48 protein-coding genes and 3 tRNA genes (2 of these 51 cut by a window edge) are annotated in these 57,671 nt (G+C 60.3%); 13 read left to right on the top strand and 38 right to left on the bottom strand.

Features of this window, described 5'->3' with window-relative positions; all coding sequences use genetic code 11:
• The 4 genes from ACWNZ1_RS23100 to ACWNZ1_RS23085 all read left to right on the top strand — a co-directional run.
• Positions 1-381, top strand: the 3' portion of a protein-coding gene (locus ACWNZ1_RS23100) for an ABC transporter permease (protein ID WP_003197757.1). 273 nt of this gene lie to the left of the window's left edge; the window shows 381 of its 654 coding nt (coding positions 274-654); the start codon falls outside the window, past its left edge; the stop codon is at positions 379-381.
• Entirely contained in the window at positions 378-1,535 is a 1,158-nt protein-coding gene (locus ACWNZ1_RS23095) for an osmoprotectant ABC transporter ATP-binding protein OsmV (RefSeq protein WP_135843661.1), read from the top strand. The genes ACWNZ1_RS23100 and ACWNZ1_RS23095 overlap by 4 nt, the downstream gene beginning before the upstream one ends.
• A gap of 477 nt (positions 1,536-2,012) precedes the next feature.
• Positions 2,013-3,176, top strand: coding sequence for a type III PLP-dependent enzyme (locus ACWNZ1_RS23090; protein ID WP_025211808.1), 1,164 nt, complete (start codon positions 2,013-2,015; stop codon positions 3,174-3,176).
• A gap of 122 nt (positions 3,177-3,298) precedes the next feature.
• Positions 3,299-5,824, top strand: a complete 2,526-nt coding sequence (locus ACWNZ1_RS23085) for a PepSY domain-containing protein (RefSeq protein ID WP_456027918.1) — start codon at positions 3,299-3,301, stop codon at positions 5,822-5,824.
• 148 nt (positions 5,825-5,972) lie between these two features.
• On the opposite strand, the gene ACWNZ1_RS23080 is transcribed toward ACWNZ1_RS23085, so the two are convergent.
• The 4 genes from ACWNZ1_RS23080 to ptsP all read right to left on the bottom strand — a co-directional run bounded on the left by ACWNZ1_RS23080 (position 5,973) and on the right by ptsP (position 13,279).
• Positions 5,973-7,514 (bottom strand): alkaline phosphatase D family protein, encoded by a 1,542-nt coding sequence (locus tag ACWNZ1_RS23080; protein WP_280944685.1) that lies wholly within the window; start codon positions 7,512-7,514, stop codon positions 5,973-5,975.
• Positions 7,515-7,716: 202 nt separating this feature from the next.
• On the bottom strand, positions 7,717-9,459 hold the full coding sequence (locus ACWNZ1_RS23075; RefSeq protein ID WP_256454259.1) for a PTS fructose-like transporter subunit IIB: 1,743 nt from the start codon (positions 9,457-9,459) through the stop codon (positions 7,717-7,719).
• A gap of 14 nt (positions 9,460-9,473) precedes the next feature.
• Positions 9,474-10,415, bottom strand: a complete 942-nt coding sequence (pfkB, locus tag ACWNZ1_RS23070) for a 1-phosphofructokinase (protein WP_135843658.1) — start codon at positions 10,413-10,415, stop codon at positions 9,474-9,476.
• Positions 10,415-13,279 (bottom strand): phosphoenolpyruvate--protein phosphotransferase, encoded by a 2,865-nt coding sequence (ptsP, locus tag ACWNZ1_RS23065; protein ID WP_280944684.1) that lies wholly within the window; start codon positions 13,277-13,279, stop codon positions 10,415-10,417. Before ptsP ends, pfkB begins: the two co-directional genes overlap by 1 nt.
• A 288-nt stretch (positions 13,280-13,567) precedes the next feature.
• Here ptsP and cra point away from each other — a divergent pair, with 288 nt between their 5' ends.
• Positions 13,568-14,563, top strand: a complete 996-nt coding sequence (gene cra, locus ACWNZ1_RS23060) for a catabolite repressor/activator (protein WP_135843656.1) — start codon at positions 13,568-13,570, stop codon at positions 14,561-14,563.
• Positions 14,564-14,583: 20 nt separating this feature from the next.
• Positions 14,584-15,360 carry a TatD family hydrolase gene (locus ACWNZ1_RS23055; protein ID WP_256454257.1) on the top strand — a complete coding sequence of 259 codons (777 nt, stop codon included), beginning with the start codon at positions 14,584-14,586 and terminating at the stop codon, positions 15,358-15,360.
• A gap of 120 nt (positions 15,361-15,480) precedes the next feature.
• Here the strand turns inward: ACWNZ1_RS23055 and ACWNZ1_RS23050 are convergent, their stop codons facing one another.
• The 4 genes from ACWNZ1_RS23050 to ACWNZ1_RS23035 all read right to left on the bottom strand — a co-directional run bounded on the left by ACWNZ1_RS23050 (position 15,481) and on the right by ACWNZ1_RS23035 (position 21,471).
• Complete coding sequence (locus tag ACWNZ1_RS23050) at positions 15,481-16,185, bottom strand: methyl-accepting chemotaxis protein (protein WP_406550204.1); 705 nt, start codon at positions 16,183-16,185, stop codon at positions 15,481-15,483.
• Positions 16,186-17,793: 1,608 nt separating this feature from the next.
• Positions 17,794-18,630, bottom strand: coding sequence for a regulatory signaling modulator protein AmpE (gene ampE, locus ACWNZ1_RS23045; protein ID WP_135843653.1), 837 nt, complete (start codon positions 18,628-18,630; stop codon positions 17,794-17,796).
• On the bottom strand, positions 18,627-19,187 hold the full coding sequence (gene ampD / locus ACWNZ1_RS23040) for a 1,6-anhydro-N-acetylmuramyl-L-alanine amidase AmpD (RefSeq protein ID WP_135843652.1): 561 nt from the start codon (positions 19,185-19,187) through the stop codon (positions 18,627-18,629). Before ampD ends, ampE begins: the two co-directional genes overlap by 4 nt.
• Before the next feature lie 64 nt (positions 19,188-19,251).
• Positions 19,252-21,471: a DUF1631 domain-containing protein gene (locus tag ACWNZ1_RS23035; RefSeq protein ID WP_256454254.1), complete on the bottom strand. Its 2,220-nt coding sequence runs from the start codon at positions 21,469-21,471 to the stop codon at positions 19,252-19,254.
• 243 nt (positions 21,472-21,714) lie between these two features.
• On the opposite strand from ACWNZ1_RS23035, the gene nadC reads away from it, so the two are divergent.
• On the top strand, positions 21,715-22,563 hold the full coding sequence (nadC, locus tag ACWNZ1_RS23030; protein ID WP_135843650.1) for a carboxylating nicotinate-nucleotide diphosphorylase: 849 nt from the start codon (positions 21,715-21,717) through the stop codon (positions 22,561-22,563).
• Between the two features lie 39 nt (positions 22,564-22,602).
• Here nadC and ACWNZ1_RS23025 read toward each other — a convergent pair whose 3' ends face one another.
• Positions 22,603-22,908, bottom strand: coding sequence for a DUF6388 family protein (locus ACWNZ1_RS23025; protein ID WP_060739213.1), 306 nt, complete (start codon positions 22,906-22,908; stop codon positions 22,603-22,605).
• Between the two features lie 299 nt (positions 22,909-23,207).
• Here ACWNZ1_RS23025 and ACWNZ1_RS23020 point away from each other — a divergent pair, with 299 nt between their 5' ends.
• Positions 23,208-23,756: a hypothetical protein gene (locus tag ACWNZ1_RS23020; RefSeq protein ID WP_135843649.1), complete on the top strand. Its 549-nt coding sequence runs from the start codon at positions 23,208-23,210 to the stop codon at positions 23,754-23,756.
• A 9-nt stretch (positions 23,757-23,765) separates the two neighbouring features.
• Here the strand turns inward: ACWNZ1_RS23020 and ACWNZ1_RS23015 are convergent.
• The 16 genes from ACWNZ1_RS23015 to rlmE form a co-directional block, all read right to left on the bottom strand.
• A tRNA-Thr gene (locus tag ACWNZ1_RS23015) sits at positions 23,766-23,841 on the bottom strand.
• Positions 23,842-23,966: 125 nt separating this feature from the next.
• Positions 23,967-26,072, bottom strand: a complete 2,106-nt coding sequence (gene pnp, locus ACWNZ1_RS23010; protein ID WP_060739215.1) for a polyribonucleotide nucleotidyltransferase — start codon at positions 26,070-26,072, stop codon at positions 23,967-23,969.
• Between the two features lie 194 nt (positions 26,073-26,266).
• A complete protein-coding gene (gene rpsO / locus ACWNZ1_RS23005) occupies positions 26,267-26,536 on the bottom strand; it encodes a 30S ribosomal protein S15 (protein ID WP_003197723.1) in 270 nt (89 codons plus the stop codon).
• Between the two features lie 143 nt (positions 26,537-26,679).
• Positions 26,680-27,597, bottom strand: coding sequence for a tRNA pseudouridine(55) synthase TruB (truB, locus tag ACWNZ1_RS23000; RefSeq protein WP_256454253.1), 918 nt, complete (start codon positions 27,595-27,597; stop codon positions 26,680-26,682).
• Positions 27,598-27,600: 3 nt separating this feature from the next.
• Positions 27,601-28,002, bottom strand: a complete 402-nt coding sequence (gene rbfA / locus ACWNZ1_RS22995) for a 30S ribosome-binding factor RbfA (RefSeq protein ID WP_003177871.1) — start codon at positions 28,000-28,002, stop codon at positions 27,601-27,603.
• A gap of 159 nt (positions 28,003-28,161) precedes the next feature.
• Positions 28,162-30,684, bottom strand: coding sequence for a translation initiation factor IF-2 (gene infB, locus ACWNZ1_RS22990; RefSeq protein WP_135843648.1), 2,523 nt, complete (start codon positions 30,682-30,684; stop codon positions 28,162-28,164).
• Positions 30,685-30,711: 27 nt separating this feature from the next.
• Positions 30,712-32,193 carry a transcription termination factor NusA gene (gene nusA, locus ACWNZ1_RS22985; RefSeq protein ID WP_003197716.1) on the bottom strand — a complete coding sequence of 494 codons (1,482 nt, stop codon included), beginning with the start codon at positions 32,191-32,193 and terminating at the stop codon, positions 30,712-30,714.
• 59 nt (positions 32,194-32,252) lie between these two features.
• Positions 32,253-32,711: a ribosome maturation factor RimP gene (gene rimP / locus ACWNZ1_RS22980; RefSeq protein ID WP_025211790.1), complete on the bottom strand. Its 459-nt coding sequence runs from the start codon at positions 32,709-32,711 to the stop codon at positions 32,253-32,255.
• 140 nt (positions 32,712-32,851) lie between these two features.
• Positions 32,852-32,928, bottom strand: a tRNA-Met gene (locus ACWNZ1_RS22975).
• Between the two features lie 97 nt (positions 32,929-33,025).
• Positions 33,026-33,111 (bottom strand) — tRNA-Leu (locus ACWNZ1_RS22970).
• 21 nt (positions 33,112-33,132) lie between these two features.
• Positions 33,133-33,516 carry a preprotein translocase subunit SecG gene (gene secG / locus ACWNZ1_RS22965; protein WP_135847947.1) on the bottom strand — a complete coding sequence of 128 codons (384 nt, stop codon included), beginning with the start codon at positions 33,514-33,516 and terminating at the stop codon, positions 33,133-33,135.
• Between the two features lie 4 nt (positions 33,517-33,520).
• A complete protein-coding gene (gene tpiA / locus ACWNZ1_RS22960) occupies positions 33,521-34,276 on the bottom strand; it encodes a triose-phosphate isomerase (protein WP_135843647.1) in 756 nt (251 codons plus the stop codon).
• A gap of 66 nt (positions 34,277-34,342) precedes the next feature.
• Positions 34,343-35,680: a phosphoglucosamine mutase gene (gene glmM, locus ACWNZ1_RS22955; protein WP_265072695.1), complete on the bottom strand. Its 1,338-nt coding sequence runs from the start codon at positions 35,678-35,680 to the stop codon at positions 34,343-34,345.
• Between the two features lie 16 nt (positions 35,681-35,696).
• A complete protein-coding gene (gene folP / locus ACWNZ1_RS22950; RefSeq protein WP_135843645.1) occupies positions 35,697-36,548 on the bottom strand; it encodes a dihydropteroate synthase in 852 nt (283 codons plus the stop codon).
• Between the two features lie 8 nt (positions 36,549-36,556).
• Positions 36,557-38,467, bottom strand: coding sequence for an ATP-dependent zinc metalloprotease FtsH (gene ftsH / locus ACWNZ1_RS22945; protein WP_135843644.1), 1,911 nt, complete (start codon positions 38,465-38,467; stop codon positions 36,557-36,559).
• Positions 38,468-38,660: 193 nt separating this feature from the next.
• A complete protein-coding gene (gene rlmE / locus ACWNZ1_RS22940) occupies positions 38,661-39,311 on the bottom strand; it encodes a 23S rRNA (uridine(2552)-2'-O)-methyltransferase RlmE (protein ID WP_135843643.1) in 651 nt (216 codons plus the stop codon).
• Between the two features lie 106 nt (positions 39,312-39,417).
• On the opposite strand from rlmE, the gene ACWNZ1_RS22935 reads away from it, so the two are divergent.
• A complete protein-coding gene (locus ACWNZ1_RS22935; protein WP_003177852.1) occupies positions 39,418-39,726 on the top strand; it encodes a YhbY family RNA-binding protein in 309 nt (102 codons plus the stop codon).
• Positions 39,727-39,735: 9 nt separating this feature from the next.
• Here ACWNZ1_RS22935 and ACWNZ1_RS22930 read toward each other — a convergent pair whose 3' ends face one another.
• The 8 genes from ACWNZ1_RS22930 to grpE form a co-directional block, all read right to left on the bottom strand.
• Positions 39,736-40,140, bottom strand: coding sequence for an MFS transporter (locus ACWNZ1_RS22930; RefSeq protein WP_256454251.1), 405 nt, complete (start codon positions 40,138-40,140; stop codon positions 39,736-39,738).
• Positions 40,141-40,168: 28 nt separating this feature from the next.
• Positions 40,169-40,645 (bottom strand): transcription elongation factor GreA, encoded by a 477-nt coding sequence (greA, locus tag ACWNZ1_RS22925; protein WP_135847946.1) that lies wholly within the window; start codon positions 40,643-40,645, stop codon positions 40,169-40,171.
• Between the two features lie 2 nt (positions 40,646-40,647).
• Positions 40,648-43,869 carry a carbamoyl-phosphate synthase large subunit gene (gene carB / locus ACWNZ1_RS22920; RefSeq protein ID WP_123342831.1) on the bottom strand — a complete coding sequence of 1,074 codons (3,222 nt, stop codon included), beginning with the start codon at positions 43,867-43,869 and terminating at the stop codon, positions 40,648-40,650.
• 105 nt (positions 43,870-43,974) lie between these two features.
• A complete protein-coding gene (gene carA / locus ACWNZ1_RS22915; protein ID WP_135843641.1) occupies positions 43,975-45,111 on the bottom strand; it encodes a glutamine-hydrolyzing carbamoyl-phosphate synthase small subunit in 1,137 nt (378 codons plus the stop codon).
• A 254-nt stretch (positions 45,112-45,365) separates the two neighbouring features.
• Positions 45,366-46,172, bottom strand: a complete 807-nt coding sequence (gene dapB / locus ACWNZ1_RS22910) for a 4-hydroxy-tetrahydrodipicolinate reductase (protein ID WP_135843640.1) — start codon at positions 46,170-46,172, stop codon at positions 45,366-45,368.
• A gap of 9 nt (positions 46,173-46,181) precedes the next feature.
• A complete protein-coding gene (gene dnaJ / locus ACWNZ1_RS22905; protein ID WP_135843639.1) occupies positions 46,182-47,306 on the bottom strand; it encodes a molecular chaperone DnaJ in 1,125 nt (374 codons plus the stop codon).
• Positions 47,307-47,627: 321 nt separating this feature from the next.
• Positions 47,628-49,544 carry a molecular chaperone DnaK gene (dnaK, locus tag ACWNZ1_RS22900; protein WP_025211778.1) on the bottom strand — a complete coding sequence of 639 codons (1,917 nt, stop codon included), beginning with the start codon at positions 49,542-49,544 and terminating at the stop codon, positions 47,628-47,630.
• A 102-nt stretch (positions 49,545-49,646) separates the two neighbouring features.
• A complete protein-coding gene (gene grpE / locus ACWNZ1_RS22895; RefSeq protein ID WP_135843637.1) occupies positions 49,647-50,213 on the bottom strand; it encodes a nucleotide exchange factor GrpE in 567 nt (188 codons plus the stop codon).
• 240 nt (positions 50,214-50,453) lie between these two features.
• Between grpE and recN the strand changes: the two genes are divergently transcribed.
• Positions 50,454-52,127, top strand: a complete 1,674-nt coding sequence (recN, locus tag ACWNZ1_RS22890; RefSeq protein WP_135843636.1) for a DNA repair protein RecN — start codon at positions 50,454-50,456, stop codon at positions 52,125-52,127.
• A gap of 76 nt (positions 52,128-52,203) precedes the next feature.
• On the opposite strand, the gene fur is transcribed toward recN, so the two are convergent.
• Entirely contained in the window at positions 52,204-52,608 is a 405-nt protein-coding gene (fur, locus tag ACWNZ1_RS22885; RefSeq protein WP_135843635.1) for a ferric iron uptake transcriptional regulator, read from the bottom strand.
• A 97-nt stretch (positions 52,609-52,705) separates the two neighbouring features.
• Between fur and ACWNZ1_RS22880 the strand changes: the two genes are divergently transcribed.
• Positions 52,706-53,233: an outer membrane protein assembly factor BamE gene (locus tag ACWNZ1_RS22880; RefSeq protein ID WP_135843634.1), complete on the top strand. Its 528-nt coding sequence runs from the start codon at positions 52,706-52,708 to the stop codon at positions 53,231-53,233.
• 60 nt (positions 53,234-53,293) lie between these two features.
• On the opposite strand, the gene ACWNZ1_RS22875 is transcribed toward ACWNZ1_RS22880, so the two are convergent.
• From ACWNZ1_RS22875 to ACWNZ1_RS22865, 3 genes are read right to left on the bottom strand one after another with little or no spacing between them, the layout of a single operon-like run.
• Positions 53,294-53,596: an RnfH family protein gene (locus ACWNZ1_RS22875; protein WP_135843633.1), complete on the bottom strand. Its 303-nt coding sequence runs from the start codon at positions 53,594-53,596 to the stop codon at positions 53,294-53,296.
• Positions 53,593-54,036: a type II toxin-antitoxin system RatA family toxin gene (locus ACWNZ1_RS22870; RefSeq protein WP_135843632.1), complete on the bottom strand. Its 444-nt coding sequence runs from the start codon at positions 54,034-54,036 to the stop codon at positions 53,593-53,595. The genes ACWNZ1_RS22875 and ACWNZ1_RS22870 overlap by 4 nt, the downstream gene beginning before the upstream one ends.
• A 7-nt stretch (positions 54,037-54,043) precedes the next feature.
• Positions 54,044-55,447 carry a sodium-dependent transporter gene (locus ACWNZ1_RS22865; RefSeq protein WP_135843631.1) on the bottom strand — a complete coding sequence of 468 codons (1,404 nt, stop codon included), beginning with the start codon at positions 55,445-55,447 and terminating at the stop codon, positions 54,044-54,046.
• 117 nt (positions 55,448-55,564) lie between these two features.
• On the opposite strand from ACWNZ1_RS22865, the gene smpB reads away from it, so the two are divergent.
• Entirely contained in the window at positions 55,565-56,047 is a 483-nt protein-coding gene (smpB, locus tag ACWNZ1_RS22860) for an SsrA-binding protein SmpB (RefSeq protein ID WP_135843630.1), read from the top strand.
• A gap of 146 nt (positions 56,048-56,193) precedes the next feature.
• Here the strand turns inward: smpB and ACWNZ1_RS22855 are convergent, their stop codons facing one another.
• A complete protein-coding gene (locus ACWNZ1_RS22855; RefSeq protein ID WP_135843629.1) occupies positions 56,194-56,961 on the bottom strand; it encodes an FCD domain-containing protein in 768 nt (255 codons plus the stop codon).
• Between the two features lie 262 nt (positions 56,962-57,223).
• Between ACWNZ1_RS22855 and ACWNZ1_RS22850 the strand changes: the two genes are divergently transcribed.
• Positions 57,224-57,671, top strand: partial view of a lactate permease LctP family transporter gene (locus ACWNZ1_RS22850; protein ID WP_456027915.1) — the 5' end (the start) only. The gene runs 1,247 nt beyond the window's last position; the window shows 448 of its 1,695 coding nt (coding positions 1-448); its start codon is at positions 57,224-57,226; its stop codon lies off the right edge, out of view.

The following is a 57,671-nucleotide window of genomic DNA, read 5'->3' as shown; positions in this document are numbered from 1 at the left end:
GCGGTGTTTCTCTATTCCCTGCTGCCGATCATGCGCAACACCTACCTGGCCCTGACCGGCGTCGAACCGGGTATCCGTGAAGCCGCCCGGGGCATCGGCATGACCTTCGGCCAGCGCCTGCGCATGGTCGAACTGCCCATCGCCGTGCCGGTGATCCTGGCCGGCGTGCGCACTGCCGTGGTCATGAACATCGGTGTCATGACCATCGCCGCCACCATCGGTGCCGGTGGCCTGGGCGTGCTCATCCTCGCTTCCATCAGCCGCAGCGACATGTCGATGCTGATCGTCGGCGCCGTGCTGGTCAGTCTCCTGGCCATCTTCGCCGACCTGCTTCTGCAATGGCTGCAACGCTCGCTGACCCCAAAAGGACTCCTCAAATGATCGAACTTCAAAACCTCAGCAAAACCTTCAAGAGCAACGGCAAGGACGTCAAGGCCGTGGACTCGGTGAACCTGATCGTCAACGAAGGCGAGATCTGCGTGTTCCTCGGGCCGTCGGGCTGTGGCAAAAGCACTACGCTGAAGATGATCAATCGCCTGATCCCGCCCACCTCGGGCAAGGTATTGATCAATGGCGAGGACACCACCGGCCTGGACGAAGTGACCTTGCGCCGCAACATCGGCTATGTGATCCAGCAGATCGGCCTGTTCCCGAACATGACCATCGAGGAAAACATCACCGTGGTCCCGCGCCTGCTCGGCTGGGACAAGCAGAAATGCCACGACCGGGCCCGCGAATTGATGAGCATGATCAAGCTCGAACCCAAGCAGTACCTGCATCGCTACCCCCGGGAACTGTCGGGCGGCCAGCAGCAACGGATCGGCGTGATCCGCGCCCTGGCGGCCGATGCGCCGCTGCTGCTGATGGACGAACCTTTCGGCGCGGTGGACCCGATCAACCGCGAGATGATCCAGAACGAGTTTTTCGAGATGCAACGGGCGCTGAACAAGACCGTGATCATGGTCAGCCACGACATCGACGAAGCCATCAAGCTGGGCGACAAGATTGCGATCTTCCGCGCCGGCAAGTTGGTCCAGTGCGATCACCCGGATACCTTGCTGGCGCATCCGGCCGATGAGTTCGTCAGCAATTTCGTCGGTCAGGACAGCACGCTCAAGCGACTGCTGCTGGTCAAGGCCGAGGACGCGGCGGACAACGCCCCTTCGGTCAGCCCGGAAACACCCGTGGCCGAGGCACTGGAACTGATGGACGAACATGACCGGCGCTACGTGGTGGTCACCTGCGCCGAGAACAAGGCCCTGGGGTATGTGCGCCGTCGCGACCTGTACCGCCAGGCCGGTACCTGCGCGCAGTTCCTGCGCGAGTTCAACTCCACCGCGGCCTACGATGAACACCTGCGGATCCTGCTGTCGCGCATGTACGAATTCAACCGTTCGTGGCTGCCGGTGATGGACGCCGAGCGAGTGTTCCTTGGCGAAGTGACCCAGGAATCGATCGCCGAGTACCTGAGCTCTGGCAAATCCCGTGGGGGCAAGACCAGCATTGTTTCGCCGGCCGAAACCGCGTTGGCCTGACTGACGCCTTCGCGAGCAAGCCCGCTCCACATTAGATCTGCATCGACCGGCAATTTGTGGTTGAACACAGCCCAGTGTGGGAGCGGGCTTGCTCGCGAATGGGGCCGCACAAATACCCCTGAAACACCTCAAAAACAACTTCAACGGGAACATCAATCTGTCACGCCGGTCGGTTACATCATGAGCTGTCGCGGGCCGCACGACGGATGTGTGCAAAAACGCGACATTTTTAGTTGATCTCAGGCCCCTCACGCCCTAAAGTTCGCGCCGAACGTCCATGCTGGAAACGATCCATCCGGCTCAAGTACTGACGACGAGACAGCAAGGCCAAGGGAACCACGCATCCCATGGCCTTTTTGCTTTCGGCGACATGCCTTGGGAAGTAGGCGAACCAAAGTGGGGATACGGAGGACGTTCACGAGGGCTGCTTGCCCTCACACCCATTGATCCTGATGTTTGCCAGTAGGAGTCCCAAGTATGTCGATCCAGGTCGAAGATTATTTCGCGCGCGAAACCTTCCAGAAAATGAAAGCGTTCGCCGACAAGCAGGAAACCCCGTTCGTGGTGATCGACACCGCGATGATCTCCAAGGCCTATGACGACCTGCGCGCCGGTTTCGACTTCGCCAAGGTCTACTACGCCGTCAAGGCCAACCCGGCGGTGGAAATCATCGACCTGCTCAAGGATAAAGGCTCGAACTTCGACATCGCCTCGATCTATGAGCTGGATAAGGTCATGAGCCGTGGCGTAGGCCCGGATCAGATCAGCTACGGCAACACCATCAAGAAATCCCGCGACATCCGCTACTTCTACGAGAAGGGCGTGCGCCTGTATGCCACCGACTCCGAAGCCGACCTGCGCAACATCGCCAAGGCCGCACCGGGCTCGAAGGTCTATGTACGGATCCTCACCGAAGGCTCGACCACCGCTGACTGGCCACTGTCGCGCAAGTTCGGCTGCCAGACCGACATGGCCATGGACCTGCTGATCCTGGCCCGCGACCTGGGCCTGGTGCCGTACGGCATTTCGTTCCACGTTGGCTCGCAACAGCGCGACATCAGCGTCTGGGACGCGGCCATCGCCAAGGTCAAGGTGATCTTCGAACGCCTGAAAGAAGAAGACGGCATCGTCCTGAAGCTGATCAACATGGGCGGCGGCTTCCCGGCCAACTACATCACCCGCACCAACAGCCTGGAAACCTACGCCGAGGAAATCATCCGCTTCCTCAAGGAAGACTTCGGCGACGACCTGCCGGAAATCATCCTGGAGCCGGGCCGTTCGTTGATCGCCAACGCCGGCATTCTGGTCAGCGAAGTGGTGCTGGTGGCGCGTAAATCGCGTACCGCCGTCGAGCGTTGGGTGTACACCGATGTGGGCAAGTTCTCCGGCCTGATCGAAACCATGGACGAAGCCATCAAGTTCCCGATCTGGACCGAGAAGAAAGGCGAGATGGAAGAAGTGGTCATCGCCGGCCCGACTTGCGACAGCGCCGACATCATGTACGAAAACTACAAGTACGGTTTGCCGCTGAACCTGGCCATCGGTGACCGCCTGTACTGGCTGTCGACCGGTGCCTACACCACCAGCTACAGCGCCGTGGAATTCAATGGCTTCCCGCCGCTGAAATCGTTCTACGTGTAATGCGCTGATGGCTGGACCCGAAAGCCCGTGACGGTGTCACGGGCTTTTTTTGTGGGTGTTTATGAATGGTTCTCGATAACATGCGCGCCGTGATGAACAGTAATGACTCAAAGGCGGGCGACGTGTTGAAGAAAACCCTGTTCCAGTTGCACTGGTTTTTCGGCATCAGCGCCGGACTGGTCCTGGCGTTGATGGGCATTACCGGGGCCGTGGTGTCGTTCCAGGACGAGATCCTGCGGGCGCTGAACCCGCAAGTGCTGATGGTCGAGAAGCAACCCGCCGGGGTCCTGCCGCCCGCCGAGCTGGTGGAACAGATCGAGGCCGCCTCCGGCAAAACCGTCGCCATGCTCTGGGTCGAGACCGACAGCGGCAACGCCGCACGGGCGATTTTCGCCGCGCCGCCCGGGGAAAAACGCGGGCCCATGCGCTATTTCAACCCGTACAACGCTCAGTTCATGGGTGATGTGGTGGGCCAGGATTTCTTTGGCCTGATGCTCAGGTTGCACCGCGTCCTGACCCTGGATGAGGTGGGCCGGCAGATTACCGGTGCCTGCACGTTGATCCTGGTGTTTTTCTGCCTGTCCGGGCTGTACCTGCGCTGGCCGCGCCAGTGGAAAAGCTGGCGCGCCTGGCTGACCCTCGACTGGGCGAAGAAAGGTCGCAGCTTCAATTGGGACTTGCACTCGGTGGCCGGCACCTGGTGCCTGGTGTTCTATCTGCTGGCGGCCCTGACCGGGCTGACCTGGTCCTACGAGTGGTACAACAACGGCGTGATCCGCCTGCTCTCGGATTCACCCAAGGAAGAACGGGTGAGCAAGCGTGGTCCGGCGCCAGAAGGCCCGCCGCCGGTCGCCGATTACCGAGCGATGTGGAGCAGCATCTACAGCACCGCAGGCCCTGATCTTTCCTCCTACAACGTGCGCATGCCACCTGTGGCCGGGCAACCTGCCACAGTGTTCTACCTGCTGAAAAACTCACCCCATGACCGGGCGCTGAACCAGCTCCTCCTCGACCCGGTGACCGGCGTTATCAGCCAACACAGCCGCTACAGCGACAAGAGCCTCAAGGCGCAGTTGCTGACCAGTGTTTATGCCCTGCATGTCGGCAGTTATTTCGGCCTGGTCGGGCGGATCCTGGTGACGCTCGCCGCGCTGAGCATGCCGCTGTTCTTCATCACCGGCTGGTTGCTGTACCTGGACCGTCGCCGCAAGAAGCGCCAGGTCAAGCAGGCACGCCAGAAGCTGGCCACCAACCCAAGCGATGCGCCGGCATGGCTGATCGGCTTCGCCAGCCAGAGCGGTTTCGCCGAGCAACTGGCCTGGCAGACCGCCGGCCAACTCCAGGCCGCCGGATTGCCGGTGAAGGTCCAACCGCTGGCGGGCGTCAGTGAGCAGGACCTGAGCAGTGCCACCCATGCCCTGTTCGTCGTCAGCACCTTTGGCGATGGCGAAGGGCCGGACAGCGCCCGGGGTTTCGAGCGCAAAGTACTCGGCCGCGAGCTGAGCCTGGAGCACCTGCACTATGCGGTGCTGGGCCTGGGTGACCGCCAGTATGAAAACTTCTGCGGCTTCGCCCGGCGCCTGCACGCCTGGCTGGCGGAGCACGGCGGCAAGACCCTGTTCGCCCCGGTGGAAGTCGACAGCGGCGATCCTTATGCCTTGCGTCACTGGCAACAACAACTGGCCGAGCTGACCGGCCAAGCCCCGCTGAACACCTGGCAAGCGCCGAGCTTCGACAACTGGACGCTCAGCCAGCGCACCTTGCTCAACCCCGACAGCAGCGGCTCGGGCGTGTACCTGCTGGGCCTCACCGCCCCCACCCCGAGCAGTTGGCTGGCCGGTGATCTGGTGGAGGTCCTGCCGCGCAATGACCTGGGGGCCATCGAACATTTTCTCGATGGCCTGGGCATCGCCGGTATCGCTCGCGTGCAAGTCGATGGCTTGTCGCAACGCCTCGACCAGGCCTTGGCCACCCGCCAGCTACCGCAAAACCGCGCACACCTGGTAGGCCTGCATGCCCAGGCGCTGGTGGACGCGCTGGCGCCGTTGGCAATGCGCGAATACTCCATCGCCTCGATTCCGGCCGATGGCGTGCTGCAGCTGATCGTACGCCAGGAGCGTCACACCGACGGCAGCCTGGGCGTCGGTTCCGGCTGGCTCACCGAGCACGTACCACTGGGCGGCGCCATCAGCCTGCGGGTGCGCCGCAACAGTGGTTTCCATCTGCCGCCCCAGGGCGTGCCGATGATCCTGCTGGGCAACGGCACCGGTCTGGCCGGCCTGCGCAGCCTGCTCAAGGCCCGCGTCGCCGAAGGCATGCAGCGCAACTGGCTGGTGTTTGGCGAACGCAACCGCGAACACGACTTTCACTGCCGGGACGACCTGCAGGAATGGGTGACCTCCGGCGACCTGGAGCGCCTGGACCTGGCGTTTTCCCGGGATCAGCAACAGAAAATCTACGTCCAGGATCGCCTGCTGGAATCGGCAGCGCTGCTTAAGCAATGGCTCGCCGACGGCGCAGTGATCTATGTCTGCGGCAGCTTGCAGGGCATGGCCTCAGGGGTGGATCACGTGCTCAACATGGTACTGGGGCGCGAGGAAGTGGAACGGCTGATCGAGCAAGGGCGATATCGGCGGGATGTCTACTGACGGGCCCCACTCTTAAGTACCCCACCGTTCCCCTTGTGGGAGCAAAGCTTGCTCTCGATGGCGGACTGTCAGTCAGTAATTTATTGACAGATATACCGTCATCGCGAGCAAGCTTTGCTCCCACAGAAGCTCCTGACGCGACTGACATTCACACTGGCTGCAACTTCTTCTCGAATACGGCCACGCCTTCAAGATCCCGCAACACCACACTCATCTCCCCGCTCGGCCCGTCGATGTTCACCTCGCCAAAGAACTGATACCCGGCAAACGGCGAGGTGTTCTGGGCCGGTGGCGCTTTCTGGAACACCACTTCGGGGCCGAAGGTCTTGTCCAGCGTATTGGGGCCGAAGCTGCCGGCATTCAGCGGCCCGGCGACGAACTCCCAGAACGGTTCAAAATCCTGGAACGCGGCCTGTTCCGGGTGGTAGTGATGGGCCGCGCAATAATGGACATCGGCGGTGAGCCAGACGTAATTGCGCACCTGATGTTTGCGCAGGTAGCCAAGCAGCTCGGCGATCTCCAGTTCGCGCCCCTGGGCCGCCCCCGGGTCACCGTTGGCGACCGCTTCCCAGCGCGGCACACCAGGGCTGACCTCACCGTCGGGCACGCCCAGGCCAATGGGCATGTCCGCGGCGATGACCTTCCATTGGGCCCGGGAGTGCTTCAATTCGCGCTTGAGCCAATTCAACTGCTCCCGCCCCAGGAAGGGTTTGGCCGCGCCGAGGTTGGCGTCGTTGGCTTCACGGTAGCTGCGCATGTCCAGCACGAATACATCCAGCATCGGCCCGTAACCGAGCTTGCGGTAGATCCGCCCGCCGCCGTCGGCCTTGTGCAAGCGCATTGGCGCGTATTCCAGCCAGGCCTGGCGCGCCCGGCCAACGAGGCTGTGGATATCCTTGCTCTGGTAGCGCTCGTCCAGTTGTTTGCCCGGCGACCAGTTGTTGACCACCTCGTGATCGTCCCATTGCCAGATCTGCGGCACTTCGGCATTGAAGCGGCGCACGTTTTCATCCATCAGGTTGTAGCGGTAGTTGCCACGATACTCATCCAGGGTCTCGGCGACTTTGCTCTTGGCTTCGGTAGTGAGGTTGCGCCAGACGCGACCGCCCTCGGTGGTGATCTGCGCCGGCACCGGGCCGTCGGCGTAGATGGTGTCACCGCTGTGGATAAAAAAGTCCGGCAGGCGCAGGCGCATGGCTTCATAGATGCGCATGCCGCCGATGTCCGGGTTGATCCCAAAGCCCTGGCCGACGGTGTCGCCGCTCCAGACAAAACGGATGTTGCGCTTGAACTGCGGCACGCTGCGCAGGTGACCGAGCCAGGGCTCACTGGCAACGCCGCTCTGGGCGTCTTCGAAATGCACGCGGTAGAAAATCGCCTGATCAGGCGGCAGGCCAGTGAGTTCGACCCGGGCGGTGAAATCGCTGCGTGAGTCGGCCAGTGACGAGACGAAGCGGCGCGGATTGCTGAATTTGCTGCGGGTGTCCCACTCCACCACCATCCGCGCCGGGCGGTCGCTGCGGCTCCAGATCATCGCCCGGTCGCCCTGCAAATCGCCCGATTGCACACCCTCGGTGAGCACCGGGCGATCCTTGACCGAAGCCATCACCGCCGGCGCCAGCCCCGGCAACAACAACCCCGCCCCCACAGCCTGCATCACACGGCGACGGCCCAGGTCGAATTCGCTCATGGTGCTCTCCCTTAAATGGGGAGACTTAAGCATGGCAGTGTTAATCGGGTGTGACAGGGATCTCGTGAACACCCAAAACCACTGTGGGAGCCGAGCTTGCTCGCGATAGCGGTGGGTCAGCCGACAAAAATGTGGACTGACACTCCGCTATCGCGAGCAAGCTCGCTCCCACAGGGGGATTTCATTGCGTCAAAGGATGTGATCAGGCCTTCGCCGGCTCCAACGCCATCTCCACCACCTCAGGCCGCTTGAGCAGCGCATACGTCACCGCCGTCAGCAGACTCCCCGCCACGATCGCCAGCAGATACAACAACGCATGGTTGATGGCGTTGGGGATCAGCATCACGAACAGCCCGCCGTGGGGAGCCATGAGTTTGCAGCCGAAGTACATCGACAGCGCACCGGCCAGCGCGCCGCCGGCGATGCTGGCCGGGATCACCCGCAGCGGGTCCTTGGCGGCGAACGGAATCGCCCCTTCGGAAATGAAGCACAGCCCCAGCACCAGCGCGGCTTTACCGGCCTCGCGCTCGGTCTGGGCGAACTTGCGCCGGGCGATGAAAGTGGCAATACCCAGGCCAATCGGCGGCACCATGCCGGCGGCCATGGTCGCGGCCATCGGGGCATAACTTTGCGAAGCCAGCAGCCCCACCGAAAACGCATAGGCAGCCTTGTTGATCGGCCCGCCGAGGTCGACGCACATCATCGCCCCCAGCAGCACGCCCAGCAGAATCGCGTTGGTGGTGCCCATGCTGTCGAGGAAGTGGGTCAGCGCCTCGAGCATGCCCGCCACCGGTTTACCGACGATGTAGATCATCACCAGCCCGGTGAACAGGCTCGCCAGCAGCGGAATGATCAGGATCGGCTTGAGCGCTTCCAGGCTCTGGGGCAGGCGCGCATAACGGCTGATCGCCTTGGCCGCATACCCGGCCAGGAAACCGGCAATGATCCCGCCGATGAACCCGGCGCCCAAGGTGCTCGCGAGCATCCCGCCAATCATCCCCGGCGCCAGGCCCGGACGGTCAGCGATGGAATAGGCGATGTAACCGGCCAGCAACGGCACCATCAATTTGAACGCGGTGTCGCCGCCGATCTGCATCAGCGCCGCCGCCAACGTGCCGGGCTCCTTGAACGCGGTGATGCCGAACACGAACGACAGGGCAATCAACAGACCACCGGCCACCACCATCGGCAGCATGAACGACACGCCGGTCAACAAGTGTTTATAGACACCGGTCTTTTCCGCCTTGGCCGGGCCTGTGGCACCGCTCGCGGCGCTTTCCTGGCGGCCTTCGACCAACGCCTTGTTCAGTGTCGCTTCGGCCTGTTTCAAGGCGATGCCGGTACTGCAGCGATAGATCTTCTTGCCGGCAAAACGCTCGGTGGCGACTTCGATGTCGGTGGCCAGCAGCACCACGTCCGCCTCAGCGATGGCCTCGGGGCTCAACGGGTTGCGTGCGCCCACCGAGCCCTGGGTTTCCACTTGCAAGTCGTAACCGAGCTTCTTCGCCGCCTGCTGCAACGCCTCGGCAGCCATGAAGGTATGGGCAACGCCGGTTGGGCAAGCGGTGATGGCAACCAGACGCGGAGCACGTTCAGCCGATACCGCCGGAGCCTCTTCCAGTACGTCCGACTCGACAAAAACCTTGGCCTCTTCGGCGCCGCGACGCAGCACCGAATCGACATCTTGCAGGGCCTGGGCTGGGGTGCTGCGGAACAGGCGCTTGCCGACGAAACGCGACATATCCACCGGGCCGCTGGCAACCAGTAACACCCACTCGGCCGCTTCAAGGGTCGCCGCCGACAACTGGCGTTCCGGGTGAGCCGCGTCGTGCACTTCAACGCTGGTGCTCCAACCCTGGCGCTGAGCCGCCGCGTCCAGCAGACGGGCGCACAACACACTGGTGACCATGCCGTTCGGGCAGGCCGTCACAATGGCTAATTTCATTCTCGCGAACCCTCTTATTGTTCTGTCAGGGGGCGCACGCGCACGCCCTGTTCAAGCGACGCCAGCAACGCGGTGTCGTGGATGCCAAAACCGATCTGCGTGACCGCCATGGCCGCGATGGCCGTGGCGGTGCGCAGGGTCTGCTCCGGGGTATGAGCGCCGAGCAGGCCATGCAGCATGCCCGCTAGCAGCGAATCCCCAGCGCCCACGGTGCTGGCGACAGTGACCTTGGGCGGCGAGGCATGCAGGGCCGAACCGACGCTGAACCAGTTCACGCCGTCGGCGCCGTGGGAAATCACCACATGCTCGATGCCTTGGGCATGCAGGCGCTGTGCTGCTTGAGCCTGGGCCAATTCGCTCACCACCTCGCAGCCCAGCGCATCGGCCAGCTCTTCGGTGTTCGGCTTGATCAGCCAGGGGCCCGCCGCCAAGGCGACGCGCAAGGCTTCACCGCTGGTGTCGAGGGCCACCCTCAGGCCGAGTTCTTTCAAGCGCGTGATCAACGCCTGCAACCATTGCGGGCTGACGCCGCGGGGCAAGCTGCCCGCCACCACGACGACGTCGTGCCCAGGGGCGATCTGTTCCAGGCGTTGCAGCAACGCTTGCTGCGCGGCTTCGTCGACCACCGGTCCCGGGCCGTTGAGGTCAGTGATGCGTCCGTCCTGCTCGGCCAGCTTGATGTTGCTGCGGGTTTCCCCGGGCACGCGGATAAAAGCGTCGACAAAGCCACGCTGGGTGAACAGCGCCTCGAACAGCTGGGCGTTGTCCTCACCCAGAAAGCCACTGACCGTCAGCGTATGGCCGAGGTCGGCCAGCACCTGCGCCACGTTCACGCCCTTGCCGGCGGCGTGGGCGTGCATGGCCTCGCTGCGGTTGACCTGGCCCGGTTCCAGGCGCGCCAACTCCACCGTGAGGTCGAGCGCCGGGTTGAGGGTCAGGGTAAGAATCTTCGCCATTACAGCGCCTCCACTAATGCGCGCACGTCATCGGCGCTGCCCACGGCCAAGGCCTCTTGGGCCAGGTTTTGTACCTGCGCAAGGCTCAACTCGCGGACCCGCGCCTTGACTTCGGCAATGCTGCGCGCCGAAACGCTCAACTCGTCTACCCCCAAGCCCACCAGCACCGGCACCGCCAGCGGATCAGCCGCCAGTTCGCCGCACACGCCGACCCACTTGCCATGGGCATGGGCGGCACGCACGGTGATGTCGATCAGTTGTAGTACGGCCGGGTGCAAGCCATCGGCCTGGGCCGAAAGAGTCGGGTGGCCACGGTCGATCGCCAGGGTGTATTGCGTCAAGTCGTTGGTGCCGACGCTGAAAAAGTCGACTTCCTTGGCCAGCACCGGCGCCAGCAAGGCGGCGGACGGTATTTCAATCATGATCCCCAGTTGCAGGTCCGCCACGGGGATTTCCAGGCGCAGGCGCTCGGTCATGGCCCGGGCCTGGCGCCACTCATCGACGCTGCCGACCATCGGGAACATGATTCGCAATGGACGGTTGTCCGCCGAGCGCAACAAGGCGCGCAATTGCGCTTCCATGACCTGCGGACGTTGCAGCGTCAGGCGAATGCCACGCACACCTAAGAACGGGTTTTCTTCTTTCGCGATCGGCCAGTACGGCAGCGGTTTGTCGCCGCCCACGTCCAGGGTACGTACCACCAGCGGCCGACCGGCCAAGCCATCGAGCACCTTGCGATATTCAGCTTCCTGGGTCGCTTCGTCCGGCGCCTGGTTGTGGGCCATGAAAATCAGTTCGGTACGCAACAAACCAATGCCTTCGGCGCCCTGCTCCACCGCGCTGGCGACGCCGGCGCTCTCGCCGATGTTGGCAAACACTTCCACGGCGTGGCCGTCACGGGTCAGCGCCGGTTCATGGCGCTGCTCGGCGGCGACCTTGAGGCGCTGCTCACGGGTGTCGCGCTCTTCAGCGGCCCGTTGCAGAGTGGCAGCGTCCGGGTCGACGTGCAGGCGACCGCGCTGGCCGTCCAGTAGCAAGGACGTGCCCGGCGCCAGCAGCAACACGGCCGCACCGGCGCCCACCAGCGCCGGAATGCCCAAGGCCCGGGCGACGATGGCGCTGTGGGCGGTGGCGCCGCCCCGTGCGGTCAGGATGCCTGCCACCCGGGTCGGGTCCAGGCGGGCCACGTCGGACGGACCGACCTCGTCCATCACCAGGATGTAGGGTTGATCGGGCTCACTCAGGGTTTCGACGCCACACAGCTGCGCCAGCACCCGACGGCCGACATCCCGCAGGTCGGCGGCACGTTCGGCGAGCAGGGCATCCTGCAAGGCTTCCTGTTCTTTCGCGGCGCCTTCGATCACGCCCATCCATGCCGCTTGCGCACTTTCGCCCAGCTTCAAACGGGTGTCGACTTCGTCAGTCAGCTCCGGGTCGTCGAGCATTTCCTGGTGGGTAATGAAGATTTCGCGAATGGCCTTGGCCTTGGCGCGTTCGACCAGGCCTTGGATATCGCGGCGCACCTGGTTCAAGGCGTTTTGCAGGCGCTCGCGTTCGATGGCCGCCGACTCGCCACGCAACGGATAGTCGATGGCTTGCAGCACCTGGATGTGGGCCGGGCCAATGGCAATGCCTGGTGCCGCGGCGACAGCCTGGATCAGGCTGCCGGATTCGGGGGCGAGCATGACGGTGGCGATTTCGGCCATCGCGGTTTCGCGCGGCGCGCTCGGTGGTGGCAGCGGTTCGACTTCTTCGCCAAGGCCTTCTTCGATGGCTGCCAGCAGTGCCGGCAAAGCATCGTTGGCAATGCTCGGTTCAGCGATGAACTCCAGCACCTGACCGCGACGGGCGCCCAGGCTCAGCAGCTTGCTCAGACTCTTGACCGACACGGCGTTGTCCTGGCCGTCGACGATGCGCACGCGGATCTCGCCTTCGAAGCTTTTCGCCAGTTGCGCGAGAATTTTCGCCGGCCGCGCATGCAAACCATGGGCGTTGGCCAGGCCGATGCGTGCGCTGGGCCAGTCGGCGGGTAGTTCACCGCCGAGCACTTCCAACACTTTGCGGCTGCTGGTGGCGCGGCCCAACTCGTGGCCACGGCCTTCGATCAGCAACGCGCAGAGCCGTTCCAGCAAGGCCTGGTGGGCCTCGCCGAGGCTGGCGAGGCAGAACAGCCCGCTCAACGGCTGGCCGAGGTAGCGGATCGGTTTGTCCGGAGTCACGAAGGCCAGGCCCGGGCGCTTGACGGTCTGTTCGCTGTGCAGCCACCACAGGCCATCGCCCAGGGGCAGCGCCTCGACTTGTTGCAGCACGCCGGCAAAGCCGTTACTTACGCAGTCAGCCTGACGCAGCAGCCGGGCGCCGCGCCACACCAACTCTTCGAAATCGTCAGCCGACACACCGAGGCCGATCATCTGCGCGTCCAGGGCCAGTTCCTGCGGCGCGCCTTGCAGCAGTTTCAACAAGGCTTCGGCGGAACTGGCACGACGCAGGGCCTCGCCCAGGTCAGTTTCACCGAGGGCGCGGGTCAGCAACTGCAGCAAGCGCAGGTGTTCGTCGGATTTGGCGGCGATGCCGATGGCCAGGTAAACCATCTGGCCATCACCCCAGTCCACGCCTTCGGGAAATTGCAGCAGACGCACGCCGGTCGAATGAACCAGGTCGCGGGTTTGCGGAGTACCGTGGGGAATGGCAATACCTTGGCCAAGAAAGGTCGAGCCCTGGGCTTCGCGGGCCTGCAAGCCGGCGAGGTAACCCTCAGCCACAAGGCCATCGGCCAGCAGTTTGTCAGCGAGCAGTTGCAGCGCAGCGTCTTTATCCACAGCCGTCTGAGCCATGGATATCTGCTCTAGAGTGAGCTCGAGCATGCTTTCTCCTTTTTGGCGTCCGGTTGGCGCCAGGTATTGTTTTGAATGAATCAGCTTAGCGTGACAGGACGGCTTTTGGCGGTATCGCGGCAGCACAGCCAAAAATCCTGCTAACCTTGAAAATACGCTTGCTGAAACGTTTAATCTAGAAAGATTGGCACGTTACTCGATAATCTCTCATCCTTGAAGTGCAACTTGTCGTAAGCGCTTGGACGGTGACCGTCATCTCGAATCGGGTAGGATGGCCCTTATTGTCGGGGCAAACTCGAAAAAATAAGGAAAACCGGGTTGAAACTCAGTGATATTGCCCAGCTGGCCGGTGTGTCCGTGACCACCGCCAGCTATGTCATCAATGGCAAGGCCGAACAGCAACGCATCAGCAGCGCCACCGTTGAACGGGTGCGGGCGGTGGTCGAAGAACATGGTTTCACGCCCAATCCCCAGGCCGCCGGGCTGCGCAGCCGGCACACCCGCACCTTGGGTTTCATCCTGCCAGACCTGGAAAACCCCAGTTATGCGCGCATCGCCAAGCTGCTGGAACAGGGCGCGCGGGCACGGGGTTATCAGTTGTTGATCGCCAGCTCCGACGACGCCCCGGACAGCGAGCGGCAACTGTTGCAGCTGTTCCGCGCCCGGCGCTGCGATGCGCTGATCGTTGCCAGTTGTTTGCCAACCGGGGACGACAGTTACCGCCAGTTGCAAGCCAAGGGCATTCCGATCATCGCCATCGACCGGGTGATGGAGCCCGCGCATTTCTGTTCGGTGATCAGCGACGACCGCCAGGCCAGCCTGCAACTGACCCGCAGCCTGCTGGAGACCCACCCTCGGCAAATCGCCTTGATCAGCGCCCGCCCCGAACTCAGTATCAGCCAGGAGCGGACCGCCGGCTTTAGCGAGGCCTTGGCCGGGTTCGAAGGCCAAGTGCTGATCGAACACGGAGAATCGTTCAGCCGTGAATGCGGCCGCCAGTTGATGGATGAAATGCTCGCGCGCCTGGGGCACCTGCCCGATGCGCTGATCACCACCTCCTATGTGCTGCTGCAAGGGGTGTTCGACGCCCTGCACGATTTCCCGCTGAAGTCGCGCCCGCTGCGCCTGGGCACATTTGGCGACACGCAGTTGCTGGATTTCCTGCCGTTGCCGGTCAACGCCATGTCCCAGCAGCATCAACTGATCGCCGACAAGGCTTTGGAGCTGGCGCTGGCAGCCATCGAAAACGATGACTACCAGCCTGGTGTGCAGGCCATCGCGCGGACGTTCAAGCAGCGCATTCATCAGGGCTGAGCATTCTTCAGGATTAACCCATGGAGCTGGTCGACACCCACACCCACCTGGACTTCCCGGACTTCGACGCGGATCGCCCGGCGCTGCTGGCCGCAAGCCGCGCCTTGGGCGTCCGGAAAATGGTGGTGCTGGGGGTGTATCGGGACAACTGGCAACGGGTCTGGGACCTGGTGCAAAGCGACCCCGACTTGCACGCCGCCCTGGGCCTGCATCCGGTCTACCTCGATCAGCATCGCGCCGAAGACCTGGTGCAATTGCGCGAGTGGCTGACCCGCCTGGCCGGGCATCGGCAGTTGTGTGCGGTGGGGGAAATCGGCCTGGATTACTACATCGAAACCCTCGATCGCGAGCGTCAGCAAGCGTTGTTCGAAGCGCAACTGCAACTGGCGGCGCAATTCGAACTGCCGGCGCTGATCCACGTGCGCCGCAGCCATGCCGCGGTGATCGCCACCCTCAAGCGCCTTGGCCTCAAGCGCGGAGGGATCATCCACGCCTTCGCCGGCAGTTTTGAGGAGGCCCGCGAGTACCTCAAGCTCGGCTTCAAGCTCGGCCTCGGAGGCGCCGCCACCTGGCCCCAGGCCCTGCGCATGCACCGGGTGCTGGCGAAACTGCCGCTGGAAGCGGTGGTGCTGGAAACCGACTCACCGGACATGGCCCCGGCGATGTTTCCCGGCGTGCGCAATAGCCCGGCACATTTGCCGGCGATTTGCGCGGCGCTGGCTGAAATCATGTCGATCAGCCCTGAGCAATTGGCCGAGGCCAGCACGGCCAACGCCCGCGAATTGTTCAACTGGTGACCCCTGTGGGAGCGGGCTTGCTCGCGAAGACGGTGTGTCAGCCAACGATGATATCAACTGATACGCCGCCTTCGCGAGCAAGCCCGCTCCCACACAGGACTTGCGACGAATCAGCCGGATTCACACCCGAAACGCATTGATCAACAGCTTGAGCTGCACCACCTGCGCGGACAACTCACGGCTGGCGTCTTCGGTCTGGTGCGCGCCTTCGGCGGTGCGTTCGCCGGCGCGGTTGATCTCGACGATGTTCTGGTCGATGTCATGGGCCACGGCCGTCTGCTGTTCCACGGCGGCGGCGATCTGCTGGTTCTGATCGACGATCATGCCGACGGCACCGAGAATATTTTCCAGGGCCTGCTGGACCTTCTCCGACTGACTGACCGTGCCGCTGGCCATCTCATGACTAGAGCCCATGGCCTTGACGGCTGCGCCCACACCGCCGTGCAGACGGCTGATCATCGCTTCGATTTCTTCGGTCGATTGCTGGGTCCGCTTGGCCAGGGTCCGTACTTCGTCGGCCACCACCGCAAAACCGCGCCCCTGCTCACCGGCCCGGGCCGCTTCGATGGCGGCGTTAAGGGCCAGCAAGTTGGTCTGCTCGGCGATGCTCTTGATCACGTCCAGCACGCGGCTGATGGCCTGGCTGTCGGTCGCCAGTTGATTGATCACCTGCACCGACTGATCGATCTCGCTGGCCAACCGGGCGATGCTGCCCTGCTGGGACTCCACCAGCCCACGCCCGCTGAGGGTTTCGTCGTTCACGCTGTGGGCGCTGCTCACTGCCGCAGCGGCACTGCGGGCCACTTCCTGGGCGGTGGCCGACATCTGGTTCATCGCCGTGGCCACCAGCTCGATCTGGCTGCGCTGCCCGGCGACGGCCAGGTTGCTGCGAGCCGATACTGTTTCCACTTGCCCGGCCTGGCGTTCGACTTCGGCGACGGTCCGACCGACCTGTTCGATCAGGTCATGGATCTTCGCCACCGTGCCGTTGAACACCTCGCCCAACTCACCCAGTTCATCCTTGCTGCGGGCCACAAAATTAACCGTCATGTCCCCCGCCGCCACCTTGTCCATCATCTGGCCCAAGTGCTGGAGGGTGGTACGGGTCGACGCATAGAAGCCGGCGTACAGATAAAAAATCAGCAGGAACACCGCCGCCAGTGCCACCGCTTGCAGCACCATGTGACTGCGATTCTGCTCAAGGCGCTGCTGCAACTGGACACCGAGAAACCCCTGGGTCGCTTCGTTCAGCCGGTAAGTCTGCTCCATCAGGCCGCTGACCTGCTCATAAAACGCCGGCCATGGCGCATCGAGAGTGTCGGCCATCACCACCTGCTCTTCGATCAGCTCACTGGCCTTCTTGAGGCTGTTCTTACTGCCATTGGCCTGGTCGGCCAGGGCTTGCGCGGCCGCCTGGCTGGAACCCAGGGCATCTTGCAGTTTCAGTTCATATTCACCCTGGAGCTTGTCGATCTGCGCCAGCAACTCGTCGAACCGGGTACTCGACGCCGAATTGAGAAATCCCAACCCCAATGAAGAAGCCCCCAACGCACGGCCTTCACCGAGGATCTGGGTGACCTTGGGGGTGATGCCGATGATCAGTTCACTGAGCTGACGGATGTCGCTCTGGTTGTCACGGCTCAGGCCCGCCTGGCTGGCGATGATCTGGCTGAACATCTGCGCACTGTTGAGCAACTTGCCGATCGACGCGCTTTTGCTTTGCAGGGAGCTTTCGGCCTGCTGGGCCTTGAACGCGACAATCATTTCGTCGCGCTTGGCATCGAAAGCGCTGACCTGCTCAGGCTCGACCGCCATGGCCGCCATCCCTTGCAGGCGCGCAAGCACTTGCTGCTCGAGGGCACCGATCTTCGCTTCGACGTCACCGGCCTTGCCGGACTGCCCCAGACTGGCGTTGATTTGCACCAGGTTATTCAGGGTTTCCAAGTCCCGGCGCAGAGTCAGGCTGCTGCCCAGCAGGTCGAGGCTTTGCAGCTCCACTTGGGTACCTTGGAACTCCCGATAGGAATCACGCACCAGAAAGAAATTGGTCACCAGCATCGGCAGCAGAAACAGCACGCTGATCAGGCTGAACTTCATGCCGAAGCTCAGGCGGTTCATCAGCGCGACGGCGGGCCAGAGCAAACTCTTCACTAGGAAGTCTCCCGATAGGTTTTTTATTTTTATAGGCAGGCGCACAGAGACAGCAGAAAGCCACTATTCGGGCGCTGTTCCTGTATAGCTTAAATCGGCGGGGAGATTTGTAACTTAAGGTTAACGGCAGATGTTTGGTGGGCAGGCACTGTGGCGAGGGAGCTTGCTCCCGCTGAGGTGCGAAGCACCTCCCTAAAGGCGGCGGTTGCTGCGCAACCGAGCGGGAGCAAGCTCCCTCGCCACAACAAGCTCACTCAATAAATAAGTGTGATTTCGCCGAGATCAGGCCAGCACCGTCCACAACGCAAACCCAGCATACCAGAGCACCGCCGAACGCAGCAGCAACTCCCAGAGCCGATCCAGGCTGTTGATGCCATCCGGCCCGGCCACGGGCGCGGGAATCTCGCCGGCCACCAGGCCGACCTTGTCGATGAGAGCGGCGGCGCTGATGTTCCAGTTCAACAACTCATGCAGCATGACTCGGCTGACCGCCACGAAGTTGCCCACCAGGGCGAAGCTCGCCGCCAGCAGCCGCACCGGCACCCAGTCGAAGGCATGGCGCATCTGCGCGGCCCGCTCGGCCACGCCGGCGTTCTGGCTGTGCTCGGCGGCCAGGGCCAGCAGGCGATAGCTCAGGGCCGCGACCGGGCCCAGCAGGAAGTACCAGAAAATCACCGCGAAAAAGCTCTGGTAGGCCTGCCACAACAAATGGCCCTGGACCCGCTCCAACAACCGCTCGCCATCATCGGCCTCAATGTCCAGATCACGCTTGGCCACGTGGGCCGCCGCTTGCAGGTCTTCGCGCCGCCAGGCATCGCGAAACGGCCCCAGGTCCGCCAGCAGATCACCGCGCCCCAGGCTGTAAATCACCACCAACAGGTGCACCGGCAGCGCCAGCAGGCCATAGGCCACCGGATCCAACACCCACAACAGCAACGCCAGCAGTGCCACCGGCAGCAAAACCATCACCACCAGCACCAGCCAGGGCCGGTTAACCCAACGAGGGCTGGCTTCAAGCTTGTTCAGTTCGAGCAACCAACCACCGTCCCGCTGGATCCGCTGGCGTAAGGCCGAGAATTTCTCGATCCAGACCGCCAGCAGCAACACCAGAAAACTCATTGTCCTTCCCCTTCTGTCAGGGCTGCGCGATAGCGCGCCCAGTCGAATGCTGGTCCCGGATCGGTCTTGCGCCCAGGGGCAATATCACTGTGCCCACAGATACGCTGCACCGTGATCGCCCTGAACGCCACCTGCAACTGCCCGGTCAAGTCCACCAATACGGCATATTGTGCGTCGGTGAAAGGCAGATCATCGGTGCCTTCAAGCTCGATGCCTATGGAAAAATCGTTACACGTCTCCCGCCCCTCGAAGCACGAGACGCCCGCATGCCACGCACGATCCAGACAGGAGACAAACTGGGTGACGGCGCCGTCACGCTCGATCAGAAAGTGCGCAGACACGCGCAGGTCGGCAATACCGGCAAAGTAGGGATGTTCCGTGACATCCAGACGATTCTGGAAAAATTCCTGCACCTTGCCCGTCGCGAATTGTGCCGGCGGCAGGCTGATGTTGTGGATCACCAGCAGGGAAATCTCGCCCTCGGGGCGAGCATTGAAGTTGGGCGATGGGCAATGACGCACGCCATCGCACCAGCCGCTCGCGGGGTCCAGCTGCATACAGGTTCCTTTGATAACGACAGTGAATGCCGTCAGTATGCCGCGATCGGGCCAGATCGCGCGATCACTTGGCGCGATTGAGCTGACGCAGATTGCCCAGCACCGACTCCAGCGCCCGGTCGAACAGCAGGGTATCGTCCAACAGGCGCACCGCGCCCCGGCGAAACTCCAGGGCCAGGCTGGTGCGGCTGTGCTCCTGCACTTTCAGGCCGGTGCGGTTGACGAAGATGTACTTGCCGGTAGCCCCGATGATCGCCGCCAATTTGCAACGCAGGCTATTGTCATCGTCCTCCTGGAACTCCACCCAGCTTCCCAAGCGCAATTGGTCGACCTGCATCAGGCCCACATCATCGGCTGGCAAGCGTACCTCTGCGTTGTCCGCCGGCGTTTGGTGAGCGGGACGCAGGACAATTTTCTCCTGCACCTGGACCATGACCGGAGAGTTGAACGACTGGGCCTGCTCCGTCGCCTGCCCCGTACGCTCAAGAGCCTGCACGTGCAGAACCTCCAGCTCACTGAAGAATTCGCTGGTGGCAAACGGGTCGAACGCCGAACGGTTCAGGCCTTCGCGCAGAGCCTTGAGCAGCTCCGGCACAATCGCCAGCAACTGCAGGCCAGCGTCGGGCTCATCGTGAGGCTGGACGCTCCAGATCAGTTGTTCCAGGGTCGATACGTCGGCCAGCCATTCGGCTGAATACTTGCCATGCTTGAAACAGGTCAGCAACAACACCTGGCTCCAGGCCTGTTGCACGAACTCCACCACCGCTTGCGGCAACACTTTACCCAGCATGACCTGGTTCAGCGCCCCTTCGACTCGGTGGCGCGCCAGTTCAGCCTTGGCCCGCCCCTCTTCAGCGTCACGAATGCGCTGCTCAAGCAGTTCACTGCGGCGCCGCTCGTCGCTGGTGAAGGCCAGGAAGTCGGCCAGCAGTTCGGAGAAAATCGCCGGGTCATCGACGAAGTCATTCAATAAGCGCTGCACCACCTGCTCGATGCGCAGGTACAGGCTGTCGCGTTGATGATCATCACAAGCGCCCCAGCCCATGGCGGCGGCGGCAATTTCATTGAGCAGGCGCCGGGCCGGATGGTTGCCGCGACTGAAGAAGCTCTTGTCCTGCACCGCGACTTTGAGCATCGGGATTTGCAGGCGGCCGATCAGGGCCTTGAGGGAGTCCGGCAGGTTATGGTCGTCGAGGATGAATTCGAACATCATCGAGATCAGGTTGATCACGTCTTCATCGGCGCCTTCGACCACCCGGGACTTGCCGCTCCTGACGCTGACCCGCGTCAACAGTTGTTCGAGCTGGCTACGCAGATCGAATTCGTCCTGAAGGGTCGGCGCCGGAACGTACTGCTGCAAATGAGAGAGCAATCGCAGCAGGTCTTGGGTCGAGATCGGCTGGGGCGCAGCGCTGGCCTCCAGTGTCGGCGCCACACTGCCACGGACCTGGCGCAGCAGCTTCTGCAACGCAGAGAACACCTCCTCCACGCTGTCATCGACCTGCGCCGCCTTGGGTTTAGCCACGTTGTCGACGGTGGGCCGAGGGCTATCGTCAAGACGATCCGAAGCACGACGGGACGGCGAGGCCTTGAGGTCCGGCAACACACCGGTGGCGGCCAGCAACTGATTGGCCTCGGCGTAGAGCTGGTCGCACTCGCTGAGCACATAGCGCTCGAACAGTTTGAGCAGGATCAGCTTGACCTTGATTCCCACCCCCAGGTTGCGCCCGGCCTGTAGAAAATTTTCACACAGCAGCGCGGGGCTCAGGGGATTCTGCTGATTGGCCAACGGCCGGTCCAAAAGCACGCTGAGGCGGGCTGTCAGTTGATCGAGCGACACACCCTCACGACCGAGTACCCGCGTGACCATGGTCTCGACCGCCACATGGCGCTCCAGGTCATCGTGAGTCGGCTGCGCCAGGGGGCCAGGGGCCAGGACGGGGGCCAAGGAGGCTTGAGCCAGGTCGTATTGTGCAAGGCCGACAAACGCCTCGAAAAACTGCTCGATAAACCCGCGTTCCATACTTTTGCGTTTCAGGCGCAGGTCACGCATGGCTTCGAAGAACAGGTTCTGCTCGACATCATTGCGCGCCCGGTCAGCCATCTCGAACAGCGTGTCGTCGGCGTTATCGAACAGCCCCTGCAAGCCAAAGCGCAACTGCTGCGCAGCCTTGTCGCGAACCTGTAGCAGAATCACAGGCAGGCGGGCGAGCGGCGAATGATTCGCCTGATCAGTAGAAACCTTGTGCAAAGGCACTACATTCCCAGTCCCGTCGTTGTGCATCCAAGCCTCCTGAAACGGCATTCTTCGGCACGAGACGTCAAAGCTATGACGTCAATCGAAAGGCGGATTATCTGGTAAAAGAACCCCGTCGTACCAGCAGACTCTGTGACCCAGCTCGAAATACAACGCAATAAGTGACCGGAGAAATGGGAAAACGTTGCGCGGATGCGACCAAATGCAGGTTCGATATGCTCGGCAGGCCACTGGCCCTATAATCGGGCCACTTTGTTTGTGGAGCCCGTTATGCCGAATCTACGTCTCGCCGATCTGACCGCCGAAATCGAAGCCAACGTGCGCCGTGCGTTGCTCGAAGACATCGGCAGCGGCGACATCACCGCGCAACTGATCCCCGCCGAACGCCTGGCCAAGGCCACCATCATTACCCGCGAAGCCGCGATCATCAGCGGCACCGCCTGGGTCGATGCCGTGTTCCGGCAACTGGACCCGCGCGTCGCAGTGCATTGGCAAGTGCGCGACGGCGACCGGGTGAGTCCCGATCAGGCGCTGTTCCACCTCGAAGGTCCGGCCCGCTCGCTACTGACCGGTGAACGCAGCGCGCTGAACTTCCTGCAAATGCTCTCGGGCGTCGCCACCCGCGCCCGTTACCTGGCCGATTTCGTCGCCGACACCCAGGTCAAGCTGCTGGACACCCGCAAGACCCTGCCCGGGCTGCGCCTGGCCCAGAAGTATGCCGTCACCTGCGGCGGCTGCCATAACCATCGCATCGGCCTGTACGATGCCTTCCTGATCAAGGAAAACCACATCGCCGCCTGCGGTGGCATCGCCCAGGCCATTACCGCCGCCCACAAGATCGCGCCGGGCAAGCCGGTGGAAGTCGAGGTGGAAAGCCTGGCGGAATTGAAAGAAGCACTGGCGGCCAATGCCGACATCATCATGCTCGACGAACTGAGCCTGGACGACATGCGTGAAGCCGTGCGCCTCAATGGCGGCAAGGCGAAGCTGGAGGCCAGCGGCGGGATCAACGAAAGCACGTTGCGCCCGATTGCCGAGACCGGGGTGGACTACATCTCGATCGGGGCGATGACCAAGGATGTGAAAGCGGTGGATCTGTCGATGCGGTTGAGCCTCTGACAACAAAAAACGCCAGCCTCAAAAAGGCTGGCGTTTTTCTCAGACCACCAGATTATTCATCTCGCAGTACTCATCCCATTCCACACCCAACACCTCGGCCGCTTCCTTGTGCAACGCAAGGCGCTGCACCTCGAATTCTTCAGGCGTGCTGGTGTACTTGAGCGTCAACTCCCAAGGCTGCAGCCCCTGGGCTTCGGCCTCATCCTCGAACGCCCACTGGATCTGATCTTTTTGATCGTCGGCGGACAAGTCCTTGATCTCTTCCAGCAACTGGGGCGCATCCAGAACGTACTTCTTCAGTGCTTCTTCGTGCCTGGCTTCCTGGGTCAATTCTTTAACAGTCATGGCGTTCTCGTTGATCTGGGGAATGGAAGATGGATCTGGATCATCAAGGATCTCTCTGACGCAAAAAACCGTGTGAAGCCCGGTTTATCTGGCCTTCAGAACCATTCGGGGATCATCTGAAAACTGCTGGGCGATGCTCATGCAGCGACGAATATAGGATGTTTTGCCAATGATTTACACGGCTCTTTACATCTATTCCACAAAACAAGTTGCACAAGACGCAGGAGGTGCAGGGAACATATGTCAAAACGTCCAGTCATAGCCATGTGCCACATCGGCACTTCACAAGGAACCCAGTGATGCGCAGTTTTTCCAAGCTTTCGTCTACCCGCTTTGCTACCGCAACCTTGCTGCTCGGCAGCCTGACCTTGGCCGGCCTTGCTCAAGCGGCTGTTGAAGTCTCCTCCGCTGGGCCGTCTTACGACGACGCCATTCCTGCCCTTCAACATGACCAATTTGATAAGTACAAACTCGTCAAGACCAACGTCAGCGCCAGCGCCTTGGAAAACCTGCCAAAAACCGTGAAGAACAATACTGACGAACTGGAAAACCAGAAGCGCGCCCTTAGCGAACAGGCCCGTCAGATCGAAGAACTCAAACGCAACAGTGGGTCCAGCTCCACCTCCAGCAGCAAGGAAATTGACGAGCTCAAGCGCACGATCAAGGAACAGGAACGCGACCTGAACGACCTTGGCAAGCAAGTGGAAGATCTAAAGCGCAATAGCGGCTCCAGCTCGAGCTCGAACAACAGCGAAATCTCATCCCTGAAACGGGAGCTCAGTGATCAGGATCGCGAGATGGACCAGCTCAAACGCACCGTCGAGGAGCTGAGCAGGAAGGTGAAATAACAAGGAGAATGGTGCCCGAGACAGGAATCGAACCTGCGACCTTCGCGTTACGAGTGCGCTGCTCTACCGGCTGAGCTACACGGGCGGTGGCTAAAACTAGCACCGTCCCCCGTGGCCAGGCAACCTGCGACACAGGGATTTTCACCACACAGCAAAACGCCCCGAACCAGTCGGGGCGTTTGCTTGTTCAGCGGCTAAGCGAGGGGTTGATTAAACGCCCGATGCCTTGGCTGCTGCCACGTCTTTGATGGACAGCTTGATACGACCGCGGTTGTCCACGTCCAGTACCAGCACTTCCACTTCCTGGCCTTCTTTGAGGATGTCGGTCACTTTCTCGACGCGAGCATCGCTCAGCATGGAGATGTGGACCAGACCGTCCTTGCCCGGCAGGATGTTGACGAAGGCACCGAAGTCGACGATGCGCTCAACCTTGCCGACGTAGATCTTGCCGATCTCGGCTTCGGCAGTGATACCCAGAACGCGCTGGCGTGCTGCTTCTGCCGCTTCCTTGGTTTCGCCGAAGATCTTGATCGAACCGTCGTCTTCGATGTCGATCGAAGCCTTGGTTTCTTCACAGATCGCACGGATGGTCGCGCCGCCTTTACCGATGACATCACGGATTTTGTCGGTGTCGATTTTCATCGCGATCATGGTCGGAGCGTTTTCCGACAGTTCGGTACGGGACTGACCAATGATCTGGTTCATCTGACCGAGGATGTTCAGGCGCGCTTCCAGGGCTTGGCCCAGGGCGATTTCCATGATCTCTTCGGTGATGCCCTTGATCTTGATGTCCATCTGCAGTGCGGTGACGCCCTTGGCGGTACCGGCCACTTTGAAGTCCATGTCGCCCAGGTGGTCTTCGTCACCCAGGATGTCGGTCAGGACGGCGAATTTCTCGCCTTCCTTCACCAGACCCATGGCGATACCGGCAACCGGCGCCTTCATTGGCACACCGGCGTCCATCAGGGCCAGGGAAGCACCGCAGACCGAAGCCATCGAGCTCGAACCGTTGGACTCGGTGATTTCCGAGACTACGCGAATGGTGTACGGGAACACGTCAGCGGCAGGCAGCATGGCCTGGACCGAACGACGGGCCAGACGGCCGTGACCGATTTCGCGGCGACCGGCGCCACCCATGCGACCACACTCGCCCACCGAGAACGGAGGGAAGTTGTAGTGCAGCATGAACGGGTCTTTCTTTTCGCCTTCCAGGGTGTCCAGCAGTTGCGCGTCACGGGCGGTGCCCAGCGTGGCAACGACCAGGGCCTGGGTTTCGCCACGGGTGAACAGTGCCGAACCGTGGGTCTTTGGCAGAACACCAACTTCGATGTTCAGCGGACGTACGGTGCGGGTGTCGCGACCATCGATACGTGGCTTGCCGTTGACGATGTTTTCGCGAACGGTGCGGTATTCGATTTCACCGAAAGCAGCTTTGACTTCAGCGGAAGACGGCTGGCCTTCTTCGCCGGACAGCTTGGCAACGACCTGGTCTTTCAGCTCGCCCAGACGCGCATAGCGGTCAGCCTTGACGGTGATGGTGTAGGCCTGGGAGATCGCTTCGCCGAACTCGGCACGGATAGCGCCCAGCAGTTCGGTGGCTTCGGCTTGCGGAGCCCAGGTCCAGGTTGGCTTGGCGGCTTCGGCGGCCAGTTCCTTGACGGCGTTGATCACCACCTGGAACTCGTCGTGGGCGAACAGTACGGCGCCCAGCATCTGGTCTTCGGTCAGCTCTTTGGCTTCGGATTCAACCATCAGCACGGCTTCGGAAGTACCGGCCACGACCATGTCCAGGCTCGAAGCTTTCAGTTGCTCGTAGGTTGGGTTCAGCAGGTAGCCGGTGCTTTCGTGGAACGCCACGCGGGCAGCGCCGATCGGGCCATCGAAAGGAATGCCGGAGATGGCCAGGGCAGCCGAGGTACCGATCATCGCAGCGATGTCCGGATCGGTTTTCTTGCTGGTGGAAACGACGGTGCAGACAACCTGCACTTCGTTCATGAAGCCTTCTGGGAACAGCGGACGGATCGGACGGTCGATCAGTCGGGAAGTCAGGGTTTCTTTCTCGGAAGGACGGCCTTCGCGCTTGAAGAAACCGCCAGGGATCTTACCGGCAGCGTAAGTCTTTTCCTGGTAGTGAACAGACAGAGGGAAAAAGCCCTTGCCTGGATCGGCTTGCTTGGCACCAACAACGGTCACCAATACGCTGACGTCGTCGTCAACGGTGACCAGCACTGCGCCGGAGGCCTGACGGGCGATACGGCCAGTCTCGAGGGTAACGGTCGACTGACCGAATTGGAATTTTTTGATTACCGGGTTCACGGTGTCCTACCTTCTTTGTGGCTCTTGGGGAACTTGTCTTCTTGCGAAATTCTTGGGCAATGACGGGAATCGGCCCGACGCCTGTCCAGGGTAAAACGTGTATCCAGATAAAACTTGAGGCTGGGAGCCTGCCATGCGCCAGCGGGAAACCCACTGACGTACGACAGACAACCAACCTCTAGCGCAATCGCTGATTAGCGACGCAGACCCAGGCGAGCGATCAGAGCGCTGTAACGGCTCACGTCCTTGCCTTTCAGGTAGTCCAGCAGCTTACGACGCTGGTTTACCATGCGGATCAGACCACGACGGGAGTGGTGATCTTTACCGTTGGCCTTGAAGTGACCTTGCAGTTTGTTGATGTTGTGGGTCAGCAGTGCAACTTGCACTTCTGGCGAACCAGTGTCACCAACAGCTTGCTGGTAGTCAGCTACGATTTGAGCTTTTTCTTGAACGTCGAGAGCCATGAGGCAATCCTTTTAGTCAGGAAACTGTTTCAAAGAAACAGCTTCAACAGGCCAGGGACAAATCCCTGTATCTATAAATGAGTAGTGACCGTGCCTGTTAACAGCCACACTCGCCAGCCCGCTGTTACACAGGCTGGTTCCGGTCATTCCGACCGAATCAGTCGACGCGGCGCAATGCGCCCGTCTTCGCTCACTTCACCGATACCGATGAAGCGACCATTTTGATCCTGCACCCGAACCATGCCGAACTTCGGCGCATCCGGGGCACGTACCGGCTGGCCGTTGAGCCAGTAGAACGCACTGTGTTCCGAGAACTGCAACAGCGGCCAGTCCAGCAACCCGCTGTCCGATGGCATCAGGAAACGGTCGACCGCTTCGTTGCCGCCTTCGGCATGTACCGCTTCGAGCTCTTCCAGCGTGACCGTCTGGGCCAGCGTGAAAGGTCCGGCCTGGGTCCGTCGCAATTCTGCCACGTACGCACCACAGCCGAGCTGCTCGCCGATATCCTCCACCAGGGTACGGATATAGGTGCCTTTGCTGCAATCCACGGCAAGCCGCGCAGTATTACCGTCAAAGGCCAGCAATTCCAAGCGCGCAATAGTAACAGAACGCGGTTCGCGCTCCACTATTTCGCCTGCACGGGCCAGCTTGTACAACGGCTGGCCATCACGCTTGAGGGCCGAGTACATTGGCGGTATCTGACTGATTTGCCCGCGAAATCCTGGCAGCACAGCTTCGATATCAGCCTGACCAACGGTCACCGGACGCTCCAGTAGAACCTCACCTTCGGCGTCCGCCGTGGTGGTGGTCTTGCCCAGTTGCGCCAGGGTTTCATAACCCTTGTCGGAATCGAGCAGGTACTGGGAGAACTTGGTCGCTTCGCCGAAGCACAGCGGTAATACACCGGTGGCCAACGGATCGAGGCTACCGGTGTGCCCGGCCTTTTCAGCATTGAGCAGCCAGCGAACCTTCTGCAACGCCGCGTTGGACGTGAAGCCCAGAGGCTTGTCGAGCAGGATGATGCCGCTGACGTTACGACGGATACGTTTGACCTGAGCCACCGATTACTCCTTGGTGTCTTCGGGTTCAGCCGCAACCGGGTGCTGGCTATCTTCAGCCACGGCACGTTCGATCAACGCCGACAGGTGCGCACCTCGCACGACGCTTTCGTCGTAGTGGAAATGCAATTGTGGAACGCTGCGCAACTTCATCTCGCGGGCCAACTGCATACGCAGGAAGCCGGCTGCCGAGTTGAGCACCTTGATGCTTTGGGCAATTTCCTCGGCGCTGTCCTGCCCCATCACCGTGATGAAAATCTTGGCATGACCGACGTCACGGCTAACTTCCACAGCGGTAATGGTGACCAGACCGACGCGCGGGTCTTTGACTTCGCGACGGATCAGTTGAGCCAGCTCACGCTGCATCTGATCGCCGATTCGTTGGGTACGGCTATATTCTTTTGCCATGTCTTGTTACCTGTTACTGCCCCACGGTCAAACCCGTGAGGTCTGAAAGCGGCAAACGCCCGGCCTGACAAAAGCCAGACCGGGCGTTGCGTTTAGAGTCCGACAGCCAGGCAGCGCATGTTCATGCTGCTGCCCGGTGCGGCTCTTGAAGTGCGCGAGTCAGAGGCTGCGAGCAACCTGGACCTTCTCGAAGACTTCGATCTTGTCGCCGACCTTGACGTCGTTGTAGCTCTTGACGCCAATACCGCATTCCATGCCGGCACGCACTTCGGAAGCGTCATCCTTGAAGCGGCGCAGGGATTCCAGCTCGCCTTCGAAGATAACGATGTCTTCACGCAGTACACGGATCGGACGGTTACGGTGAACGACACCTTCGATCACCATGCAACCGGCGATCGCGCCGAACTTCGGCGAACGGAACACGTCACGCACTTCCGCGGTACCCAGGATGTTCTCGCGAACATCGCTGCCCAGCATACCGGTCAGGGCTTTCTTGACGTCTTCGATGATGTCGTAGATCACGTTGTAGTAACGCATATCCAGGCCTTCCTGCTCGACGATCTTGCGAGCGCCAGCATCGGCACGCACGTTGAAGCCAAACAGTACAGCGTTGGAAGCCAGTGCCAGGTTGGCGTCGGATTCAGTGATACCACCGACACCGCCACCGACCACACGCACTTGTACTTCGTCGTTACCCAGGCCGTTCAAGGCGCCGTTCAACGCTTCGAGCGATCCACGGACGTCGGATTTGAGGACGATGTTGAGCGTCTTCTTCTCTTCCTGACCCATGTTCTCGAAGATGTTTTCCAGCTTGCCGGCGTGAGCACGAGCCAGTTTGACTTCGCGGAACTTGCCTTGACGGAACAGAGCCACTTCACGGGCTTTCTTCTCGTCAGCCACAACGCTCATCTCGTCGCCAGCGTCCGGTGTGCCGTCCAGGCCGAGGATCTCGACTGGAATGGCCGGACCGGCTTCCTTGATAGGCTTGCCGTTCTCGTCGAGCATGGCACGTACGCGGCCGTAGTTCGAACCGACCAGTACCATGTCGCCTTGGCGCAAGGTACCGTCTTGAACCAGGACGGTCGCCACCGGGCCACGGCCCTTGTCGAGGCGCGATTCTACAACCACACCACGACCTGGAGCCGAAGGCGTAGCGGTCAGTTCCAGAACCTCGGCTTGCAGCAGAACGGCTTCAAGCAGTTCGTCGACGCCGGTACCCATCTTCGCCGAGACTGGTACGAATGGAGTGTCGCCACCCCACTCTTCGGAAGTCACGCCGTGAACCGACAGTTCGCTACGGATGCGATCGAGATCAGCGCCCGGCTTGTCGATCTTGTTCACCGCAACCACCAGTGGCACGCCAGCAGCCTTGGCATGCTGAACGGCTTCGATGGTTTGTGGCATCACGCCGTCGTCCGCCGCAACCACCAGGATCACGATGTCGGTCGCCTTGGCACCACGGGCACGCATTGCGGTAAACGCGGCGTGACCAGGGGTATCGAGGAACGTCACCATGCCGCGGTCGGTTTCAACGTGGTAGGCGCCGATGTGCTGGGTAATACCGCCAGCCTCACCTGCCGCAACCTTCGCACGACGGATGTAGTCGAGCAGGGAAGTCTTACCGTGGTCAACGTGGCCCATTACGGTCACGACCGGCGCACGGGAAACCGCCTCACCTTCAAACTTCAGGGACTCAGCCAGGGAATCTTCCAGGGCGGTGTCGCTGACCAGGGTCACTTTGTGGCCCAGCTCTTCGGCAACCAGTTGAGCAGTTTCCTGATCCAGTACCTGGTTGATGGTGGCCGGCGTGCCCAGCTTGAACATGAACTTGATGATTTCAGCAGCCTTGACCGACATCTGCTGGGCCAGATCACCCACAGTGATGGTCTCGCCGATCTTCACTTCACGCACGACAGGGCCGGTCGGGCTCTGGAAACCGTGGGCGTTGCGCTTCTTCAGCTTGGCTTTGCCGCGACCGCCGCGACGGAAGCCATCGCTTTCTTCGTCAGTGGTACGTGGCGCAACACGTGGTGCCGGCGCCTTTTCCTTGACCGAAGCACGATGAGGAGCGTTTTTGCGCTCGCCATCGCCACTGCCACGACGGTTGTCGTCAGCACGTGGCTTGTCGGGACGACGCTGTTCGTCGCGTTTGCGAGCATCAACCGCAGGTACCGGAGCAGGTGCCACCACCGGCGCGCTTTCGCGCACAGGCTCGGCGACCGCAGCAGGCGCCGCAACGGCTTCGACCGCAGCGGTTTGCGCAGCAGCAGGCTGGCGACGCGCTTCTTCTTCGGCGCGACGCTTGGCTTCTTCTTCAGCCTTCTGACGTGCAGCATTTTCTACTGCGCGACGTTCTTCCTGTTCGCGTTTGCGCTCGGCTTCGATTTCTTCCGGGCTGCGCTGTACGAAGACTTTCTTCTTGCGTACTTCAACGCTGATGCTTTTACTACCGGCAACACGCAGGGTGCTGGTGGTTTTACGCTGCAGAGTAATCTTGCGTGGTTCTTCCACTTTCGCCTTGTGACTGCTCTTCAAGTGAGTCAGCAGGGACTGCTTCTCACTGTCGGTCACATGTTCCTCGGCGGCGGTGTGCGGCAGACCTGCCTCACGCATCTGCTGCAACAGGCGCTCTACCGGTGTTTTGACCTCATCGGCCAGTTGTTTCACCGTGACTTGCGTCATGCACTTCTCTCCTCAGGCCGCGCCTAATTACTCGAACCAGTGGGCTCGGGCGGCCATGATCAACTTGCCGGCACGATCATCGTCAATGCCGTCGATGTCGAGCAGATCGTCAATAGACTGCTCGGCCAGGTCTTCGCGGGTAATTACGCCGCGCACCGCCAGTTCCATCGCCAAATCCTTGTCCATGCCCTCAAGCGAGAGCAGGTCTTCGGCCGGATGGGCGTCTGCCAGCTTTTCCTCAGTAGCGATAGCTTTGGTCAACAAACGATCCTTGGCCCGAGCGCGAAGCTCGTTGACGATCTCCTCGTCAAAGCCGTCGATGTTGAGCATTTCTTCCACCGGTACGTAGGCAATCTCTTCCAGGCTGGTAAAGCCTTCATCCACCAGCACCTGTGCCAGCTCTTCGTCGACTTCCAACTCGTCGATGAAGTTGCGCAGGATGTCGCCGGTTTCAGCTTGCTGCTTAGCCTGGATGTCCGATTCGGTCATCACGTTCAGGGTCCAGCCGGTCAACTGGCTAGCCAGACGCACGTTCTGACCACCGCGACCGATGGCCTGAGCGAGATTGTCTGCGCCAACGGCGATGTCCATGGCATGGGCATCTTCGTCGACGATAATTGCCGCCACTTCAGCAGGCGACATGGCGTTGATCACGAACTGAGCCGGGTTGTCGTCCCACAGGACGATGTCCACGCGCTCGCCGCCCAACTCGCCGGATACGGCCTGGACACGCGAACCACGCATGCCGATGCAGGCGCCTTGCGGGTCGATACGCTTGTCCTTGGAGCGGACCGCGATCTTGGCACGCGAACCCGGATCACGGGAGGCGGCCATTACTTCGATCAGGCCTTCAGCAATTTCCGGCACTTCGATGCGGAACAACTCGATCAGCATTTCCGGCGCAGTACGCGACAGGATCAGCTGCGGGCCGCGGTTCTCGGTGCGGATTTCCTTGAGCAGCGCACGCAGGCGCACGCCAACCCGGAAAGTTTCGCGAGAAATGATGTCTTCACGGGCCAGCAACGCTTCGGCGTTGTTGCCCAGGTCAACGATCACGTTGTCACGGGTAACCTTTTTCACGGTGCCGGAGATGATTTCCCCCAGGCGCTCGCGATAGGCGTCGACGACTTGTGCACGTTCGGCTTCGCGAACTTTCTGCACAATGACCTGCTTGGCAGTCTGTGCAGCGATGCGACCGAACTCGATGGACTCGATCTTTTCTTCGACTACATCACCTACCTTGGCGCCAGGATGCGTTTCTGCAACCTTGCTCGGCCAGGTTTCGATAGCCGGATCGTCCAGGTCGGCTTCCTCGACTACCGTCCAGCGACGGAAAGTCTCATAGGCACCGGTGTGGCGATTGATTTCCACACGCAAATCAACTTCGTCTTCAAACCGCTTTTTAGTGGCAGTGGCCAGAGCCAACTCCAGCGCTTCAAAAATAACGTTAGCCGGTACGCCCTTTTCATTGGATACCGACTCAACAACCAGCAGTACTTCTTTGCTCATCGTACGCCTCGCCTTTCGCAAGCCATTGGATCCGCGGGATCCGCAGTATCTGGCACGTATCAGTCAAAACTGGGAATAATGTTGGCCTTGTCGATCATATCGATCGGCAACAGGAACTCATGGTCTTCTACCTGCACCACGACGTCCTGCTCTTCTACACCGCGCAGAAGGCCTTGAAAGTTGCGTCGACCTTCAAAAGGCGAGCGCAGCTTGATCTTCACTTGTTCACCGGCAAACGAAGCAAACTGTTCAAGGGTGAACAGAGGGCGTTCCATGCCAGGCGAGGAAACTTCAAGGGTGTATTCGGAGGTGATTGGGTCTTCGACATCCAATACACCGCTGATCTGACGGCTGACGATGGCGCAATCATCCACCAACACGCCGCCTTCCTTATCGATATAAACGCGCAACAGTGAGTGGCGACCTTGAGCCGAAAACTCAATACCCCAGCATTCATAGCCAAGGGCCACGACCACCGGGGCCAACAAGGCCTGCAACTGTTCTAGCTTGCTCGACACCTGAACCCCCTCGTGCATGTTTGTGCATGCTGTGCAAATAAAAAAAAATGGGCGAATCGCCCATCCCTGAAACGCCGTCGAACAGCGGCGTTATAAAGTGTCCAGCTAACAAAAAGCCCCTTGGAAGGGGCCCCTGAAACTGGTTGCGGGAGCCGGATTTGAACCGACGACCTTCGGGTTATGAGCCCGACGAGCTACCAGACTGCTCCATCCCGCGACAAAGCTGGGGCGGAAGTATACGACCGATCCTTTACAGGGTCAATGTAACCCTTCCACCTACAAGAAAGCCCGCAATTGCGGGCTCTCCTGATAATTGGTACCGAGAAGGGGACTCGAACCCCTACACCCTATGGGCACAACCACCTCAAGGTTGCGTGTCTACCAATTCCACCACCTCGGCAATACAGCGTTTGAAACCTTCTTACTTCTGCTCTTGAGCTGGAGGTACGTCAGTCGCCGGATTGGCCGACTTTTGCTCTTGAAGCACCGGGACATCATCAGAAGCCGGTTGTTGCTTTGGCGCTTCCAACACTGCTGGGTTTGGCAAACCTACTTGAGTCAGCTCTTGAGCCTTCTCTTTAGCAAAGTAACCTAACCCCAAGCTGGTTATGAAGAAACCGGCGGCAAGTATAGCAGTAAACTTACTAAGAAAGGTAGAGGAACCTTGGCTTCCGAATACAGTATTTGAAGCACCTGCACCGAAAGACGCACCAGCATCCGCACCTTTACCCTGCTGCAGCAATACGAGAGCAACTACGCCCAGTGCACCCAGCAGATGAAAAACGACTACGACTGTTTCCAGCATTTTTTCAGTTTCCCGCGGCGCGACAAATCGCACCGAACTCATCTGCATTCAGGGAAGCTCCACCAATGAGCCCCCCATCGATATCCGGCATGCCGAACAGTTCGACCGCATTGGCCGCCTTCACGCTGCCGCCGTATAGAAGCCGCACACCTCGTGCCACTTCAGAATTCTCTGCCGCCAACTGCGCGCGGATGGCGGCGTGCACATCCTGCGCCTGTTGCGGCGAAGCAGTCAGCCCGGTGCCAATGGCCCAGACCGGCTCGTAAGCAATGACTGCCTTTGCAAAAGCACCGACACCCAGGTCTTCAATGATGCTGCCGAGCTGACGCCCGACAACCTCAAGGGTCTTCCCGGCTTCACGCTGCTCGAGGGTTTCCCCTACACACAACACCGGAATCAGACCGCAGGCCTGAGCTGCCGCAAATTTGCGAATCAAGGCACTGTCCTGCTCGCGCATGATCAGGCGACGCTCGGAGTGCCCGACCAAAACCAGGGAACAACCTGCATCCACCAATTGACTCGGCGCAATCTCACCAGTCAACGCGCCTTGCATGGGTTCCACCGCAGAGTTCTGCGCGCCGACCGAAATCGACTTACCCTTCAAGCCATCAATCACTTGATTGATATACAAGCAAGGCGGGAATACCGCGACATCAACACCGCTTGGCAAGGCCAGATGACGAAGGCCATTGATCAGCTCAGCGACGCTGGCGCGGGTACCGTGCATCTTCCAGTTACCAGCTACCATAGGGCGACGCATGCTGTACCTCGTCGGTCAAAGTGGGCGCAGATGTTACCCAACCGATGCATGACTGGCAAGCCGAATTCAGGCAGAAACTTCAGTAACCAGTTTCGCCAGCTCTTCGGCATAACCGCGGACCTGTGCCTCATCCTCGCCTTCAACCATGACACGCACCAAAGGCTCAGTGCCGGACTTGCGCAATAGCACGCGCCCACGCCCGGCCATCGCCTGCGTTACACGCTCACTGGCCTGCTTGACCGTCGCATGCTCGATAGGGTTCTCACCACCACCAAAACGTACGTTAATCAGCACCTGTGGACATTTGCGCAATGCCTGGCGCGACTGCGCGAGCCCTTCATTACGCGCCTTCAGCGCCATCAGCACCTGCAAGGCCGCGATGATGGCATCGCCCGTGGTGGTATGGTCGAAGCACACGATGTGACCAGAGTTCTCGCCCCCGATCACCCAATTGCGCTCCAGCAACTCCGAGATCACGTAGCGATCTCCCACATTGGCCCGCACGAAGGGGATATCCAGGTCCGCAAGGGCCAACTCGAGCCCAAGGTTGCTCATCAACGTACCGACCACTCCGCCCTGCAGCTTACCCCGCGTGTGCAGATCGCGAGCAATGATGAACAGCAACTCATCACCGTCAACGACTGTACCGGTGTGATCGACCATCAGGACTCGATCACCGTCGCCATCGAAGGCGATCCCGATATCGGCCTGTTCGGCCAGTACCGCCGCCTGCAGCGCCTCGGTATGGGTGGAGCCACAGTTGTGGTTGATGTTCAACCCGTTTGGCGAAGCGGAGAGCACGACCACTTCGGCCCCCAACTCGCGAAATACACTCGGCGCGACTTTATAGGTCGCACCGTGAGCGCAATCGACCACGACTTTCAGGCCCGAAAAGCTAGTACCAGTCGGCACGCTGCCTTTGCAGAATTCGATGTAGCGACCCGACGCATCGTTGATCCGCGACACTTTGCCGATCTTGCTCGACTCGACCACAGTCATCGGCGTGTCCAGCAGTTCTTCGATCATCAGCTCGATATCATCCGGCAGCTTGGTACCCTGGCCGGAGAAGAACTTGATGCCGTTGTCATCATGCGGGTTGTGCGAAGCACTGATCACGATACCCGCCTGGGCCTGGAACGTACGCGTCAGGTAGGCAATGGCCGGCGTCGGCATCGGACCGAGCAGCATCACATCGGCGCCCGCCGACGTCAGGCCGGCCTCGAGCGCCGATTCGAACATGTAGCCGGAAATTCGCGTGTCCTTGCCGACCAACACTTTGCAGGCGCCCATTTTACGGAACGCCATGCCGGCCGCCCAGCCGAGCTTGAGCATGAAATCAGGGGTAATAGGGTATTCGCCGACCCGACCACGAATACCGTCGGTGCCAAAGTATTTCTTGCTCATAAGTGCTCCGTCATTCTTATTCGGCTGAATCCACAGCTGCAATCATCCGCACGACATCCATCGTTTCGGCTACATCGTGCACGCGCAATATGCGTGCACCTTTGGTAAGGGCCAAGGCCGCAAGGGCGAGACCGCCATACAGACGCTCTCCCACCGGACGGCCCAAGGCATTGCCTATCATGCTCTTTCGCGAGACCCCAACCAACAGGGGCCGCCCCAGGGCATGCAAGGCGTCCATATGTTTGAACAGGCTCAAATTGTGGGCCAGCGTCTTGGCAAAGCCGAACCCTGGATCAAGAATTATCCGCTCGGCAGGAATACCCACAGCAGCACACTGACTCAGACGCTCCGCCAGGAACTCACCGACTTCCCTGGTCACATCCTGGTAGTGCGGGTCGTTCTGCATCGTTCCGGGCTCGCCGAGCATATGCATCAGGCAAACGGGCAACCCGGTGGCCGCTGCGGCATCCAGGGCACCATCGCGCTGCAAGGATCGTACATCGTTGATCAAGCCTGCGCCCAGTCGTGCAGTTTCACGCATGACCGCCGGCGTGGACGTATCGACCGAGATAATGACATCAAGTTCGCGGTGTATGCGCTCGACAATCGGCGCGACTCGCTCCAGTTCTTCGGTAGGCGAGACCGCACGCGCACCCGGCCGGGTCGACTCGCCGCCAACGTCGATCAGCGTAGCACCGGCAGCCACCATCGCCTCGGCATGCCGCAGAGCCGCATCGAGCTGGCTGAATCGACCACCATCGGAAAAGGAATCGGGAGTGACATTGAGGATGCCCATGACATGCACATGGGCCAAATCAAGAACCCGGTTGCCGCAAGGCAACCGGGTTGAGGACTGAACAGAAGTCATTTCAAGCCTTAGACGTCAGCAGCCGGACCGCCGATCGGTGTCTCGGGGCGTTCGCCCTGCACTGCCGGAGGCGTACCGGAGGTACCGGTGCCACCGGACCAGTCACGAGGCTCACGAGGCACACGGCCTGCCATGATGTCGTCGATCTGGTCGGCATCAATGGTTTCGTACTTCATCAGGGCGTCAGCCATGGCATCGAGCTTGTCACGGTTGTCCGTGAGGATCTGTCTGGCAGTGCCGTAGCACTGATCGATGATGCTGCGCACTTCAGAGTCGATCAACTTGGCCGTCTCGCCGGAGAAACTGGCATGCTGACCGCCACCGCCACGACCGAGGAACACTTCGCCCTCTTCTTCGGCATACATCAACGGACCCAGCTTCTCGGACAAGCCCCACTTGGTGACCATGTTTCGGGCAATCTGGCTGGCACGCATGATGTCATTGGAAGCGCCAGTGGTGACACCGTCAAAGCCCAACGTCATTTCTTCGGCAATACGGCCGCCGTACAGCGAGCAGATCTGGCTGACCAGCGCACGCTTGGACAAGCTGTAACGATCTTCTTCCGGCAGGAACATGGTCACACCCAAGGCACGACCACGCGGAATGATCGAGACCTTGTAGACCGGGTCATGCTCGGGCACCACACGACCGACGATCGCGTGACCCGCCTCATGGTACGCCGTGTTCTGCTTTTCTTTCTCCGACATGACCATGGATTTGCGCTCAGCGCCCATCATGATCTTGTCCTTGGCCAGTTCGAATTCCTTCATTTCCACGATGCGCTTACCGGTACGAGCGGCGAACAGCGACGCTTCGTTGACCAGGTTCGCAAGGTCGGCACCGGAAAAACCTGGCGTACCGCGAGCGATCACTGCCGGGGCGACGTCATCACCCATCGGCACTTTGCGCATGTGGACCTTGAGGATCTGCTCACGACCACGAATGTCCGGCAGCCCCACCACGACCTGACGGTCGAAGCGACCTGGACGCAACAGCGCCGGGTCAAGTACATCGGGACGGTTGGTGGCGGCAATCACGATGATGCCGTCATTCATTTCGAAACCGTCCATCTCGACCAGCAACTGGTTGAGGGTTTGTTCGCGCTCGTCGTGACCGCCACCCATGCCGGCACCACGATGGCGACCGACGGCATCGATTTCGTCGATAAAGATGATGCACGGTGCGTGTTTCTTGGCCTGCTCGAACATGTCGCGAACACGGCTGGCACCCACGCCAACGAACATTTCCACGAAATCGGAACCGGAAATCGTGAAGAACGGCACCTTGGCTTCGCCGGCAATCGCCTTGGCCAGCAAGGTTTTACCGGTACCCGGCGGGCCAACCATCAGTACGCCGCGAGGAATACGACCACCCAGGCGTTGGAATTTGCCCGGATCGCGCAGGAATTCAACCAGCTCGCCAACTTCTTCCTTGGCTTCATCGCAACCAGCGACGTCGGCCAAGGTGGTTTTCACCTGATCTTCGGAAAGCAGGCGAGCCTTGCTCTTGCCGAAGCTCATAGGCCCACCCTTGCCACCGCCGCCGCCCTGCATCTGGCGCATGAAGAACATGAACACGGCGATGATCACCAGGATCGGGAAGCTGGCGACCAGGAGCTGGGTCCAGATGCTTTGCTGCTCAGGCTGCTTGCCTTCGACCACGACATGATTGTCCACCAGGTCGCCGATCAGGCCATTGTCCTGGATCGCCGGACGAATAGTCTTGAAGTTGTCGCCGTCGGTGCGCTTGCCGGTAATCACATAGCCATCAACGGCTACGCGCTCGACCTTGCCATCCTTGACCTGCTGGATGAAGTCGGAATAGTTGAGGGTCTGCGGCTCGTTAGGGCTGGAGAAGTTGTTCATCACGGTCACAAGGACAGCGGCGATGATCAACCACAGGATCAGATTCTTTGCCATATCGTTCAATTAACTACCCTCTGAAGCAAGCTCCGCTACTGGCGCGCGCTTCGCATGATATTCACCGGCCTAACTTACTACATTACCTACGACTCTGGCAGGCGCCGTCTGTAACCCTTTGTGAAACTTTGACCGCGTAATTTTCGTTTACGCGTCTTTCGCAATGCGAGACAAAAAAAACTATCGGCCTGTATTAAAGACGCTCATCACTGGCTGCGCCTTCAACTCCGCGAAAACCACGCGCCAGCAGATACTGCTCGCGAGAGCGGTCGCGGGACGACAATGGCTTGCGCATCTGCACCTTGTCGAACAGTTTTCGCATGCCCTTGTGGTATTCGTCGAAGCCTTCACCCTGGAAGACTTTGATCAAAAAATCACCACCCGGCCGTAAAACCCGCCCGGCAAGATCCAGGGCCAGCTCGCTGAGGAACATTGCACGAGGCATGTCGACAGCCGCTAATCCACTCATATTGGGGGCCATATCGGAAATCACAAGGTCAACCTGGGTATTTCCGACGGCTTCCAGAATTTTTGCCAGGACGGCGTCTTCCGTGAAGTCACCCTGGATGAAGGTCACATCGGGGATGCTGTCCATTTCCAGGATATCGGAAGCGATCAAGCGGCCCTGACCGCCGATCAGACGACTGGTCACCTGGGACCAGCCTCCCGGCGCCGCACCGAGGTCGATCACGGTCATACCTGGACGGATCAAACGATCCTTTTCCTGGATCTCCAGCAATTTATAGCTGGCACGCGAGCGATAGCCGTCTTTTTGCGCCATTTTGACGTACGGATCGTTGAAATGCTCTCTGAGCCAGTTCTGGCTAGTCTTGGAACGGGCCACGGGCCACCTCTAAAAATAAAACGGGTCGTGATTAAGTGGGCGGTCCCGGACTCGCTCGGGTAAACTGGCCGCCGCTTTTTACAAGATCAGACGCAGGGGTCAGATTATGCCGCTCACTCAAGAGCAGAAGAAACAATACAAATCCATTGGCCACCATCTGAAACCGGTTTTGACTGTGGCTGACAACGGTTTGACTGAAGGCGTACTCGCCGAACTGGAACGCGCACTGGGCGATCACGAGCTGATCAAAATCAAGCTCAACATCCTCGATCGCGAAGCCCGCCTGGCTGCCGTTGCCGAACTGTGCAAGACCGGCAAGGCAGACCTGGTACAGGTCATCGGCAAGATGGCGCTGATTTATCGCAAGAATTTCAGCGTCAACAAGCAACTGTCGAACGTTCACCGCTTCAAGTGATGCCAAGGGTCAAGGGTGTGCTTCGTACACCCTTGCGCTCCACCCAGGAACCGGCTGCAACACCAGCACCAATCCGGAAAACCCCAGCACCAGGTAACTGAATACCTGCCACTGGCTCGCATCCGGCCAGCCGAGACGCACCGCGAAAAACATCCCGCTCGCGTACAACGACATGAGCAGCAACTGCCCTCGAATGTCGCGCCATAGACTGGCAAGGCCCTCGACCTGAATCAGCACCAAAGCCTGAAACACCACACACGCCGCGGAAAAACCCACCAGCAGCGCCGTCAGCATGCCTGCGATTTCATCGATGAGCAGCGGCGCCAGGCCGATTCGACCCAGCACCGGCAACAAACCGACGTGCAACAACCAGACGCCGCCCACCCACAACATCTGGGTGAGCTGCCAGATCATGGCGCCCGCTCGCAGCGGGCGCCTTCGTTCAGATGTGACGGACTTCGACAATCTCATACTCGATAACGCCGCTCGGCGTCTTCACAGTCACCACATCGCCTTCTTCCTTGGCAATCAAGGCGCGAGCGATTGGCGAACCGACGGAAATCTTGCCGAGTTTGATGTCTGCCTCGTCCTCACCCACGATCTGGTAAGTGACGCTTTCATCGGTCTCGACGTTGGCGATTTCCACGGTGGTGCCAAAAATCACCTTGCCGGTGTGCGGGATCGTCGTGACGTCGATGACGACCGCATTCTGCATGCGGCCTTCGATGTCGCGGATACGCGCCTCGACCATCCCCTGCTGCTCGCGAGCAGCGTGGTATTCGGCGTTTTCCTTCAGGTCACCCAACTCCCGGGCCGTGCCGATGTCCTGGCTGAGCTTGGGACGAATGACCTTGGTCAGGTGAGCGTGTTCTTCTTCCAGGGCCTTCGCGCCCTGAACAGTCATCGGGTACTTGGTTATGCTCATGCCTTCAATCCTGCATGTAGATCCTGCAAGCGACGCACGGTCTTCTCGGGACCGAACTTGAGCGCTTCGCAGATCGCTTCGCCCGCAGCAATGGTCGTGGTGCAGTAGATCTTGTGCTGCAGTGCGTTACGACGAATGGAATAGGAGTCGGCGATCGACTGACGCCCCTCAGTGGTGTTGATGATCAGCGTGACTTCGTCATTCTTGATCATGTCGACCACGTGCGGACGCCCCTCGGTCACCTTGTTCACGCGGCGCACTTTCAGGCCTGCCGCTTCGATCAGCTTGGCGGTACCGGCCGTGGCGACCACTTCAAAGCCCAAGTTGATCAGATCACGGGCCACGCCTGCAACCAGTGGCTTGTCGTCATCACGCACGCTGATGAACGCCGTGCCACCTGTCGGCAGCACTTCGCTGGCGCCCATCTGGGCCTTGGCAAAGGCTTCGCCGAAGGTGTCGCCCACGCCCATCACTTCACCGGTGGACTTCATTTCCGGGCCAAGGATCGGGTCCACGCCAGGGAACTTGGCGAACGGGAACACCGCCTCTTTCACACTGTAGAAATTCGGGATGATTTCCTTGGTGAAGTTCAGCTCTTTCAGGGTTTTGCCAGCCATGACCCGCGCAGCGATCATCGCCAGGGAAACACCGATGCACTTGGAGACGAACGGTACGGTCCGGGAAGCGCGCGGGTTGACTTCGATGACGTAGATGTCCTCCCCCTGCAGGGCGAGTTGCACGTTCATCAGGCCGATGACGCCCAGCTCCAAGGCCATTTTCTTGACCTGCTCGCGCATCTCGTCCTGGATGTGGGCCGGCAACGAGTACGGCGGCAGCGAACAGGCAGAGTCACCGGAGTGAACGCCGGCCTGCTCGATGTGCTGCATGATCGCGCCAATCACCACGTCCTTGCCGTCGCTGACCGCATCCACGTCCATTTCGATGGCGCAGTTGAGGAAGTGGTCCAGCAGCACAGGGCTGTCGTTGGACACTTGGACCGCTTCGCGCAGGTAACGCTTGAGCTCGTCTTCCTGATACACAATTTCCATCGCACGACCGCCCAGTACATAGGACGGGCGCACCACCAGCGGGTAGCCGATCTTGGCTGCGGCACGAATCGCTTCGTCCTCGCTGCGCACGGTGGCGTTCGGTGGCTGACGCAGATTCAGGCGCTCGACCATTTGCTGGAAACGCTCACGGTCTTCGGCGCGGTCGATCGCATCCGGGCTGGTACCAATGATCGGTACCCCGGCGGCCTCAAGGGCGCGAGCCAGTTTCAGCGGGGTCTGGCCGCCGTACTGGACGATCACACCTTTAGGTTTCTCGACGCGGACGATTTCCAGCACGTCTTCCAGGGTCACTGGTTCGAAATACAGGCGATCGGAGGTGTCGTAGTCGGTGGACACGGTTTCCGGGTTGCAGTTGACCATGATGGTCTCATACCCGTCATCGCGCAGGGCCAGTGCCGCGTGCACACAGCAGTAGTCAAACTCGATGCCCTGACCGATCCGGTTTGGACCGCCACCCAGGATCATGATCTTGTCGCGGGTCGACGGCGCGGCTTCGCATTCTTCTTCGTACGTGGAGTACAGGTAAGCAGTGTCGGTGGCGAACTCGGCCGCGCAGGTGTCGACGCGCTTGTAGACCGGGAACACTTCCAGCTTGTGGCGATGAGCACGCAGGCTCTTCTCGGTCACACCCAGCAGCTTGGCCAGGCGCATGTCGGAGAAGCCCTTGCGCTTGAGGCGGAACATCGTGTCGTGGTCGATGCTGGACATGCCCAGGGTCTTGACCTTCTCTTCTTCCTTGATCAGATCTTCGATCTGCACCAGGAACCAAGGGTCGATCATGTTCATGCCGAAGATCTGCTCGACAGTCATGCCGGCACGGAAGGCGTCAGCCACGTACCAGATGCGTTCGGCGCCCGGCACGGTCAGCTCGCGCTTGAGCACGCTCATGCTTTCCGGATCGTTCAGGTCCAGCTTCGGATCCAGGCCGCAGACACCCACTTCCAGACCGCGAAGGGCTTTCTGCAGGGATTCCTGGAAGGTCCGGCCGATAGCCATGACTTCACCGACCGACTTCATCTGAGTGGTCAGGCGGGCGTCGGCCTTGGCGAATTTCTCGAAGGCGAAACGTGGCAGCTTGGTAACGACGTAGTCGATGGACGGCTCGAAGGACGCCGGGGTCTTGCCGCCGGTGATGTCGTTCGACAGTTCGTCCAGGGTATAACCCACGGCCAGCTTGGCAGCGACCTTGGCAATCGGGAAACCAGTGGCTTTCGAGGCCAGGGCCGACGAACGGGACACCCGCGGGTTCATCTCGATGACCACCATGCGGCCAGTGTTCGGGCAGATGCCGAACTGGACGTTGGAGCCACCGGTTTCCACGCCGATCTCGCGCAATACCGCCAGGGAGGCGTTACGCAGGATCTGGTATTCCTTGTCGGTCAGGGTCTGGGCCGGTGCGACGGTGATCGAGTCGCCGGTGTGCACGCCCATCGGGTCGAAGTTTTCGATGGAGCAGACGATGATGCAGTTGTCCTTTTTGTCGCGGACAACTTCCATTTCGTATTCTTTCCAGCCGATCAGGGATTCGTCGATCAGCAGCTCTTTGGTCGGCGACAGGTCCAGACCACGGGCGCAGATTTCTTCGAATTCTTCACGGTTGTAGGCGATGCCGCCACCGGTGCCGCCCATGGTGAAGGACGGACGGATGATGCACGGGAAGCCCAGACGCTCCAGGACGGCATTGGCCTCTTCCATGCTGTGGGCGATGCCCGAGCGTGGACAGTCCAGGCCGATGGATTTCATCGCCTTGTCGAAACGCGAACGGTCTTCGGCCTTGTCGATGGTGTCGGCGTTGGCGCCGATCATTTCCACACCGAACTTCTCCAGGACGCCTTCGCGCTCCAGGTCCAGGGCGCAGTTCAGCGCGGTCTGGCCACCCATGGTCGGCAACAGCGCGTCAGGGCGCTCTTTCTCGATGATCTTGGCAACGGTCTGCCACTTGATCGGCTCGATGTAGGTGGCGTCGGCCATGGCCGGGTCGGTCATGATGGTGGCCGGGTTGGAGTTCACCAGGATGACGCGGTAACCCTCTTCGCGCAGGGCTTTACAGGCCTGGGCGCCGGAGTAGTCGAATTCGCAGGCCTGACCGATCACGATCGGGCCAGCGCCGAGAATCAGGATGCTTTTTATGTCTGTACGTTTTGGCATGGGTTTGTCACTCAAATCCGCAGGTCAGTCGGCTAGGCCGTCGAACAATCTTTGTAGCGCCCGAAGGGGCCGCCGCATTCGGGGCCGCCTTCGGGCTTCACGCGGTCAGCGTCGCTTGGCCATCTCATTGATGAAGCGATCGAACAGCGGCGCCACGTCGTTCGGGCCCGGGCTGGCTTCAGGGTGGCCCTGGAAGCTGAACGCGCTCTTGTCGGTACGCTCGATGCCTTGCAGCGTGCCGTCGAACAGCGACTTATGGATCGCGCGCACGTTGGCCGGCAGGGTCGCTTCATCCACCGCAAAACCGTGGTTCTGGCTGGTGATCATCACGACGCCGGTATCCAGGTCCTGCACCGGGTGGTTGGCACCGTGGTGGCCGTGACCCATCTTCAAGGTCTTGGCGCCCGAAGCGAGGGCCAGCAGCTGGTGGCCGAGGCAGATGCCGAATACCGGGATTTCGGTCTCCAGCACGTCCTTGATCGCCTGGATCGCGTAGTCGCAAGGCTCCGGATCACCCGGGCCGTTGGACAGGAACACGCCGTCGGGCTTGAGGGCCAGGACGTCCGCGGCCGGAGTTTGCGCCGGCACCACGGTCACGCGGCAACCACGCTCCACCAGCATGCGCAGGATGTTCCACTTGACGCCGTAGTCGTACGCAACCACGTGGTATGGCAGTTCGGACGCTTCGATCGTCGCGTGACCGTCGGTTTTCAGGTCCCAGACCGTGGAGCGCCACTCATACTGCTTCTTGGTGCTGACGACTTTCGCCAGATCCATGCCCTTGAGGCCAGGGAAACCCTGGGCAGCGGCGATGGCGGCTTCTTCGGAAATGTTGTCACCGGCCATGATGCAGCCGTTCTGCGCACCTTTTTCCCGAAGGATACGGGTCAGGCGACGGGTGTCGATACCGGCGATCGCCACGACATTGTTGGCTTTCAGGTAATCAGACAGGGACATCGTGTTACGCCAGTTGCTCGCTACCAGCGGCAAGTCACGGATGACCAGGCCGGCGGACCAGACACGATCGGACTCGGCGTCTTCCGGCGTGGTGCCGGTGTTGCCGATGTGCGGGTAAGTCAGAGTAACGATTTGCTGGGCGTAGGAAGGATCGGTAAGAATTTCCTGATAGCCGGTCATTGCGGTGTTAAACACCACCTCACCAACGGTCTGACCGTCGGCTCCAATGGCTTCGCCGCGAAAAATGCTGCCATCAGCAAGGGCGAGTATGGCTGGCTTAGTCAAGAAGACCTCCCGTAAATAAAGCCTGAAAGGGCGATCGCAGGTTGTAAAAAAGCGGAGTGACGTATGGACACGTCACCCCGCTTGTTCACTGAATTATTCTGCGCGCTTTTAGTGGACACACTAAAGCTGTAGCTTACAGAAAAAGGCTTTTTTGGTCCACCGCTAATGAGCCTTAAAGGCAGGGGAATGCGACAGGGCGTCGCGAAGCGGTATAAAACGGGGGCCCAGTATAACTGAACCCCCTGCCGATGGCATCAACGCAGGTCGAGAACGTCCTGCATGTCGTACAAACCTGGCTCACGACTCTCCAGCCACAGCGCAGCGCGAACCGCGCCCTTGGCGAAGGTCATCCGGCTGGAAGCCTTGTGAGTGATCTCCAAGCGCTCGCCCTCAGTGGCGAACAGCACCGTATGATCACCCACCACGTCACCACCACGCACGGTCGCAAAACCAATGGTGTCGCGCTCACGGGCACCGGTATGCCCCTGGCGCCCGTAGACAGCCACCTTCTCAAGATCGCGACCCAGCGCATCGGCAATCACCTCACCCATGCGCAAAGCCGTGCCCGAAGGCGCATCGATCTTGTGCCGGTGATGCGCCTCGATGATTTCGATATCCGCATCGTCACCCAAGACCCGGGCCGTCATCTCCAGCAGCTTCAGCGACAGGTTCACACCCACACTGAAGTTCGCCGCAAACACGATCGGAATGTCTTTACCCGCATCGGCCAGCAACTGCTTCTGCGCGGCATCCAGCCCCGTGGTGCCGATCACCATGGCCTTGCCGTGCTTGCGGCAAATGGCGAGGTTTTTCAGCATCACTTCCGGCAGCGTGAAGTCGATCAGGACATCAAACTCATCGAGCACCTTCTCCAGGCCGCCAGACATCGGCACACCGATACGCCCGAGCGAAGCCAGCTCGCCAGCATCAGCGCCCACCAGCGTACTGTCGGGCCGCACGATGGCAGCCGTCAGGCCGGAGAGCGGCGAGCGCTGCTGCACCGCCTCGACCAACGCCTTACCCATGCGCCCCGCAGCGCCCATCACAGCTATACGTCGCATGCGAGCTCCTTACAGATCGCCGAAGAAGCGCTTCACGCCTTCGAACCAACCCGTGGTTTTTGGTGAATGGCTGTTGTCATCCGCCAGAGAACTGCGGAACTCTTCCAACAACTCACGCTGGCGTCGGCTCAGATTGACCGGAGTCTCCACTGCCACGCGACACATCAGATCACCCGCACCGCCACCACGCACCGGCGCAACGCCCTTGCCGCGAATCCGGAACTGTTTGCCGGTTTGCGTACCCTCGGGGATTTTCAACTTGACGCGACCGTCGAGGGTCGGGATTTCAAGCTCGCCGCCCAAGGCCGCATCGACGAAACTGATCGGCACTTCGCAGAACAGATGCTTGCCATCGCGCTGGAAAATCGCGTGCTCGCGCACATTGATAACCACGTACAGGTCGCCGGTCGGGCCGCCCTGGGCGCCCGCCTCGCCTTCGCCGGAAAGACGAATGCGGTCACCGGTATCGACACCGGCCGGCACTTTGACCGACAGCGTCTTGTACTCTTCGACACGCCCTTCGCCGCGGCAGGAGTCGCACGGATCGGAAATGATCTTGCCTTGACCATGGCAACGCGGGCAGGTCTGCTGCACCGAGAAGAAGCCCTGCTGCATGCGAACCTGGCCAATGCCGCCGCAGGTCGGGCAAGTCACGGGCGAGGAGCCCTTCTTGGCGCCCGAGCCATCGCACGGTTTGCAATTGACCAGTGTCGGAACGCGAATGTTGACGGTAGTGCCGCGCACCGCCTCTTCCAGGTTCAGCTCCAACGTGTAGCGCAAATCACTGCCACGCTGGGCGCCGCCACGAGCACCGCCGCGACCGCCACCGAAGAAATCGCTGAACACGTCGCCGAAAATATCGGAGAAATTCTGGCCGCCGAAACCGGCACCGCCGCCGCCCATGCTCGGATCGACGCCAGCATGACCGTACTGGTCGTAAGCTGCGCGCTTGCTCGAATCGGACAGTACTTCGTAAGCCTCGTTGGCTTCCTTGAACAGCTCTTCCGACGCTTTATCATCGGGATTACGGTCCGGGTGGTGCTTCATCGCCAGGCGACGATAGGCCTTTTTCAGGTCCGCCTCGCTGGCGCCCCGCTCGACACCCAACACTTCGTAAAAGTCACGCTTTGCCATTAGTCTTTGCACTCTTATAGGACGTCCGGCAAACCTCTCCTGAACCTTGCCAAACTCGTTGAGCCCCAATACAGGCCCGGACCCAACTCACGTCAATTCAACGATCCTGGTCTTAATCTTTCAGCCAGGGCCCCGGCCAAAACGCGGCGTCCGTCGCTCGGAAAGCAGGAGCATTCCCGATCACACCGCCAGCATCCGAGCGTTGTCGCATGCTGTAAAAATTCACTGGCTCCAGACACGCCAACGCGGGAGCAAGCTCCCGCGCGGCGACATCCTACCAGCCACCGCACAAATGCAGTCAACCGGCCGACCAACAAGCGATTACTTGTGGTCTTTCACTTCTTCGAACTCGGCGTCGACGACGTCATCAGCTTTTTCAGCCGATTCGCCTTGAGCAGCCGCGCCTTCAGCTGGCTGAGCCTGCTCGGCGTACATCTTCTGAGCCACGGGTGCGGAGACCTTGGACAACTCTTCGATCTTCGCCTCGATGGCAGCCTTGTCGTCGCCTTTGACGGCAGCTTCCAGGGCAACCACAGCCGCTTCGATAGCGGTTTTTTCTTCAGCAGTCACTTTTTCGCCAGCATCAGCGATCATTTTGCGAGTCGAGTGCACCAAGGCATCGCCCTGGTTGCGGGCGCTGGCCAGCTCTTCGAACTTGCGATCTTCCTCGGCGTTGACTTCAGCATCGCGAACCATCTGCTGAATTTCTTCCTCGGACAGACCGGAGTTGGCCTTGATCACGATCGACTGGGTCTTGCCGGTGGCCTTGTCTTTCGCGCCGACGTGCAGGATGCCGTTGGCGTCGATGTCGAAGGTCACTTCGATTTGTGGCACGCCACGTGGCGCCGGTGGAATCTCGGCCAGGTCGAACTTGCCCAGGGATTTGTTCTGGGCGGCCTGCTTACGCTCGCCTTGCAGCACATGGATGGTCACGGCGCCCTGGTTGTCGTCGGCAGTCGAGAACACTTGGGATTTCTTGGTAGGAATCGTGGTGTTTTTCTCGATCAGCGCAGTCATCACGCCACCCATGGTTTCGATACCCAGGGTCAGCGGGCTGACGTCGAGCAGCAGAACGTCCTTCACATCACCAGCCAGAACGGCGCCCTGGATAGCAGCACCCATGGCGACGGCTTCGTCCGGGTTCACATCTTTACGTGCTTCTTTACCGAAGAAATCGGTTACCAGCTTCTGCACCAGCGGCATACGGGTCTGGCCGCCAACCAGGATCACGTCGTTGATCGCGCCAACGTCGATACCGGCGTCCTTCATCGCGATGCGGCAAGGTTCGATGGTGCGCTGAACCAGGTCTTCCACCAGCGCTTCGAGCTTGGCGCGGGAGATTTTCACGTTCAAGTGCTTAGGACCGGTGGCGTCTGCAGTGATGTACGGCAGGTTCACGTCGGTCGACTGGCTCGAGGACAGCTCGATCTTGGCTTTTTCAGCGGCTTCTTTCAGGCGCTGCATGGCCAGCGGGTCACCCTTGAGGTTCATGCCGCTTTCTTTCTTGAACTCGTCGACGAGGTAGTCGATCAGGCGGATGTCAAAGTCTTCACCACCGAGGAAGGTGTCGCCGTTGGTCGCCAGCACTTCGAACTGGTGCTCGCCATCGACTTCAGCGATTTCGATCACGGAGACGTCGAAGGTACCGCCACCCAGGTCATAAACGATCACGGTGTGATCGCCCTTGGCCTTGTCCATACCGTAGGCCAGAGCAGCCGCGGTCGGTTCGTTGATGATGCGTTTTACGTCCAGGCCCGCGATGCGGCCGGCGTCTTTGGTCGCCTGGCGCTGGCTGTCGTTGAAGTAGGCAGGAACGGTGATGACCGCTTCAGTCACCGCCTCGCCGAGGTAATCTTCGGCGGTCTTCTTCATTTTCTTCAGGATTTCAGCCGAGATCTGTGGCGGCGCCATTTTCTGGCCGTTCACTTCAACCCAGGCGTCGCCATTGTCAGCCTTGGCGATTTTGTAAGGCACCATCTTGATGTCTTTCTGAACGACTTCTTCGTCGAACTTGCGACCGATCAGACGCTTCACCGCGTACAGGGTGTTATGCGGATTGGTCACGGCCTGACGCTTGGCCGACTGGCCAACCAGAATCTCGCCATCGTTGGCGTACGCGATGATCGACGGCGTGGTGCGCGCGCCTTCAGCGTTTTCAATCACTTTGGCCTTGCCGTTTTCCAGCACGGAGACGCACGAGTTGGTGGTCCCCAGGTCAATACCGATAATCTTGCCCATGTTAACTCTCCCGGAACTTGGATTTTGTTGCCGCAGCAGTGGTGGCTAACTGCGGTAGCACTTAAACGCTTGACTTCTTAATGGGGGCCGTTACGACCGATTTCAAGCCTGCTCATCAATAGAAGGCGAAACCGGTGCCGGCGTCTTGCTGACTACAACCATGGCCGGGCGCAACAGGCGACCGTTGAGCAAGTAGCCCTTCTGGAAAACCTTCAAGACACTGTTGGGCTCGACGTCTGCGCTTTCCTGCATCGCCATGGCCTGGTGGTGTTCGGCGTTGAAGGGCTCGCCATGGGGATCAAGGGCTTCGAGCTGATAGCGCTTGAGGGTGTCCTGGAACATTTTCAGGGTCAGCTCGATGCCTTCACGCATCGGACGGATGTTCTCGTCGTCCGGGTTGGACAGTTCCAGGCCGCGCTCCAGGCTGTCGATGATCGGCAGCAGGTCGCTTGCGAAACGTTCCAGGGCGAATTTATGAGCCTTTTCTACATCCTGCTCGGCGCGGCGGCGGACATTCTGCAGGTCGGCGGCTACACGCAAAGCCTGATCCTGCGCACCGGCCAGTTGCTCCTCGAGCACTTGTACACGTGCCACCAGGTCGTCGCCCGAATCCTGGGGAGCCTGATTGGCGTCTAGATTTTGCGTATCCTGCGTCTGTTCGTCAGCCATAGATTTCTCCTTTCAACTTCGTCCGCGAGCTCGACTCGCGCTTCTGCCCCGGTATATGGGGCCGGGTTTTTAAGCTTCAAGGGCCGCCCGACGAATTAACCTTACAGAAAACACCTGCATTCCATTCCAAGCAGCACTAAAAAACCCATCGCCCCAAGCAAATCGAGCTAAGCGAAGGCATTGTCAGCCCGAAACAAAACACTGTATAAATAACCAGACCTAAAGCCTGGGAGCGGCCTTATGCTGGTGCACCTGTCCGTACACAACTACGCCATTGTCGAACACCTCGACCTCGAGCTTGATCGCGGCATGAGCGTGATCACCGGTGAAACCGGCGCCGGCAAATCGATCATGCTCGACGCCCTGGGCCTGACCCTGGGCGATCGCGCCGACAACGGTGTGGTGCGTCCCGGCGCGGACAAGGCCGACATCCTGGCGACTTTCGACCTGGTCGACATCCCCGAGGCCAGCACCTGGCTGGCCGAACGCGACCTGGACAGCGACGGCCCGTGCATCCTGCGCCGGGTCATCACCGCCGAAGGTCGCTCACGGGGCTACATCAACGGCACACCCTGCACCCTGGGCGATCTCAAAGCCCTCGGCGAACTGCTGATCGACATCCATAGCCAGCACGAACACCAATCCCTGCTCAAGACCGACACCCATCGCCGCCTGCTGGATGAATACGCCGGCGCCACCGACCTGGCCCGCCAGGTACAACTGGCCGCCCAGCGCTGGCGCCAGACCCGACAGGAACTGGACCGGCTCTCCAACTCCGGCGACGAACAACGTGCCCGCCATCAGCTATTGAGCTATCAGCTCGAAGAACTGGAAAACCTGGCCCTGGGTGAAAACGAACTGGAAGAACTGGAGCAGGAACACAAGAACCTGACCAACGCCGAAACCCTGCTGGGTATCTGCCGTCAAGTGGTCGAACAATGCAGTGAGAGTGATTCGGGCAATGTACTCAACGCACTGACAGCGAGCCTGAACCGCCTCTCCAGCGTGAACAATTCGGTAGGCGCGTTGAGCGAAGCGACCAACCTGCTGACAAGCGCGCAGATCCAGGTCGAAGAAGCCGTCGGGGAACTCAACCGGTTTCTTGATCATTTCGATGCCGACCCGGCACGCCTTCAATACCTGGAAGAGCGCCTGGACACTATTTATACCCTGGCTCGCAAACACCGCGTCCAGCCAACCGACGTTGCCGAACTCCAGCAACGCTTGCTGGAAGAACTGGAAACCTTGAACGCCAACGATGAATCCATCGAGCGCCTGGGCGATGAACTGGCTTCCTATGCCCGTCACTATCAGGAAAAGGCCAACGAGCTCAGCGCACTGCGCCACCAAGCCGCAACCGGCCTGGCCAGCGCCGTGGAGCAGGAAATCCAGCGCCTGGGCATGCCGGGCGGACGGTTTACCATCGAATTGCGCCCCAATGCCGGCGATGAACTTCAGCCCAACGGACTGGAACAGGTAGAGCTGCTGGTCAGCGCCAACCCCGGGCAACCGCTCAAGGCCCTGGCAAAAGTCGCCTCCGGTGGCGAGCTGTCACGGATCAGCCTGGCCATCCAGGTCATTACGGCGCAGACCTCACGCGTACCGACGCTGGTATTCGACGAAGTGGACGTGGGTATTGGCGGGCCAACGGCGGAAATTGTCGGCCAGTTGCTCCGCCGACTGGGGGACCGCGGCCAAGTGTTGACGGTGACTCACCTGCCCCAGGTGGCCGCCCAGGGTCATCAGCATTTATTTGTGCACAAGGTGCGCGGCGAGGACGCCACACGTACCGCGGTGTCCAAACTCAACAAAACCGAGCGAGTGGAAGAAGTTGCACGCATGCTCGGGGGGATCGATCTAACCAAGGAGTCCCTGGCTCACGCGAAAAAAATGGTCGTCGCTGCAAAAACCTGACAAACGCCGCACAGCAAGAAGGCGACCCTGGGGTCGCCTTCTTTCGCTTTGGGAGCTTTGGGCTCACGCGACGTGCTTACTTCCTCTTGCGTACATGCAAGACGAGATGGTGATCGATCAGCTCGAAGCCATGCTCTTCAGCAATATCCTTTTGCAGTTTCTCGATTTCAGGACTGAAGAACTCGATGACCTCACGAGTTTCCACGTTCACCATGTGATCGTGGTGTTCCCCGTCAGCCAATTCAAAGACCGCATGACCGCCATCAAAATTGTGACGGGCCACAAGCCCCGCAGCCTCGAACTGAGTCAGGACACGGTAAACCGTGGCCAGACCAACGTCCTCGCCAGCCTCCATAAGCGCCTTGTAGACGTCTTCGGCACTCATGTGACGCTGCTCTGCGGAATCGAGCATTTGTAGAATCTTGACCCTTGGTAGGGTCACTTTGAGGCCGGCTTTGCGTAGTTCGCTATTTTCAACCATGGTCAGCTTTCTCGCGATGCTGCTTCGCAGCTTCTCTTAATGCGGGTATGATCGGCGTTTACGTTGTCCCAGCCAAGATAGTGGAAGTCGCCCACCGATGCAAAACACCAAGCTCTTGCTAACCAGTTTCACCTTCGTGGGACTGCTCGCACTCGCCGGTTGTTCATTCCCCGGGGTTTACAAAATCGACATCCAGCAGGGCAATGTCGTCACGCAGGACATGATAGACCAGTTACGCCCGGGAATGACCCGTCGGCAAGTACGGTTTATCATGGGCAACCCCCTGCTGACCGACACGTTCCATGCCGATCGCTGGGATTACCTGTACAGCTTGCAGCCAGGCGGCGGCGAGCGGCAACAGGAACGCATCAGCGTTATCTTTAGCCCCAATGACCAACTCGTCAGCCTGTCGGGTGATTTCATGCCTGGCGTGAGCCGCGATGAAGCCATCATGGGCAAGGACAGCGACACTACCGTGACCGACCCGGCCCAGAATGCCGAACAGCCGAAACCGGAAAAACCGGTCAAGCCAGGTTCGTTGCTGGACCAGATCCAGAAGGACGTGGACAAGGTCGAGACCGTACCTGTCCCGACTCCAGAACCTCTGGATACCTCGCCGCAATAAATCACGACGTAAAAAAACCCGGCATGCCGGGTTTTTTATTGCCTGCGATTCAAGCTCGATTTACTGATCGGATTGTCGCGCCTGGGCGGCCTTGGCCGCACGCAAGCGCCGAATTTCTTTCGGATCGGCCAGCAAGGGACGATAAATCTCAAGCCGATCACCCCGCTGCACCACCTGCTGATCAGGATCGGCGACCACTTTGCCAAAAATCCCGATTGGGCAAGTCGCCAGATCCAGCTCCGGAAATGCATCAGTAATGCCCGATGCCTCCAGCGCCGCACGAACACTGGTGCCTGGTGGCACTGCGAATGTGCGCAAGACCTGGCGGTCGACGCAGGCATACACCACTTCTACCTCAATCAACGCTTGAGCTCGGCATTCTGCTTGGCGCGCTGGCAGAACGCATCGACCAAAGTATTGGCCGCCTGATTGAACAGTGGCCCCAACGTGGCTCGCACCAGGGGACCCGCGTAATCGAACGACAGATCGAGACTGATCTTGCAGGCCTTTTCACCCAGCGGTTTGAACACCCAGACGCCGTGAAGCTGGTTGAAAGGTCCCTCTTCCAGATTCATCTCGATGGACTGCCCGGGCACCAGGGTATTGCGCGTGACGAAGCGCTGGCTCAACCCGCCCTTGGCAATGTTGAGGCTGGCGCGCATGTGGGTTTCGGAACTGTCCAGCACTTCAGCGGATGAGCACCAAGGCAAGAACTCCGGATAGCTCGCCACATCGTTGACCAGGTCATACAGCGCCTGTGCCGGATAGGGCAGCAAGGCCGAGCGTTGAATGTGTGTCGTCATGTAAGCGTCACTTCCACAGCTGAGCGGCAAACACTACGAGAATGCCGATGGGCGCCACATAGCGCATCAAGAACAGGCTCGAGGCGAACAATACAGGGCTGCGCAGCGACAGTTCATCGCGCACCGCCTCACGCCCCATGATCCATCCTGCAAACACCACGAAACACAAACCACCCAGTGGCAACATGATCCGAGATGTGAAGAAATCAATCACGCCGAAGAAGTCCAGCCCCCCGGTTGCTCCCCACTGGTAGAGATGGAACAGCCCGTCTTCGTTCACGAAAAACTTAGCCTGCTTCCATATATTGAAGGAAAACACCGTCCCCAGGCCCACAAACCAGCAGGTAAACGCCAGCCAGAATGTCACCCAGGCGCGGCTGAGCCGGGTCCGCTCAACCAGGTAGGCCACCATCGGCTCCAGCAGGGAAATAGCCGAACTCCACGCCGCAATTGCCACCAGGACGAAAAACACCACCCCCATCACTTGACCGAACGCCATGCTGCCAAAGGCAAACGGCAGGCTGACAAACATCAGTCCAGGCCCTTCGCTGGGGTTCAGGCCAGCGGCAAACACAATCGGAAATAACGCCACACCCGCCAGCAGCGACACGAAGGTATCCAGCAGCGCGACGCCGACAACGGTCCGGGTCAGGGATGCGTTCTTGGGCATGTAGGCGCCGTAGATCATGATCGAGCCAACCCCCACGCTCAGGGAGAAAAACGCATGCCCCATGGCCGGCAACAGGCCGTCCATGACTTTCTCCGGCTGGAAATCGAACATGAAGTGCACGCCTTCCATGAAATGCCCGGTGGTCATGCTGTACCCCAGCAGCACCAGGATCATCACGAACAGCAGCGGCATCATGATCCGCAGGCTGCGCTCAAGCCCGGCGACCACACCTCGAGCAATGACCACGGCGGAGAGCACCATGAAAATCGTATGCCAGAGGGTCAGCCTCCAGGGATCGGCGATCACGTTACCGAAGTAGGCGCCGACCTGATCGGGCGTCACGCCTTGAAAATCCCCACGCCCCATGTCGATGATGTAGTCCAGCGACCAGCCGCCGACCACGCTGTAGAAAGACAGGATCAGCAGCGCCGTGATCATCCCGGCGAACGCGCCCCACGACCACTTGGGCGAATGCCCTGCCGCCACGGCCAGCACCTTCAAGGCGTTGGCCGGGCTCTGCCGGGCACGACGACCGATCAGGGTTTCGGCCAGCATCACCGGCGCACCGATGAGCGCAATGCACGCCAGGAACATCAATACGAAAGCGCCGCCACCGTAGACGCCGACCATATAGGGGAATTTCCAGATACTGCCCAGCCCCACCGCCGAACCGGTTGCAGCGAATATAAAGACCCAGCGGCTAGCCCAACTGCCGTGGACAGAAACCTTGTCTGTCGACATCGTGATCACGCCCAGCGTTCGAAAAAGAGGCCGCATTGTCCGGGATTCACTCAACGTGCTCAAGCACGCAGCTTCACCGTAGCCGACACGCACGCAACTGCCTATAATGCCGCCCCTATGGCTAAACAGAAGAAACACCCCACAGGGACCATCGCGCAAAACAAAAAGGCGCGACACGATTACTTCATCGAACAACGTTTCGAGGCTGGCATGGTCCTGGCCGGCTGGGAAGTAAAGAGCTTGCGTGCCGGCAAGGCGCAACTGGTCGACAGCTATGTGCTGCTCAAGGACGGCGAAGCCTGGCTGCTGGGCAGCCACATTTCGCCGCTGACCACCGCCAGCACCCACGTGATTGCCGATCCGACGCGCTCGCGCAAACTGCTGCTGAACAAACGCGAGCTGGAAAAACTCTTCGCGTCTGTGCAACAGAAGGGTTACGCCTGCGTCTGCACGTCGTTGTACTGGAGCAAGCACTTGATCAAGTGCGAGATCGCGCTGGGCAAGGGCAAGAAGGAATACGACAAGCGCGATACCGAACGCGAACGCGACGCTGGTCGCGAGCTGCAGCGTGCGGTGCGGAACAAGGGCAAGGAAGACTGATTCTTTCGCCTTGAGACCGCTTTCGCGAGCAAGCCCGCTCCCACATTGGATCTTTAGCGAACACAGAATATGTGTACGACAGTGATCCAGTGTGGGAGCGGGCTTGCTCGCGAATGCGGCCGCCCAATCACTATAGAACCAACTGGCTACATCCCCTTGCGCCGCTCTGCCCGCGCCACCCGCTGCACTTCCTGACGCACCTCCTCCAAAACCTCCTGCACATACAAAATATGTCGGCTGGAAATTTCCCGCGCCTGCTCGGCCTGCCCTTCCATAATGGCTTGATACAACTCTCGGTGCTGGCTGATCAGCATGTCGCGGGTTTCGCTGCGCTGCTTGTACATGCCGCCGATGTTGGTCACCACGTTGCGCTTGAGCAGATCGAACAGCCCGCGAATGGTGTGCAGCAACACCGCGTTATGACTGGCCTCGGCAATCGCCAGATGGAACCGCGCATCCGCTGCGCCCTCCTCGGCCCGGCTGACTTCGTCGTGCCGTGAGTAGCAATCCTGCAGCTCATCGAAAGCCGCCGTCAGTCGCTCGCGATCCACATCCGTAGCCCGTAGCGCCGCGTAGTAGGCACAGGACGCTTCCAGCGTATGGCGGAACTCCAACAAATCCCGTTGCGCCTCGGGATTGCTTTCCAGCAGTTGCAGCAGCGGATCACTGAACGTCGAGCCCAGCGACTCCACCACATAGTTGCCGCCGCCCTGGCGACTGACCAACAGGCCCTTGGCCGCCAGTTTCTGGATCGCCTCGCGCAACGAAGGGCGTGACACGCCGAACTGCTCGGCCAGGGTCCGCTCAGCCGGCAGCCGCTCACCGGATTTCAGCGTGCCCTCGAGGATCATTCCTTCAAGCCGCTCGACAATATCGTCAGACAAACGGCGCTGACGAATCTGATCAAACCCCATAACTCGATTCTCCACGATCCCGACGGCTCGCCGGGCTCTCTATTCTGGCCCATCCGGGCCCCGGCCACACCCACCAAAAGCGCTTTTCACGAACGGATCAGATGCCCTCTGCACCGCTTATTCGACGAAAGTTTCAGGGCGGCAAATTGACACACGACAACCAAGGCTTTTACCCTAGCCAACAGCGATTGTAAATTGGTATTACCAATTAACCAAGCCGCTGACCAGTGCCTGACCAACAACAATTAGGGGCCCACCCACTATGCAAACCTGGCAACAGCTCTACAGCCCGCTCGGCAGCCTCGGCTTGTCCGCACTCGCGGCCGTTATTCCCATCGTGTTTTTCTTCCTGGCCCTGGCGGTGTTTCGCCTCAAGGGGCACGTGGCCGGCAGCATCACCCTGGCCCTGGCGATTGCCGTGGCGATCTTTGCGTTCCAAATGCCCGCCGACATGGCCTTCGCCGCTGCCGGTTATGGCTTTGCCTATGGTCTGTGGCCCATCGCCTGGATCATTGTCGCCGCTGTGTTTCTCTACAAACTGACGGTCAAGAGCGGCCAGTTCGAAGTGATCCGCAGCTCGGTGCTGTCGATTACTGATGACCAACGCCTGCAAGTGCTGTTGATCGGCTTTTGCTTCGGCGCATTCCTGGAAGGTGCCGCCGGTTTTGGTGCGCCAGTGGCGATCACCGCCGCCCTGTTGGTCGGCCTGG

It is taken from the genome of Pseudomonas sp. CFBP 5748, assembly GCF_053850495.1.
Note: the sequence above shows the minus strand (reverse complement) of the source record. Positions and strands in the feature narration are given on the sequence as shown.

Coding starts and splice junctions, on each gene's coding strand:
- ACWNZ1_RS23095 (WP_135843661.1), top strand. CDS start 378: ATGATCGAACTTCAAAACCTCAGCAAAACCTTCAAGAGCAACGGCAAG.
- ACWNZ1_RS23090 (WP_025211808.1), top strand. CDS start 2,013: ATGTCGATCCAGGTCGAAGATTATTTCGCGCGCGAAACCTTCCAGAAA.
- ACWNZ1_RS23080 (WP_280944685.1), bottom strand. CDS start 7,514: ATGAGCGAATTCGACCTGGGCCGTCGCCGTGTGATGCAGGCTGTGGGG.
- ACWNZ1_RS23075 (WP_256454259.1), bottom strand. CDS start 9,459: ATGAAATTAGCCATTGTGACGGCCTGCCCGAACGGCATGGTCACCAGT.
- pfkB (WP_135843658.1), bottom strand. CDS start 10,415: ATGGCGAAGATTCTTACCCTGACCCTCAACCCGGCGCTCGACCTCACG.
- ptsP (WP_280944684.1), bottom strand. CDS start 13,279: ATGCTCGAGCTCACTCTAGAGCAGATATCCATGGCTCAGACGGCTGTG.
- ACWNZ1_RS23055 (WP_256454257.1), top strand. CDS start 14,584: ATGGAGCTGGTCGACACCCACACCCACCTGGACTTCCCGGACTTCGAC.
- ACWNZ1_RS23050 (WP_406550204.1), bottom strand. CDS start 16,185: ATGTCGGCCACCGCCCAGGAAGTGGCCCGCAGTGCCGCTGCGGCAGTG.
- ampE (WP_135843653.1), bottom strand. CDS start 18,630: ATGAGTTTTCTGGTGTTGCTGCTGGCGGTCTGGATCGAGAAATTCTCG.
- ampD (WP_135843652.1), bottom strand. CDS start 19,187: ATGCAGCTGGACCCCGCGAGCGGCTGGTGCGATGGCGTGCGTCATTGC.
- ACWNZ1_RS23035 (WP_256454254.1), bottom strand. CDS start 21,471: ATGCACAACGACGGGACTGGGAATGTAGTGCCTTTGCACAAGGTTTCT.
- nadC (WP_135843650.1), top strand. CDS start 21,715: ATGCCGAATCTACGTCTCGCCGATCTGACCGCCGAAATCGAAGCCAAC.
- ACWNZ1_RS23025 (WP_060739213.1), bottom strand. CDS start 22,908: ATGACTGTTAAAGAATTGACCCAGGAAGCCAGGCACGAAGAAGCACTG.
- ACWNZ1_RS23020 (WP_135843649.1), top strand. CDS start 23,208: ATGCGCAGTTTTTCCAAGCTTTCGTCTACCCGCTTTGCTACCGCAACC.
- rpsO (WP_003197723.1), bottom strand. CDS start 26,536: ATGGCTCTCGACGTTCAAGAAAAAGCTCAAATCGTAGCTGACTACCAG.
- rbfA (WP_003177871.1), bottom strand. CDS start 28,002: ATGGCAAAAGAATATAGCCGTACCCAACGAATCGGCGATCAGATGCAG.
- infB (WP_135843648.1), bottom strand. CDS start 30,684: ATGACGCAAGTCACGGTGAAACAACTGGCCGATGAGGTCAAAACACCG.
- nusA (WP_003197716.1), bottom strand. CDS start 32,193: ATGAGCAAAGAAGTACTGCTGGTTGTTGAGTCGGTATCCAATGAAAAG.
- secG (WP_135847947.1), bottom strand. CDS start 33,516: ATGCTGGAAACAGTCGTAGTCGTTTTTCATCTGCTGGGTGCACTGGGC.
- tpiA (WP_135843647.1), bottom strand. CDS start 34,276: ATGCGTCGCCCTATGGTAGCTGGTAACTGGAAGATGCACGGTACCCGC.
- glmM (WP_265072695.1), bottom strand. CDS start 35,680: ATGAGCAAGAAATACTTTGGCACCGACGGTATTCGTGGTCGGGTCGGC.
- folP (WP_135843645.1), bottom strand. CDS start 36,548: ATGACTTCTGTTCAGTCCTCAACCCGGTTGCCTTGCGGCAACCGGGTT.
- ftsH (WP_135843644.1), bottom strand. CDS start 38,467: ATGGCAAAGAATCTGATCCTGTGGTTGATCATCGCCGCTGTCCTTGTG.
- ACWNZ1_RS22935 (WP_003177852.1), top strand. CDS start 39,418: ATGCCGCTCACTCAAGAGCAGAAGAAACAATACAAATCCATTGGCCAC.
- ACWNZ1_RS22930 (WP_256454251.1), bottom strand. CDS start 40,140: ATGATCTGGCAGCTCACCCAGATGTTGTGGGTGGGCGGCGTCTGGTTG.
- carB (WP_123342831.1), bottom strand. CDS start 43,869: ATGCCAAAACGTACAGACATAAAAAGCATCCTGATTCTCGGCGCTGGC.
- dapB (WP_135843640.1), bottom strand. CDS start 46,172: ATGCGACGTATAGCTGTGATGGGCGCTGCGGGGCGCATGGGTAAGGCG.
- dnaJ (WP_135843639.1), bottom strand. CDS start 47,306: ATGGCAAAGCGTGACTTTTACGAAGTGTTGGGTGTCGAGCGGGGCGCC.
- dnaK (WP_025211778.1), bottom strand. CDS start 49,544: ATGGGCAAGATTATCGGTATTGACCTGGGGACCACCAACTCGTGCGTC.
- grpE (WP_135843637.1), bottom strand. CDS start 50,213: ATGGCTGACGAACAGACGCAGGATACGCAAAATCTAGACGCCAATCAG.
- recN (WP_135843636.1), top strand. CDS start 50,454: ATGCTGGTGCACCTGTCCGTACACAACTACGCCATTGTCGAACACCTC.
- fur (WP_135843635.1), bottom strand. CDS start 52,608: ATGGTTGAAAATAGCGAACTACGCAAAGCCGGCCTCAAAGTGACCCTA.
- ACWNZ1_RS22880 (WP_135843634.1), top strand. CDS start 52,706: ATGCAAAACACCAAGCTCTTGCTAACCAGTTTCACCTTCGTGGGACTG.
- ACWNZ1_RS22870 (WP_135843632.1), bottom strand. CDS start 54,036: ATGACGACACACATTCAACGCTCGGCCTTGCTGCCCTATCCGGCACAG.
- ACWNZ1_RS22865 (WP_135843631.1), bottom strand. CDS start 55,447: ATGTCGACAGACAAGGTTTCTGTCCACGGCAGTTGGGCTAGCCGCTGG.
- smpB (WP_135843630.1), top strand. CDS start 55,565: ATGGCTAAACAGAAGAAACACCCCACAGGGACCATCGCGCAAAACAAA.
- ACWNZ1_RS22855 (WP_135843629.1), bottom strand. CDS start 56,961: ATGGGGTTTGATCAGATTCGTCAGCGCCGTTTGTCTGACGATATTGTC.